Source organism: Microcoleus sp. AR_TQ3_B6 (assembly GCF_036702785.1).
Taxonomy (GTDB): Bacteria; Cyanobacteriota; Cyanobacteriia; order Cyanobacteriales; family Microcoleaceae; genus Microcoleus.
In genome coordinates this window covers 1-42,753 of record NZ_JAUBVJ010000072.1, presented here as the reverse complement: position 1 = coordinate 42,753, position 42,753 = coordinate 1, and the positions used below count along the sequence as shown (strand labels likewise).

General features: G+C 45.5%; 25 protein-coding genes and 3 pseudogenes. 12 read left to right on the top strand and 16 right to left on the bottom strand.

The window, feature by feature from the left end:
- Nucleotides 1-281: 281 nt before the first annotated feature.
- The 4 genes from QUB56_RS27080 to QUB56_RS27065 form a co-directional block, all read right to left on the bottom strand.
- Complete coding sequence (locus QUB56_RS27080; protein ID WP_332959363.1) at nucleotides 282-1,697, bottom strand: lipid-A-disaccharide synthase-related protein; 1,416 nt, start codon at nucleotides 1,695-1,697, stop codon at nucleotides 282-284.
- 361 nt (nucleotides 1,698-2,058) lie between these two features.
- Entirely contained in the window at nucleotides 2,059-7,254 is a 5,196-nt protein-coding gene (locus QUB56_RS27075; RefSeq protein WP_332959361.1) for a PAS domain S-box protein, read from the bottom strand.
- Nucleotides 7,255-7,667: 413 nt separating this feature from the next.
- Entirely contained in the window at nucleotides 7,668-8,960 is a 1,293-nt protein-coding gene (locus QUB56_RS27070; protein ID WP_332959360.1) for an ATP-binding protein, read from the bottom strand.
- A 179-nt stretch (nucleotides 8,961-9,139) separates the two neighbouring features.
- Nucleotides 9,140-11,458: a tetratricopeptide repeat protein gene (locus tag QUB56_RS27065; RefSeq protein ID WP_332959359.1), complete on the bottom strand. Its 2,319-nt coding sequence runs from the start codon at nucleotides 11,456-11,458 to the stop codon at nucleotides 9,140-9,142.
- 158 nt (nucleotides 11,459-11,616) lie between these two features.
- Here QUB56_RS27065 and QUB56_RS27060 point away from each other — a divergent pair, with 158 nt between their 5' ends.
- The 3 genes from QUB56_RS27060 (at nucleotide 11,617) to QUB56_RS27050 (ending at nucleotide 19,367) form a co-directional block, all read left to right on the top strand.
- On the top strand, nucleotides 11,617-14,193 hold the full coding sequence (locus QUB56_RS27060) for a glycosyltransferase (protein ID WP_332959357.1): 2,577 nt from the start codon (nucleotides 11,617-11,619) through the stop codon (nucleotides 14,191-14,193).
- Nucleotides 14,194-14,344: 151 nt separating this feature from the next.
- Nucleotides 14,345-17,851, top strand: a complete 3,507-nt coding sequence (locus QUB56_RS27055) for a glycosyltransferase (protein WP_332959356.1) — start codon at nucleotides 14,345-14,347, stop codon at nucleotides 17,849-17,851.
- A 187-nt stretch (nucleotides 17,852-18,038) separates the two neighbouring features.
- Nucleotides 18,039-19,367 carry a GH39 family glycosyl hydrolase gene (locus tag QUB56_RS27050; RefSeq protein ID WP_332959355.1) on the top strand — a complete coding sequence of 443 codons (1,329 nt, stop codon included), beginning with the start codon at nucleotides 18,039-18,041 and terminating at the stop codon, nucleotides 19,365-19,367.
- Between the two features lie 116 nt (nucleotides 19,368-19,483).
- Here QUB56_RS27050 and QUB56_RS27045 read toward each other — a convergent pair whose 3' ends face one another.
- Together QUB56_RS27045 and QUB56_RS27040 are read right to left on the bottom strand one after the other, a co-directional pair.
- Entirely contained in the window at nucleotides 19,484-19,783 is a 300-nt protein-coding gene (locus QUB56_RS27045; RefSeq protein ID WP_332959354.1) for a contact-dependent growth inhibition system immunity protein, read from the bottom strand.
- Nucleotides 19,780-20,322: an RNase A-like domain-containing protein gene (locus tag QUB56_RS27040; RefSeq protein WP_332959353.1), complete on the bottom strand. Its 543-nt coding sequence runs from the start codon at nucleotides 20,320-20,322 to the stop codon at nucleotides 19,780-19,782. The genes QUB56_RS27045 and QUB56_RS27040 overlap by 4 nt, the downstream gene beginning before the upstream one ends.
- Before the next feature lie 359 nt (nucleotides 20,323-20,681).
- On the opposite strand from QUB56_RS27040, the pseudogene QUB56_RS27035 reads away from it, so the two are divergent.
- From QUB56_RS27035 to QUB56_RS27015, 5 genes and pseudogenes are all read left to right on the top strand, one after another.
- Nucleotides 20,682-20,922, top strand: a pseudogene (locus tag QUB56_RS27035) (sugar phosphate nucleotidyltransferase); the annotation flags it as partial.
- A gap of 129 nt (nucleotides 20,923-21,051) precedes the next feature.
- Entirely contained in the window at nucleotides 21,052-22,122 is a 1,071-nt protein-coding gene (locus tag QUB56_RS27030; protein ID WP_332959352.1) for an acyl-CoA dehydrogenase family protein, read from the top strand.
- Between the two features lie 168 nt (nucleotides 22,123-22,290).
- The gene (locus tag QUB56_RS27025; protein ID WP_332959351.1) at nucleotides 22,291-23,022 is read left to right on the top strand and encodes a cyclase family protein; all 732 of its coding nucleotides are present in this window, start codon (nucleotides 22,291-22,293) and stop codon (nucleotides 23,020-23,022) included.
- A 284-nt stretch (nucleotides 23,023-23,306) separates the two neighbouring features.
- The gene (locus QUB56_RS27020) at nucleotides 23,307-24,053 is read left to right on the top strand and encodes a DUF1995 family protein (protein ID WP_332959350.1); all 747 of its coding nucleotides are present in this window, start codon (nucleotides 23,307-23,309) and stop codon (nucleotides 24,051-24,053) included.
- Nucleotides 24,054-24,382: 329 nt separating this feature from the next.
- The gene (locus QUB56_RS27015) at nucleotides 24,383-25,141 is read left to right on the top strand and encodes a metallophosphoesterase family protein (RefSeq protein ID WP_332959349.1); all 759 of its coding nucleotides are present in this window, start codon (nucleotides 24,383-24,385) and stop codon (nucleotides 25,139-25,141) included.
- 189 nt (nucleotides 25,142-25,330) lie between these two features.
- Here the strand turns inward: QUB56_RS27015 and QUB56_RS27010 are convergent, their stop codons facing one another.
- Nucleotides 25,331-26,182, bottom strand: coding sequence for a M48 family metallopeptidase (locus QUB56_RS27010; protein WP_332959347.1), 852 nt, complete (start codon nucleotides 26,180-26,182; stop codon nucleotides 25,331-25,333).
- A 112-nt stretch (nucleotides 26,183-26,294) separates the two neighbouring features.
- On the bottom strand, nucleotides 26,295-26,489 hold the full coding sequence (locus QUB56_RS27005) for a hypothetical protein (RefSeq protein WP_332959346.1): 195 nt from the start codon (nucleotides 26,487-26,489) through the stop codon (nucleotides 26,295-26,297).
- Between the two features lie 397 nt (nucleotides 26,490-26,886).
- On the opposite strand from QUB56_RS27005, the gene QUB56_RS27000 reads away from it, so the two are divergent.
- Nucleotides 26,887-27,411 (top strand): DUF4330 domain-containing protein, encoded by a 525-nt coding sequence (locus QUB56_RS27000; protein WP_332959345.1) that lies wholly within the window; start codon nucleotides 26,887-26,889, stop codon nucleotides 27,409-27,411.
- A gap of 179 nt (nucleotides 27,412-27,590) precedes the next feature.
- Here QUB56_RS27000 and QUB56_RS37425 read toward each other — a convergent pair.
- From QUB56_RS37425 to QUB56_RS26980, 5 genes and pseudogenes are all read right to left on the bottom strand, one after another.
- Nucleotides 27,591-28,113: pseudogene (locus QUB56_RS37425) on the bottom strand (IS630-like element ISMae26 family transposase); the annotation flags it as partial.
- A 72-nt stretch (nucleotides 28,114-28,185) separates the two neighbouring features.
- Nucleotides 28,186-29,121 carry a hypothetical protein gene (locus QUB56_RS26995; protein WP_332959344.1) on the bottom strand — a complete coding sequence of 312 codons (936 nt, stop codon included), beginning with the start codon at nucleotides 29,119-29,121 and terminating at the stop codon, nucleotides 28,186-28,188.
- Nucleotides 29,122-29,377: 256 nt separating this feature from the next.
- Nucleotides 29,378-30,127 carry a hypothetical protein gene (locus QUB56_RS26990; protein ID WP_332959343.1) on the bottom strand — a complete coding sequence of 250 codons (750 nt, stop codon included), beginning with the start codon at nucleotides 30,125-30,127 and terminating at the stop codon, nucleotides 29,378-29,380.
- A 29-nt stretch (nucleotides 30,128-30,156) separates the two neighbouring features.
- Nucleotides 30,157-30,726, bottom strand: coding sequence for a HEAT repeat domain-containing protein (locus tag QUB56_RS26985; RefSeq protein ID WP_332959342.1), 570 nt, complete (start codon nucleotides 30,724-30,726; stop codon nucleotides 30,157-30,159).
- A gap of 14 nt (nucleotides 30,727-30,740) precedes the next feature.
- Nucleotides 30,741-36,146, bottom strand: a complete 5,406-nt coding sequence (locus QUB56_RS26980) for an eCIS core domain-containing protein (RefSeq protein WP_332959341.1) — start codon at nucleotides 36,144-36,146, stop codon at nucleotides 30,741-30,743.
- 613 nt (nucleotides 36,147-36,759) lie between these two features.
- Here QUB56_RS26980 and QUB56_RS26975 point away from each other — a divergent pair.
- Nucleotides 36,760-36,969: a hypothetical protein gene (locus QUB56_RS26975; protein WP_332959340.1), complete on the top strand. Its 210-nt coding sequence runs from the start codon at nucleotides 36,760-36,762 to the stop codon at nucleotides 36,967-36,969.
- A gap of 126 nt (nucleotides 36,970-37,095) precedes the next feature.
- Here QUB56_RS26975 and QUB56_RS26970 read toward each other — a convergent pair whose 3' ends face one another.
- Nucleotides 37,096-38,001, bottom strand: coding sequence for an alpha/beta fold hydrolase (locus QUB56_RS26970; RefSeq protein ID WP_332959339.1), 906 nt, complete (start codon nucleotides 37,999-38,001; stop codon nucleotides 37,096-37,098).
- A gap of 821 nt (nucleotides 38,002-38,822) precedes the next feature.
- Between QUB56_RS26970 and QUB56_RS26965 the strand changes: the two genes are divergently transcribed.
- Nucleotides 38,823-39,437: a hypothetical protein gene (locus tag QUB56_RS26965; protein WP_332959338.1), complete on the top strand. Its 615-nt coding sequence runs from the start codon at nucleotides 38,823-38,825 to the stop codon at nucleotides 39,435-39,437.
- On the opposite strand, the gene QUB56_RS26960 is transcribed toward QUB56_RS26965, so the two are convergent.
- Entirely contained in the window at nucleotides 39,405-40,340 is a 936-nt protein-coding gene (locus tag QUB56_RS26960) for a hypothetical protein (RefSeq protein ID WP_332959337.1), read from the bottom strand. The two genes, QUB56_RS26965 and QUB56_RS26960, sit on opposite strands and share 33 nt — an antisense overlap.
- Nucleotides 40,341-41,253: 913 nt before the next feature.
- On the opposite strand from QUB56_RS26960, the pseudogene QUB56_RS26955 reads away from it, so the two are divergent.
- Nucleotides 41,254-41,587: pseudogene (locus QUB56_RS26955) on the top strand (IS630 transposase-related protein); the annotation flags it as partial.
- A gap of 677 nt (nucleotides 41,588-42,264) precedes the next feature.
- Here QUB56_RS26955 and QUB56_RS26950 read toward each other — a convergent pair.
- Nucleotides 42,265-42,429, bottom strand: coding sequence for a hypothetical protein (locus QUB56_RS26950; protein WP_332959336.1), 165 nt, complete (start codon nucleotides 42,427-42,429; stop codon nucleotides 42,265-42,267).
- Between the last annotated feature and the right edge of the window lie 324 nt (nucleotides 42,430-42,753).

Genomic DNA, 42,753 nt, shown 5'->3' with positions numbered 1-42,753 from the left:
CGCCCGTCCTTAAAAGACGGGCGGGACGCCCATCCCACAATAATAATTAAAATTGTAAGTTATTTAATTCGCGATCCTTAGTAAGCTGCGCGGCCCGGCGCACCCTACTCGAACAACCACAATAAAATTGGTTTGCAGTATCGGAATGCAAGTCCTGATAAAAATCAGAGGACTTGCATTCTTCACTGCATACAAGGGGAGTTAGTAGTTACTGAACAAGATTTTTTTTAAAGAAAGTAGAATTAAAGATATTCGGTAGGGACATCAATAATGTTGTGTTGCTAGTGTGTGGTCGGCAATTGAGAATTGCTGCTTTCACCGCCGAACCGCTGAATTAAACACTTGGCAATTCGGGCTGCTGCACCGGGTTCTCCCATGCGGCGCCAGCCATTTTCAGCGATTAGCTGCAACCTGTCGGGGTCGCGGAACAAAGACTTCATGGCGCCGGCAACTTCGGCGGGATGTTTGACTAAAATTAATGACGGGCCTAACAGGCGACTTTGAGCTTCTGCAAAAGCGGGAGTAAATTGCGGACCGTTTCCGGGAATGGCGATCGCGGGTTTTCCTAAACCTACAAACTGTTCTGTAGCCGTTCCTGCCATTGCTATTGCTAAATCGGCTTCGTACAAACAATCGTTAAAACTTTGCTGAGTCAAAATCATCGTGGCGTTTCTCTGGACAAATGTCAAGGGCAATAGCAAATTAGGAGATTCTTTCCGAATTTCTTGATGACTGGAAACAGGAGGTCGCAAAATACTTCCTTCTCGCCGGTGCGTTCTAGTTTCGCCGTCTTGTCGCCAGCCGAAAAATTCTAAACTAGGTCGCAAAGCTTCTAAATTTAACTCGGGAGAAATGGCTCCGAAAAATAACAATTTGCGCTCGGCAAACAGCGACAAAATTCCGGCTACAGCCTCTACTATTAGCAGCCAATTAGCATAGGCTTCCGGCGCTCTAGAACCCGGGAGTAACGTGATGACGAGCGATCGCGAGCTTTCCCGAAACTCTGCGTCAGGACCGTAAAAACCCGCTGGGTTTTCCGGTTCGAGTCCGTCCATCATCGGATTTCCGAGATTGTAAGCCGGAATTCCCAGCTTTTGTAAAGTCTCGGCGGTGAGCGCATCCCTGGCAAAAACAGCCCGACAGCGCTCACGAGTCATCAACCAGCGCTCCCAAGGGAAATAAACCGATCGCGACCAAATCCACCCAGATCCTGCGAAGGATTTGCGAGCCAAAGGCCCGTCCTCGTCGCGCAAATAATACTCAGACTTTGCCGTACCGACAAAGGCATAGGGCGCGCCGCTGAGCCAAGCAAACAGCAGCGGTACAATATCCCCGCAGGCTAAAATAACGCCGTTTTGATTCCCCGACTGTTGTTGCGTCCGCACCCAAGCGCGGATGGCTTTAAACTGAGCTATGGTCAACTGAATCAGGCCGCCTCTGACATCGCGCACAAATTCCCTTCTGTCCATGTAAATAAAGCCGCCCGAAGGCATCCGCTGCACCGGGCCGATGATGCGGGCGTTTTCTAGTTGAGCAAAAGCTTGCCCTTCGCCCACTAGCGGAAACACGGCTAATTCTGGGGGATGTGGGTGCTGTTGCAGTTCCCGCAAGATGCGAAGGGCGATCGCGTCTTCTCCGTGGCCGTTACTGAGGCAAAGTAATTTCAATCCCAACTCTCTCAAAAACTCTATTGTCAAAAAATAGCCTGCCAACCCTGGGACTTCTGTCTAGGGATCAAAGGCAACTTTACACTTTAGTTTACCAGAAAATTGTTGTTTGAAATAGTACAAAACACGGTAAGAGCGAACCCGAGCAGGCGCCGATCAAAATCCCTGCTGTACCCAAAGATATCTGGCATTTAACAGCAGTTGCTCGGACTCGCTAGAGGGCTAATTATTCCGTGGCAAAACAACTTGTTTAATGTGGGGACTTACGACCGCCTGCAGTGACAATTGCCCGATCGACAATTGCCCGATCTCCGGCTTTCATAACGCAGCGGTAAGCTGCAGCGCATCTAGACGATCGGTTGCAGGCAAGCTTTCAACCACGATCGTCCTACTATTTCCCCTCGATATATTGCTTTAAAATATTCCGAATTTGTTTGAGTTTAAATCCCTTAGCAAGTTGGCGCAGCTTCGATACCAACGGCACTAATTTTTGATCTAAACTTTCCAGCTTAGCACTCTCCTCAAAAATTTCTTCAATGTCGCCCATAGCTGCGAGTTTCAAAATTTTTGCTACCGACTCAGAAGCCGCAGGTAACAGAGAAGAATAAGCAGGAAAATCAGATGCTGGTGACAAACTGAGAGTTTTGCGTTTTTGGCTTTCCGAAGATTCCTCGTAAATCCATTCTAGTCCCAAGTGCACGCGTAACTGTTCCAAAAAGTGATTTGCTTCGATCGGCTTGGGAAGAAAAGCATCGCACCCTGCGAGGATGCTCTCTTGCTGCGTAGCCTCGAAAACGCTAGCTGACATAGCAATTAACACTACATCTTTTAATTCCGGCAACTGCCGCAGTCTCCTTGCAGTTTCTAAGCCATCCATTACAGGCATCCGCAAGTCGATTAAAATCACATCCGGTTGAAATTCAACAGCTTTGCAGAGGCATTCTTGACCGTTTTCTACCTCTACAAGTTCAAAGCCCAAACGCCCCAGCAGCCTGCACAACAAATCGCGATTTAGCTGATTTTCGTCCACGATTAGGACTTTGCGCTTGTTACCGACAAAACCGACTACCCAGCGTTTTTCCCGCAAAGGAGACACCTCCTTGTACCGTTTGACGGAGGGCAGCTCTAAATCTACCCAAAAAGTGCTGCCTTTTCCCAAAGTGCTGTTGACGCGAATTTCGCTTCCCATCAGTTTCGCTAATTTCTGGCTGATCGAGAGTCCTAGACCTGTACCTTCAATAAAGGTATTACCTCCTACTTGGTGGAAGGGCAAAAATATTTCTTCTAACTTGCTTGGGTCTATTCCAGTGCCGGTATCCTCGATTTGAAAGCGGATTTTTAAAGCGTGTTTGGCTGCCTTCGCATTGTGAGTGAAGCGCATATAATTTTCTTTTAGTTCCGAACTCAAAATCGAGAATTCATAATTCTCTCCTTGACCTCGACTCCAGGCCCCCGTGCCGACATAGCCGACTTTGAAAGTCACTCCGCCGGTTTCCGTAAATTTAACGGCATTGCTGAGTAAATTTATGAGAATTTGGCGCAATCTTTTTTGATCGACACGGACGCAGCTAGGCAAGGGAGATACTTGTTCGTAAGTGAAGGAAATTCCTTTTTGAGTGGCTCGCATCTGAAAGAGGTCGGCAATGTTTTTTGTGAAATGTAGAAAATTTAACTCTTCCGGGTAGAGTTCCATTTTTCTAGCTTCGATTTTGGAAAGGTCTAAAACATCGTCGATTAACATCAGCAGGTGTTGACCGCACTGTTGAATATTGCTGAGACTTTCTTGGTGATCGGAGCTTAAGTCTTTGTCGGTTTTGAGAATTTGAGCGTAACCTAAAACGCCGTTTAAAGGCGTGCGGAGTTCGTGGCTCATGTTGGCGAGAAATTCGGTTTTGGCGCGGTTGGCGCTTTCTGCGACTAATGCGGCTTGTTGGAGGGCAGCTTCTGCAAGTTTGCGCTCGGCAATTTCGGTTTGTGCTTGTTGAAATAGCGTCGATTGCTGGATCGCGATCGCCAATTGGACGCACAATTGCCGGAGGGATTCTATTTCTGAGGCATCCCAGGAACGGGGGCCGCTGCAATCGTGAGCGATCAGCAGTCCCCAGAGCTGATTTTCTGCTGTCGGTTGGGCTTGGGAAATGCTTTCTCGTGCTTTTAAAATCGGCACTACTAACTTAGCTTTCACTTCAATTTTTTCGAGAAATTCAAGGTAGCCTTCGCTCAGATTTTCACTGTAAATATCTTCCACAGAGCGAGTATAGCCTTGCTGGTAAATATCAAGAAATTTCTCTGTAAAACACCGATCGAGATTGTTCAAACTTCGTATTGAAATTCTATTTTTTGCCACCGCTTCCACAAGTACAAAGCCGCTCCAGTCGGGATTAAAGCGGTAAATAACTGTGCGGTCTGTTTGCAAAAATTGCCGCACTTGTTCGACAGCAGTGGTGAGGACTTCTTCTAAATTGAGAGAGGAGCGAATGCGATCGAGCATGGCAACTACCAGCCGTTCTCGCCTTAATTGCTGCAGCAGCGCGAGCTCGGCTTGTTTGCGTTCGGTGATGTCGGTAATTACTCCCACTAGCCCGATTAAATTGCCAGCTTCATCTTTAATGCAGTCAGCGCGAAATAAAGTGGTTACCAGTTCGTTGGTTTTAGTTTTGATTTTGAGTTCGCCTTGCCAAGATTTGCCTTTACGGATGGTTTTAAACATTTCTACCAGCACTTGAGTTTGGGAGTAAAGCGCCGCTGCTCCGCCTGCTGCGTTCAGTTCTTCTGCTGTGTAGCCGTACCGCTGAACAAAGGCTTGATTGTGGTAGATCGATCGCCCTGTCAAGTCAGCAATGCCGATGGCGTCGCTGGTGCTTTCTACGGCTTGAGTAACTCGCAGCAAATCTAATTCTGCTTGCTTGCGATCGCTAATATCAGTAATAGTGCCGATATAGCCTTTAATTTCCTGCTTGTCTCCGATTTCTGCAATTGCCTGACCGATCACCCAAATTACACGACCGTCTGGACGCTGAAAGCGGTATTCTGATTTAAAAGGAATTTTTTCAAAAATTGCTCGATTCCATTCATTTTTTACCCGCTCCGCATCATCGGGATGTATGGCATTCATCCAGCCGCTTTCTGCTGCTATTTCTGCGTTTAATCCCGTGATTTCGCTCCACCGCTGATTCACATAAAGGCAATTTCCCAAGGTATCGGTGTGAAATATACAAACTGGCGATGCTTCTGCTAAAGTTTGGTAGCGGCGCCGGCTCGATCGCAGTGCTGATTCTACCTGTTTTCTCTTAGTGATATCGCGGACTATAGAAATTATCTCGCCACCTGCAAGCATGGTCAGCGAAAGTTCTTGAGGAAAAAAAGTACCGTCTCGCCGCTGACCAGTTGCTTCTATATTACAGTATCCTTTTTTATGTAACTCAGGCATTATTTCTCGTTCAATTTGTTGAATTTTTGGTCTGTCATAAAAAAGTTTCCAACTTTTTCCCAATAAATCGGAGGGATTTAAAAAGCCGTACATTTTGAGATAAGCCTGATTTGAATAAATATATTCTTCACTAGCATTGAGGATCGCGATACCGTCGTAAGCAGCGGCCATTGCTACTGCTTGTCGCTGGAGTTTTGACTCGGCTTGTTTGCGAGAGGTAATATCGTGACCGACGGAGTAGATTAAACCTTCTTCACTAAATGGCGATGCCGTCCACAGCAGGCATTTGTAAGAACCGTCTTTGCAGATATAGCGGTTTTCAAAGGAGATACTGGACGTACCGGCTAGGAGTTTTTCCCCTTCGGCTGCGGTGGCTTGTCGATCGTCTGGATGAACAAATTCGAGCATCGGCTTGGCAAAAAGTTCGGCGATGCTGTAGCCTAGGGCATTAGACCAAGCCGGGTTTAACCGTCTAAAATAGCCGTCAAAACCGACAATGCAAAGCAAGTCTAAGGAAATCGTAAAAAAGCGATCGCGCTCTGTTTGTGCCTGCTTTAATTCAGTGATATCCATCACTAAACCGTCCCAGAGAATATCGCCTTCGCTCCCAGATTTGCTCTCATTATTGAGCCTTTCGGGTCTCGCCGCTCCTTGCAGCCACTTAACTTTTCCAGATGGCAAAGTCTGCCGCCACTGCTGCTGCCAAGGTTCCAGGGTAGCGGCTGAAATTGCGATCGATGCTTCTAAATCTAAGAGATCGTCTGCGTTAATTCCGCTGAACATCAGTTTGGCATTTTGCTCTATTGCTTCTGCTTCTAATTCGTAGAGTTGGCGGCTGCCTGAAGAGACGTAGGGACAAGATATTTCTCCAGTTGGCGACCTTCGTAATTGATAAATTGCTCCCGGCAGGTTAGCTACGAGTTTTTGAAATCGAGCTTCGCTTTGTTCCAGAGCTTTTTGCTGCCGTCTGTATTCGGTAAAATCTCTAATTGTGCCTACTATTACTTTACTGCCGTCGGCTCTTTTAAATACGCTTTTCTTGGTCGAGATAATATGTTCTTTCCCTGCCGTGTCTGTGAATTTTTCTTCAGTTTCCAAGCAGATTCCCGTTCTCAATACTTCTTCATCTTTTGTCCAAAAAAAAGCAGCTTCTGATTGGAGGAAACAGTCATAATCTGATTTGCCGAGCAGTTCTTGCCGCGATTTGCCGACCAACTGACAAAAAGCATCATTTAATATCATCCAGCGGTGTTGCTCGTCTTTGACAAAAATTGGGTCGGGCGTAGCATTTATGGTGTGGTTTAAAAATTCTTCTGACGCTTTCAGTTTGGCTTCGTAGCGGTAGCGATCGCTCACGTCCAACACTACTTCAATCATCCGGTCGATCGACCCGTCCTGGCGGCGGATGCAGCGCAGGGAAACTCGCGTGTGAACTATTTCGCCGTCTTTTCTGAGCCACCTTTTGTCTAAGATGTAACCGTCGATCTTACCTGCTAACATCTGAGAAATTTTTTCAAAATTGGCATCCAAATCCTCTGGATGAGTCAACTCCCGCCAATTCTTTTGCACGAGTTCGTAGCGCTCGTAGCCGAGCAAATTGCACAGGGCATCGTTTACTTCTATCCAATTGCAATTTTGAGGAATTTCGCGGTCAATAATGGGAGCGATGATGGCAATTCCGATCAGGGAATTTTCCACCACCGAGCGATATTTTTCTTCGCTGTTTCGCAAAGCATCTTGACTATTCTGGCGTTCTCTGGCGTAACGGAGCGATCGAATTAACAGTTCGCTGTCGATTTTTCTTTTGACTAAATAATCCTGTACGCCGACCGAAATCAACCGCAGGGCAAGCTCTTCGTCGTTTTGGGCAGTCAGAACTACGATCGGCACATTTACTCCGTACTCTTGTACCCGAGCAACCGTTTCTATTCCCAGACTGTCTGGCAGTGAAAGGTCTAATAAAATTATGTCAAAATTTTCTTCATTCAATCGCTGCTGCGCTTCGCTGAGGCGCTCTACTTTCGTCAGCACTATACGCTGCACGCCGCCAATTCCTGACAGCAAATCTTCAATAAGCTCAGCTTCTTGAGGGTTGTCTTCTACTAACAGAACTTTAAAGCAGATAGGAGGCAAAGCTAAGTTAAAAACTGCTTTCATAATATTTCTTAATCAAAAAAATCTTAAACTAACTTGGATTTCACCTTTTATTTCCGCGGCTGTTATTGAATTGCACCTACATCTACATCGGCCGTTCTATTGCGGTGTGAGCTAGCGCTACAAAAATTATGTTTAATACTTATAATTATATCACGCAGTAACTCAAATGTCAACGCTAAACATTTTTTATTCTAACTGACAATTTATATCAGTTAAAAAAAAGAATGCAACTGTAAGCCCGTGCTTCCAACCCAGATAATCACAGTCATTCTCAATTATTCAATTCTTTAATCTCAAATCTAAAATGGTACTAACTTCTACCTTGTACCTTCTAGCTTCTGCCTTAAAATATAAGATTTAATTCAGCTTCCGCTGCCTTCTAGCTTCTACCTTCTGCCGAAAGGATATCTCAATTAAGCCAGAGTAAAGTAAAAAGTTGAACCTTGACCCGGTTCCGACTCCACCCAAATATATCCGCCGTGACGTTCCACAATCTTTTGACAAATTGCTAAACCAATACCTGTCCCAGAATATTCTTTTTGAGTGTGCAAGCGCTGGAAAATTTGAAAGATGCGTGCTTGATGCTGCGTCGCAATCCCAATTCCATTATCCGAGACAGAAAATAACCAGTCTTTCTCCTGTTTACAAGCAGTAATATGAACCACCGGCGGTGCATCGTGGCGATATTTAATCGAATTGCCGACTAAATTTTGAAAGAGCTGTACGAGCTGAGAAATATCCCCCATTACCGCTGGCAATTCGCTGTAGGTGACAACTGCTTGAGTCTCGCGGATCGCCCCTTGCAGGTTCGCGAGTGCTTGTTCGACTGCGTGATTGCAATCTGTCAGTTGAAAAGGTTTCTGACTCCTGCCAACGCGCGAATATTCGAGCAAATCGTCAATTAAAGTTTGCATTCTCGTACAGCCCTGAACGATATTGCCGATAAACTTACTAGCTTTGCTGTCGAGTTGGTCTTTGTAGCGTTTTTCTAAAAGTTGCGCGTAACTGGCAATGGTTGCTAAAGGCGCTTGCAAGTCGTGAGAAGCCACATAAGCAAATTGTTCTAGTTCCGCATTTGAACGCGCCAATTCTTGGTTAGATTTTAAGAGAGCCGATTCGGCGCGCTGGCGGTTCGATATCTCTTGTTGGAGTACCAAATTTTGCTCTTGGAGGGTTTTTTCAACGGCGCGACGGGTGCTGATTTCTTGTTGCAGGATTTGGTTTTTTTCGTGAAGAGTTTTTTCGACGGCCAAGCGGCTCGTGATTTCTTCTTGCAGCAGCACATTTTGTTCTTTTAGCTGCTTTTGTAAATTCCGCAGGCTGAGGTGACTTTCGATGCGGGCGAGCACTTCTTCAAACTGAAATGGCTTGCTGATGTAGTCAACTCCTCCCACAGCAAATGCGTTTACTTTGTCGAATACTTCATCTTTAGCGCTGATAAAAATTACCGGAATTTCGCGAGTTTTCGCTTCTGATTTCAAGTGTTGACAGACTTCGTAGCCGTTCATTCCCGGCATCATTATGTCGAGCAATATCAAATCCGGCGGATTAGAATTGCAGGCTCTCAGAGCCATTTTTCCGTTAATCACGCAGCGGGGGGTGTACCCGCTCTGAGTCAACATCGCAGACAACAGACGCAGGTTTTCTGCTGTATCGTCTACTACTAAAATGTTTCCTAAGGGCATCCCTGATTGATGATTGTTCATTGATTATTTTCTTCTGTTTTATTCACAAAAGATGTGGGCAGCTATTTTATTTAGGACTTACGGCTAACACCCGGTTGATAGTAGGAATAGTGGGTAAATAAAACGAGGAATCCGGTCATAAACCGGGTGTTTAGCCGTTTGCTCACAAGCAAGTCCTGTTATTGTTCGTTTACCAATCCTCAAATCCCCAATAGGAGAGTCAAAGCATTATTGTTCCAAGTCAATCCTTTGTCTAAAACTTTAAATCCCGCAACTTTGCACATAGATTCTAAAGCAGTAGCTGTAGGTAGCCACCAGCACGGCGCAAAATCGTTCATGTCAAAAACTGCTTTCTCCGTTATCCCTATAAGTTGGTTGTTGTTGATGTATGGCCGCCAATAAGCTGTTAAAATAGCTCGTTCTGCCTCGTCCAAAGCGGGAACAAACATTACTCCAGAAGCGGCAATTTCATAGCGACCAAACTCATTCTCTATAACTTCTTGGGTAATAGCTGAAGTGAAAATTAAATGCTCGCGAGTTATCTGACGCAAGGCAACTAAAATCTGCAACGGATGGGGGTGATGGTACAAAACTCCTGCACAGTGAACTACATCGTAAGGCTCGCCAATGTCTGCAAGCTGAATCTGAGTGATATCTTGGTTGATACAGTGATAATTAGCAATATTTAAACTTGTCATGCGATCGCGAAAATCTTGCCACCAGTGGAGGAATGCCGGCATGGCATCAATCATTGTCAGAGAAACTGCACCGTATTTGCTAGCGACAGATACTTTTTCGCTGACAGTTCCCCACAAGCCGCCAACTTCTGCAAAAGTCTTGCCTTTGACTACTCGGCTAATGTAGCGATCGCGAATGTCATGAGCCTCTAACTCTAATAATATACTAGATTCCCCTGTTTGACGCTGTTTTTCTAAAATATCCTCTAATTTTTGGGATATTTCTGGATCTGTTGGTCTGATTTCTAATGCCATCGAGTACAATACTGCCGCTTCGTTGAGCCGATCGCTCTCTGCAAAATTTTGTGCTACTTGACAGTAAAATTCAGGAGAGTATAGTGGCTGCATTTCGTGATGATAATAGCTAGTTGCTAAGTCTACAGTTACCCCACTTTTTTTTGTTAAAGCCTCACCTAACTTTTTGTAAATATTCGGGAGAGAGGGGTCAATTTGAAGTGCGCCAAGATAGGCAGAAACAGCATCGTCCCACCTGTGAAGTCCAGTCAAAGCATCGCCTAAATTGTAATAAGACCAAGATATACTGGGATTGAGTTTAATAGCACGTCTGTAAGCGGTAGCTGCTGCTTTCCACTGTTGGGTTTTTAACAGCAGTTCTCCTAAATTGTGGTAAGTCCAAGAAAATTCTGGATTGAGTGCGATCGCCCGCCGATAAGCGAGGGTTGCTTCGGCAAACTTTTGAAGTTTAACTAAAGTCAAAGCTAAGTTATAATGAGACCAAAATAAATCTGCATCTAGTGCGATCGCCCGTTCGTAGGCAGCCTCAGCTTCTGACCATTTTTCTAGTTTATAGAGAGCATCTCCTAACTTGTGAAAAGCTGCGAAAAATTTTTGGTCTAATTCAGTAGCGCGCTGGTAAGCTGCGACGGATTCCGACCATTTTTCTAATTTGTCGCAAGCTTCACCGATGCTATAGTAAGACCAAGGAAAACCCGGGTTGATTTCAACACTTGTGCGATAGGCAATTATCGCTTCTTGCCATTTTTCTAATTTGAGCAATACACTGCCTAAATTGTAGTAACACACTGAAGAATTGGGATTTAAATTTATACTTTCGTGGTAGTTTTTGACGGCCTCATCTAATAGCCCCGTTGCTTGCAAAGCATTTCCTAATTTGTAATACAAATCCGAAATGTCGGGCTGAATTTGAATAGCTTTCCGGTAGTTAGTAATCGCTTCTTCCCACTGTTGCAGCGAGCAGGCAGCATCTGCTAATTTATAATAAGCTTCGCAACAACTGGGGTTTAACTGAATGCTACGACGGTAACATATTAATGCTAATTGAGTTTTATTTTGCGCCAATAAAGTATTACCTAAATCGAGATATTCTTCGGTGATCTCTACGGGTGCGAGCATGAGTGCTTGATACCAGCATTCAGCAGCTTCCTCAGAAGAGCCGACTTGGGAAAAGATCCGGCTCAAATTGCGGTAAAATCCTGCACAGTCAGGTTGTAGGGAGATGGCTTTTTGGTAACAGCCGATCGCCTCCTGCCATTGCTGCAAGGTAGCGCAGAGAGTACCGAGGTTGGCAAAAGCTTCGGCAAAATCCGGTTGGTAGGCGATCGCAACTTTATACCAATACCTTGCGTCTTCTAGTTTACCCTGAGCTTGCAGCGCCTTTCCTAAAGTTTTGCAAGCCTCGGCAGAGTTGGGCTGCAATTCTAAAAATTGTTGGCAAAGTGCGATCGCCCGCTCGAAGTTCCCCATAGCTAAATAAATTTCTGCCTGCTGCAGGAAATTCACTTCCACTGTTTCTGAATTCATTTTATTTTCCTTTTGAGTAATGACTACCTGTAAGATTATATGCTAGAATTTGCCAAACTTCAAATTTCTGTAAGTAGAGCTACCGAGCACAGAATAGTGCTGAATGTCCGCGACATTAATATAAACTAGATAATCATAGGTTAACAGCGAGCCAAATAATGTCAACAGCCACTCGGACACCGCTAGTAAGCGTAATTATACCTGTATATAATGGATCTCGCTACATCGTGCAAGCGGTTGAAAGCGCCCTAGGTCAAACTTTTACTAATTTAGAGATTATAGTTGTAGACGACGGTTCGACAGATAGCACCCATCAAGTATTGCAGCCTTATCTTGACAGAATTCGCTACATATATCAGGAAAATCAAGGAGCCGCAATAGCTCGGAATCGTGCTTGCCAGCTAGCCAAAGGCGAGTTTTTAGCTTTTCTAGATGCTGATGACTATTTCCTACCATCCAAGCTAGAGAAACAGGTAGCTTGCTTTAACGCTGATCCCACATTAGATATGGTGCAAACAGGTTGGCTAATGGTCGATGGAACCGGGCGAGAGATTTCTGCTGTCAAGCCTTGGCAGCAAGCGCCCAAATTAGATTTAGAAAGCTTTATTTTATATAAATGTGTGCGTCCAAGCGCGATGCTGCTGCGGCGTAAGTGGTGGGAATACTTGGGGGGTTTCGATTCTGCCCTGCCGCCGACGGAAGATTTAGACTTTGCCTTGCGTTTAGCTTTAAAGGGGTGCAAAGCTATTTGGTTAGAAGAAATACTTACCTGTTATCGCCAGCACGATACCAATCTCATGTCAAGCGGTTTTCCGCTAATGAAGAATACAGAAATTCTGATGGAAAAATTCTTTGCTAGACTTGATGTGCCTGAGTCAATCCGCAAGTTAAAAAACCAGGAACGCTATCAATGCTTGGTGTGGATGGCATGGCGGATGTATCGCGGCGGTTATCTAGCAGAGATGGCCCAGTGTTTGGAAAAGTCATTGCAATATACCCCTTTTTCGCCCACGGAAACAGTCTTGAATTGGCTGGAAACTTTTCAGATCGTTTCTGAAGAATACGGCGACAATTTTGACGCTTATTCCCTGAGTCAGTTAGGGGAATGGCAAGATATAATTTTGAGGGTTATGACTAATCCGCCCCCATCCCAACAGAGTTCTATTTCCACAGCTCCAAAAGCGCGTGAAGCGACGCTATCCCCTAAGGAATGGCACATTCTACTCTACAACACGGACGATCCGGGCGTGGGAGGATTAGCGCAGTACAATCATGCCATTCTCTGTAAGTTAGCCCTATTAGGCTATCGAGTCACTTGCGTGCAAACCAAACATTCTAGCCCCTTGGTTGAGCGAGAACGAGAGTTAGGTATAGAGCACTTGTGGCTGGATTTTAGCAGCCAGAGAGATTTAGCGCGGGTGTTAAGAAATACTGAGGATGCACAAGAGATTTTTTCTACTCATAAACCCGATCTGATTATTTTTAGCGATGGCTGGCCCTATTCCAATTTTGCAGTTAAACAGGTAGTTATTCAGATGGGAATACCATACATGATGGTAATCGGGTTAGTCATGCCAGATCACGCAAGTTTTGCCTACGGGGATGTAGTGCCTTATCGAGAGGGAGTGCTGTATCAGTGCCTGCAAGCTAGAGCGGTGATTGTTGGCGCTTATGAACATTTGAATTTATTGTGCGATGACTTTGACTTACCCAAAGATAAGGGGCAAGTGATTTACTTGGGGCGCTCTCCTGAATATTTTGCACCTCCTAATCCTTCGGCTCGCCAACGCCTGCGGCAAGAGTTAGAAATTCCTGAAGATGCGATTGTCTGTTTCACATCTGCTCGATTGGTACCCGTTAAAGGGCATCGATATCAGATCGAAGCAATCAAACAGTTGAAGCAGTCTCCGGTGTGGTCTAAACTTTATTTTGTCTGGGCCGGAAATGGCGAGGAAAGGTATTGGGCTCTAGAAAGAGAATTGAGGGAAGCTGTGAGAGAGTTAGGAGTGAGCGATCGCGTGAAGTTGATCGGACAGCGCTGGGATATCCTAGATTTGCTGGATGCTAGCGACATATTCATTTTGACATCTCTCGGCGATGCAGCACCTTCTTTTGCAGTCATGGAGGCGATGGCTAAAGGATTGCCCGTAGTTGCTTCGGCAGCCGGCGGGATTCCAGAAGGACTCGGCGATACTGGGAAGTTGTTGCCCGATCCGAATACCGATCCGGAGGGAACAGCGAGGGAATTGGCCCAAACTTTAGAAGCTTGGGGGATGAATCCAGAATTGCGCAGCCAAATCGGCAAAGCTTGCAAGCAGCGGGCTGAGAAAATGTTTAAAGAGGAGCGGATGCTCGCCGAGTCTGTGGAGGCGATCGAAAAAGCTTTACTTTCTGATTGCGAAAGAAATCAATTGGTTACTCAACAACAGGTGCAGGGGTGGATGGCGAAGGTAGAAAGCGGGGTGCGCTACAACTTTTTAGTGTGGAAAGCGTGGCACGCTTACTGCCAAGAAGATCTAATCGGGATGCAAAACAGGCTCCAAGAATCTTTGGAGTATACGCCTTTTTTTAGTACAGAAACGATGTTAAACTGGATAGAATCTTTTGGCAATTTTTCCTCCTCAAAAGGGCATCATTTAGATACATATTCTCTGACTAGCTCAGCAGAATGGCAACAATTGGTAGAGGGCTTACAGGGGATTAAATCTGTATTTTGTCTACCCTCAAACACCTGATTGACATTTTAAAGTGAGGTGGCTGTCAGCAGTACAGCCACAAATATCAGTAAAATTCTATTTTACAGGCCCAACAACGATCAAAAATCTGTGTATCGGCCTCTAAATCTGTGTTGTGTTACCAAACCATTCGTTATCACCGAGCAAACTCATGTCAATGGCCAATTCGACACCACAAGTCAGCGTAATTATACCTGCATATAATGGCGATCGCTACATTGCGCAAGCGGTAGAAAGCGTCATCAGCCAAACCTATAAAAACTGGGAAATTATCGTCGTAGACGACGGCTCAACCGACGACACTCGCCAAGCGTTGCAGCCTTATTTTGACAGAATTCGCTACTTTTATCAGGAAAACCAAGGAGTAGCTGCCGCCCGCAACCGAGGAATTCAGGAATCTCGAGGTGAATTAATTGCTTTTTTAGATCAAGATGACTTTTTCTTGTCCGATAAGTTAGCTGGACAAGTTGCGTTATTTGACGCTCAGCCATCACTAGGAATTGTCAATAGCGGCTGGCGTTTAGTGAACCAGCAAGGAGAGACAATTTCTGATATCAAATCTTGGGAATATTTCCCAACATTAAACTTAAAAACATGGATAGTACAGATGCCCGTACTTCCTAGCGCCATGATGTTTTCGCGAAAGTGGTTAGAAAATGTAGGGGGATTTAACTCAGAGTTTGATTCGGTAGATGATGCCGATTTAGTATTGCGTTTAGCATTGTTAGGCTGCGAATCTGCTTGGCTACCCCAGGTGACTGTATGTTATCGCCAGCATGACAAAAATGTGTCAATTAAAAAATCGATCGAACAAGCAAATCTGTATATTAAATTAAAACAAAACTTATTCAATAAACCCGATTTGCCACAGCACATCCGCGACTTAGAAAATCCTGCTTTCTACGAAGCACTGACATGGATGGCATGGCACTTGTACTATACCGGCTATCCGGCGTCAGCGGTTGAGTATTACCAAAAATCTTTCGCTTATACTCCTTACTCTGCCAAAAAAACCGTAGGAGATTGGATAAATCGTCTGGGTTGGTGCTGTAAAGCTTACGGATTTCCCCGCAATATGGAATCTTTAAGAAACTTACCCGAATGGAAAAAATTAATTTCTAGCATTCTCCCTGAGAAAACAGTGCGAGTCAGCGTAATTATCCCGACATACAACTGCGATTGCTATATACTTAAAGCAGTAGAAAGCGTGATATACCAAACTTACCAAGACTGGGAAATTATTGTCGTAGATGACGGCTCGACCGACAACACTCGCCAAATCTTAGAGCCTTACTGCGATTTAATTCAGTACGTTTATCAAGAAAATCAAGGGCCAGCAATAGCTCGGAATCGGGGCTGCCAACTAGCCAAAGGCGAATTTTTAGCTTTTCTCGACAGCGACGACTTCTTCCTCCCAGAAAAACTCGAAAAACAAATTGCTTGCTTTGACGCTGACCCCACATTAGATTTGGTGCAGACAGGTTGGCTGATAGTTGACAAAAAAGACGAAGGCATCTATGGAGTAAAGCCTTGGGAAGAAGCACCCCAATTAGATTTACAAAGCTTAGTTTTGTACAAATCAGTGCGTTCCAGCGCCCTGATGCTGCGGCGAGAGTGGTGGGAACGCTTGGGGGGTTTTGATGCTCGCTTTTCGCTAGCTGAAGATTTAGATTTTGTCTTGCGTTTAGCTTTAAAAGGCTGCAATCCAGTTTGGTTAAAAGAGATATTAACCTGCTATCGCCAGCACGACAGTAATCTCATGTCCAGCGGCTCCAAAGTAATGAAAAATATGGAAATTGTGATGGAGCAATTTTTCGCGCGGCTAGACTTACCTCAATACATCCGCGACTTGAAACGCGCGGAACGTTACAGGTGTTTAGTATGGCTAGCGTGGCGGATGTACCGTAATGGATATTTGGCAGAGATGGTTGAGTGTTTGGAGAAATCTCTTCATTACACTCCTTTTACAGGTACGGAAACAGTATTTAAATGGTTAGAAACTTTTAGGAGTCTTTCGCAAGAATACGGTATCGACTTTGATACTTATGCCTTAACCAATTTAAAAGACTGGCAAGATATCGTAGTGGTTGCTGCTAACAATTCTCCTCAATTTCCACCTGCACATATTTCGCTTTCCCAACCGCAAAAAGCCCGCATACTACTGTACGCAGAAGACCACGGAGTGGGAGGTTTAGCTCAGTTTAACCACTCGCTGATGTGTAAATTAGTAGCCGAAGGATACCAAGTTATTAGCGTTCAAACTAAAGCTTCTAACCCTTTAATTAGCGAACAAAAACAGTTAGGCATCGAACATATTTGGCTAGACTTCGACACGATGAAAGAGTTATTGCGAATTACTTACAATTTAGATGATGCTCAAAAGATTTACGCCCAGGCTCAACCAGATTTAATTATATTTAGCGACGGCTCGCCGATGGCTAATTTTGCGGCAAAACAAGTTGCTATTAAGCAGAATATACCGTACATAGTTACTCTCGGTTATATGGGTCGCAATTATGCAACTTTCGATCGGGGCGATCAAATTCCCTATTTTAAGGCTGTCTCCTATCAATACGATTTAGCCAAAGCAGTAGTAGCAGTGTCCCAGGAAAATTTTAACTTGTTCAAAAGAATTTTTAAAGTGCCTCTAAAACGAGGTAAAGTTATTTATTATGGGAGACCGCACAGTTATTTTGAACCGCCGAATCTTTCAACCCGCCAACGCCTGCGTCAAGAACAAGGAATCCCCGAAAATGCTGTCGTTTGTTTTACAGCGGCGAGATTGACTCCAATTAAAGGATATCAGTATCAATTGCAGGCGATCGCCCAACTTAAAAATCGTCCAGTTTGGCCGCAGCTATACTTTCTGTGGGCCGGCCCCGGTTCTACCACTCACGACAATATGGAGCCTGAATTGAGAGCAACTGCGAGCCAATTAGGAGTCACCGAACAGGTTAAATTCCTAGGTCAGCGATGGGATATTGCCGATTGGTTAGACGCCAGCGACATCTTTATTTTATCTTCCGAAGCAGAGGGAATGCCGCTAGCAGTGATGGAAGCAATGGCGAAAGGATTGCCCGTAATTGCCACAGCAGTCAGCGGCATTCCCGAAGAATTGGGACAGACGGGAAAGTTGATAGCCGATCCTAGAATCGACCCGCAAAAGACAGCACAAGAGTTAGCTACAACCGTAGAACTATGGGCCCAAAATCCAGAATTGCGGAGGCTCACAGGACAAGCTTGCAAACTGCGGGCCGAAGAATTATTCCAGGAAGAACGGATGCTTTTGGAATACGCAGAGGTCATCGAACAAGCCTTATCCCCTAGCAGCAATCAAGAAAAATCATCTATCGCCCCCAAAGTCCAAAAGCAGATCCAGCAAGTTGACAGTATGCTCAATTACTACTATTTAGTATGGAAGGCATGGGAAGCTTGCGAGCGCGGGGATGTGTCCGGGATGGTGGAGAATTTGCAGTCATCTTGGAAATGTACGCCACTGTTGACAACCGAAACCATCTTGAGCTGGATCGCAAGTTTTGCGGTGTTCTCTTCACAAAAAGGCGTTAAACTCGATACTTACTCGCTAATTCATTCCGAAGGGTGGCAACAATTGATAGAATCAATACAGGGTTTTGAAGTTGCCTTGTCTGTTCGTTAGGACTTTGGATGACAGAATGTCATTTCGCATCGGCAGGGCAATCTTAACATCAAAAGCATCACACCGATATATCCCATTTATGTAAGGGCGGTGCGGTTCGCCCAACTTTCATGTCGAAGCCTCCGTAACCGCCCTTCTGGGTTTCTGAATACCCTAACAGTTTTAGTTAAAAACTCACCCATACAATATGCAATTCAGCTTCAAGTTCAAACCTATTAATAAACTGCTGCCAATTTGTTTAGCTATTGTGACTCTCCTGTTAATCACATATTGGGGACAGCAACCAACTGTCGCCCAAGTTCGATCGAACGTTACAGTAGATTTTGGACAGCCAGCCACCGGTACAATTTCCATGAGCGGCATCCTGCACGGAATCGACACCGCAAAACCGCCTGATAGTTCTATCAAACCCTTGCAGCCGAAATTGTGGCGGGTTGGGAGACTCGATCTTTACGATCGAGTAATCGCCAGCGGAGCCGAGTTTCAGTTAGTAGTCAGCGACTTGTGGGGCTACGGTACCAATCCCAATGGCTGGCCCTATCAAAACTACCCCGCGTGGGAAGCATTCATCCGACAGTTAGCCCAGCAAAATAAAGGCAAAAAAATTATTTGGGATGTATGGAATGAGCCAGATTGGACAGATCCATTTTGGAAGGGAAGCAGAGAACAATTCTTTGAAACTTACAAAAGAGCTTACAAAATCTTGCGGGAAGAATTGGGGCCGTCAGCCATGATTGGCGGGCCGAGCCTCGGCCGCTACAGCAAAGAATATCTCGCCGCTTTTTTGGATTACTGCAAGGCTAACAAACTTGAAGTAAACTTCCTCTCATGGCACGAACTTAACGACACGATGATTTTATTTGTTGACGATCACGTAATTGAGGCTAAACGCAATTTTCAGCAAAGTCCTTCTTACAAGGAACTGAAATTGCAAAAAATTTACGTCAACGAAATTGTGGGGAACTTAGCGCAGTACCAGCCGGGGGAAATCTTAGGTTATTTATATAACTTAGAGTATGCAAAAGCTGACGGTGCTTGCAGAGCTTGTTGGGATACTAAAGGGCCAAATAAAGTTAGCAATTGCTTCAACAATACGCTGAGTGGGATGGTCACGCCTAATACTTTTGAGCCGAGAGCCGCTTGGTGGACTTACAAAGCTTATGCTGACGGAGTTAATTCGCGGGTGCGGAGTCGGTCAGATAACGATCGCCTTGTCGCTTTAGCCAGCAAGTCAAATCCTGAAGGTAAAGCACAGATACTTTTAGGTTATTTCGACCGCAATTATTCCTCAGCAACAAGGGTAACATTAAGCCTCGGAAATTTGGAGCAGCTAGGTATTCAAAGGGGTCAGCAAATTACTCTAAAATTAGAAAAGATTCCCAATAATGAAGAAGGAGCAGTGCAAAAGCTTGTCACCGTTAAAGAAGAAAAAGTTTCGGTTACTAGCGGCAGCTTGGCTTATGTTATCCCTAATTTCAACGTCCACGAGGGCTACTTATTGACGGTTAGCAAGTGAGCTAGCTATCCTATTGAATTGTGGATAACTTGTAGGACACGGCAGTGTCGTGTCCTTACAAATATATAGCCTTGTCCTTACAAATATATAGCGGCATTCTTACAAATATATAGAGTTTAGCTGGGATTTGTCAAAGACTTTTGCACGGATTCCAACCATTCTCTGACTGTTTGATTTGCGGATTTGGGGTCGTAGTAACACCCTAATTCATCGAGGATGAATGCTTCTAAATCGGCTGGGGCGATCGGCATTTCTAGCAGTTTTCTGAGTTCTTGCGATGCAGCTTCAACACTTGCGGGCGGTTCGCTGCTGCGGTAGTTGTTCACTACATCACTGGGAATGTCAGCTTCTAGCGGCCAGTCTTGGTGAAAGTAGGAACTGAAAAATTGGGTTAAATGAGGAAATTGATTTGTCATTCGGGATAGGCTGTGAGAATAAAGTATCCGGGAGGTAACTTGGCGCTGCGCTGGAGGACTATTTTCAGGCGAGATGCTGAAGTTGCTTTGGATGCGCGGCGGCGCAGAGTAATGCCAATTATTCGGTTGGCGTTGTAGTCGATCGTATAACGATTGCCGCGACTTTTCACCCAGGAGTCGATCGCATTTTGATTTCTGTTCATTGCTTCCGCAATAGCCACTTCGGCGACGGAACGGTTAGTAAAGGAAGATGCGGCAGAAATTCTCGTTTCGCTTGCGAGTCGCTGTGCTAGTTGTGCTTCTGTTTTGCCAACGTGTCTCTCTAAAGTGTGTCCTCCTGCTGCTTCGTGAAAGTCTAATCCGCCGCCCGGTATATTGGGTGCAAAAGCTACGGTGGTTTGTCCGGGTATAGTTGAGCCTTCCTGTGCAAAAACGGCGCCGTCTACAGTGGGTATTGTCGAGTGGAATAAGACGGTTATTGAGGCGATCGCACACAGGATACCTAAAAACTTTTTTAGGCGATTGAGTTGAATTTTCATTGCTGTTTAATCTATTTCTTATATTTAGTATAGGTGTGTGCTGTTTTTTTCGTTTATTTTATAATATACCATTCGTAAGTTATAAATTGCGCCCAGCATTCAAATATACGGTGAGCAGTACGCGCCCTACTGTTAGTTAGAAATTGCGAGCAGTATTTAAATACATGGTAATCGGCGCGCACTCTAGGATTATTCATAAATACACGCGGAGCACGCAGCACTCTACCATGATTTATAATAGTTCGTGATTTCAGTGGTTTACAAAGCTTCACTGACTATGATAAAATGTTAATTATTTTTTGAAATAATCCCTGATGATTGATGATAAATTAATTGATTATATTTAAAAAAATTAAAAAATGCAAGTAGTTATCCTAGCAGGTGGTCTCGGTACTCGTCGAGCGAGAAGAAACAGAATTTCAACCCCAACCTCTAGTTGATGTCCGCTGGCGTCCGATGATTTGGCACATAATGAAAATCTATGCCCACTACGGCTTCCAAAACTTTATTGTGTGCTTGGGCTATCGCGGCAACATGATTAAAGAATATTTCCTCAATTATGAAGCTATGAACAATGACTTTACTCTCTGCTTATACCGCAACCGGGTTTCTTCGTAGATTTATCGTGACTCGTCGCAAAAGTTGGAAAAACCTGGTTTATAGCTACCTATGCGTGGGCTATGAAACTTGACTAAGTAATGGTAAAAATTACTATAAAATATATAAAAAATGGATTACCAAGATATTCTCAACAGCACAGAAAATTACCTACAAAAGTGCGTTGCACCCCAGGCGGAAATTATCGACAGCGACTCGGAAGCGCTGAAAACAGCAGTTGCTGGATTGGAAGATCGATCGCTCTTAGCGTTGCGAGTTCCCCAAAAATGGGGCGGCGCGGAAATTGCACCGGAGATTTATTACCAATATCAGGAATTGACTGCTCGATATTCCGGTGCTTTGTGTTTTCTGCAAACTCAGCACCACAGCGCAATTTCTATGCTTGCCAACAGCGACAATGAAATGCTAAAAAGCAGATACTTGCCCGCGATCGCCCAAAAAGAGTTACGTTTGGGTGTTGGGTTTTCGCATTTGAGGCGATCGGGCAATCGGGCCGTCACCGCCACTCCCGAAAAAGATGGCTATTTACTGTCAGGAAAAGTTCCTTGGATAACAGGTTTTGGCTTGTTTCAAAAGTTTATTGTAGCTGCGGTACTTCCTGACGAGCGCGCTGTTTTCGGTTTGCTGCCTTTTGCCAATATTGAACGCGAATATGGTAAAATAATATTCAGCGAGATCATGCAATTAATCGCCATGAACTCGACTAATACTGTGACAGCAACTCTCGATAATTGGTGGCTGCACGAATCGGAAATAATTTCGGTTAAACCTGTCGGGTGGATGTCGGAAAACGACAGCAAAAATATACTGAATTTTGTGCCGGGTACTTTTGGCTGTATTCGAGCGGGATTGGATGTAATTGCAGCAGCGGCGGCTGCTAAAAATTCACCTTTTATAGTGGCGGCTTGCCAAAAACTAGAGCAAAAGCTCGATCGGCTAAAAGATAATTTCCAACAATCTCAACATAGCTCGAAAGCAGAACAATTAGCGCTGCGAGCTCAAGCCATTGATTTAGCGGTGCGTTGCGGGCACGCTGCGGTTGCAGTTTCTAGCGGTGCTGCTAACGGTATTGTTCACCCGGCCGGGAGAGTTTATCGAGAAGCTTTGGTGTATACTGTTGCCGGGCAAACAAAGGATGTGATGGCAGCCACGCTCGATCGACTAAGCGAATTTGAGATTTGAGCTTTGAGATTGAGATCGCAGACCGTCAAAAAATCAACCATGTTTAATAAATAATCAATCTACTTTACCTAATGATATCAAATCGCTTCGGCTGCGAATCATCCATCCCTCTCTTCTCTAACTCTGTGCCCTCTGCGGTTAAATACTTCAAAAACAATCGCCAACGATATGACCAACCAATTAAACTTAAATAATCTCAAAACGATCGCCTACAGCCAAATTATAGACTTAACCCATTCAATCCACCCCAATATTCCCATCTGGCCCGGAGATCCAGCCACAGAAATTGCCACAGTCTCTGAAATAGAAAAAAACGGCTATTTCCTGCGAAAATTCTCAATGGGAGAACACAGCGGCACTCACATCAACGCACCCAACAGCTTTTATGCAGGAGGCGCCAGCATTGATAGTTATTCGTCGCAGTCGCTAGTTTCCCCTGCAATTGCGATCGACATCCGAGAGCAAAGTCTTGCGAATCCCGACTATACTTTAACAATTGATGATATATTGACTTGGGAACGGCAGCACAAACTTATAGAACCGGGAAGTCTAGTTTTATTGTATACTGGCTGGCAAGAAAAATGGGATAACGAGGAAGCATTTTTTAACCGAGACGATCGCGGGATTTGCCACTTTCCCGGATTTGGCAAAGCAGCAACTCAATTTTTGCTAGAAGAACGCTCTATCGCCGGAGTTGGAACCGACACTCACGGAGTAGATCCCGGGCGAGATGAAAGTTTTGCGGTTAACAAAGTGGTATTGGAAAAGCAGCGAATAGTGCTGGAAAATTTGGCAAATCTCGACTTTTTACCGGCGGCTGACATCACTTTAGTTATCGGAATATTGCGCCTTTTGGGAGGTTCCGGCTCGCCTGTGTCGGTGTTAGCTTTTGTTGCTTAAGGCGGTAAAACTTACATCGTTTCCGGTTACACCGGAATGATGTTGACTGTTGACTGTTCACTGTTCACGGCGTCAACAGTCAACTCGAATTTACTATTCCGATGCTAACGGATTGGATATTACATCTTGCACCCTGCTCAATAACAGGCAAGATGCCTGTTCCACAAAGAGTGAATTTTCTTGTGGAACAGGCATCTTGCCTGTTCCTAAACAGCTAATTGAGAATGGTGCAGTATCTCAGGTAAAATTAGATTGAGAGAAGTCGAGTAAAAACAATAAGATTAATGACAGAACTGCCTAAGGATCTCAACGAGGCGATCGCCCAATCCCGCATTGCAACCGCCGCCGCCCTCTCGGACGGCAAAACTCTACTGCAAGTCGAATTAGTATTTCCAGAAATCGCACTGCAAGCACAGTCTATAACCCAACAATTCCTCCCAGAATTTGAGGAAATCTACCCCGGAGTCAAAGTCTTTTTTCCCGACACCGGTGCTGCAGCCCTCGCCCGCCGCGACTGGGGAGAAACACCGTTTAAAGTTACTGATTTGGGCAGCAGTCGCACTCCTGTTGAAGATAAAATAGCACCGGAAGACGAACTGTTCCTGCTGGTGAACCCGGCGGCTGTAGAAGTGGCCCAAGTCGAAAAACTCTACATAGCTGCGGCCGGTCGCCCAGTAATTCTACTCAACCCGCGCCTCGAAGATGTTGCTACCATAGGTATAGGCTATGCGGGCCGCCAACTGCGCGATCGATTCCTGAGCAAAATCGAATCCTGCTACTACATCAGACCCCTAGACACTGCAGCTTTATTCCGCTGCTACCCCCAATCCTGGCAAGTCTGGCTGGAAACAAACGACAAATACGAACTAATTTCTGAAACCGCCCAAAAGCCTGTCGGAGACGATTTAGAGCGGATTTTAGCCGCTTCTCTCCCCAGCGCCGATCCTGACTCCACCACACCTGCAAAACCTCTCAAAAAGAAAGGTTTTTTGGCAGAGCTCCAGACATTCCTCAAAGCTTTGACTCAGTGACAGCCGAAGAGGCTCGATCGTATAGTAGGGTGCGTCAGCTAGGATTATTTTGGACTTAATCCATCGGCTAATGGCTGAGGCCTCCTACAGCGTGAAATCACTGAAAGCTTGGGCTCAGTAACAGCAGTTGCAGAACCACACTTAACAGCTTGCCTGTATTTCTATCACTAGGTACGCAAACAGATAGTAGTGAGCTTTACAGAATCTTTATATAAAGCAGTATAATGGGTTACACCACTCCACCGCAAAAGAGGGGAGGCAAATAGCACCAACATCAGATGCTATAAGCTAAAGATTTGGCTTTTGATTCAGGCAAGCGGATAAACACAATGGAGCACCGGCGCATTGTTATCGGGGACGTACACGGGCATCACGACGGCTTAATGACCCTGCTAGAGGCACTTGCCCCCGGCTCGGACGATCGCGTCTATTTTTTAGGAGACTTAATCGATCGTGGCCCCAAAAGTGCTCAAGTATTAGATTTTGTCCAGCAAAGCCCCTACCAAACTCTGCTGGGCAACCACGAACAAATGATGCTAGAGGCTTTGTCGGGGGTGCCGATGGATATGCAAGCGTGGCAATCTTGGCTGTACAGCGGGGGCGATGCCACAGTAGCGAGTTACAGAGATACAGGGATGATGCCGTACAAACACTTAGAGTGGCTGCGAACGCTCCCCACCCACCGGGACTTAGGGGACATCTGGCTCGTTCACGCCGGCGTCCACCCCAATATGCCAATTGACAAGCAGTCGAGCGAACAACTCTGTTGGATTCGCAAGGAATTTCACACCATATCGAAACCCTATTTTCCCAATAAATTAATTATTGCGGGTCACACGATTACTTTTACCTTTGAGGGCGTCAGACCCGGGGAATTAGTCAGGGGCCAAGGGTGGTTGGATATTGACACGGGTGCTTATCATCACAAAAGTGGCTGGCTGACAGGACTTGACCTCAGCTACCGCAGAGTTTATCAAGTAAATGTATTTAACCATCAAGTCCGAATTTTGCCGCTTGACGAAGTTGTCAGACCATTGAAGCAGCAGCAGATTGCACCCCCAAAATCTGCGAGCAAGCCTGTTTTTTAACAGGAGCGTTAAATCAATTTGTAGTTGTAGGGTGCGTCACTTTAAGTCTGATCGATAAAATCCAAATTGACTTGCTTCCGGGGCACCCTACTAACTGGATTTATTTTTTAACGAACGGCGAAGAGGCCAAGAGCGCGAAGTAAGAAAAGAGAAGATAACACAAGAGAGCGCCTGACAGATTTAAAATTGCTACGATCCCAAAAGCCTGCGGATTTCTAGCTTGTAAGCCGCATTATTCAAACCTTCACCGCTTTCGAGAGCCGGGTCGATTGCCTGCTCGATAGCAGCTATGCGATCGGCAGTAGCCGGGTGAGTGCTCAAAATGCTCGGAGGAGAAGGCTTGTTGAGCAATTTTTTCATAAAATCAATCATCCCAGATTGAGCGTAGCCCGATCGCCCCATTGTTTGCAATCCCAACCGATCCGCCTCATACTCAGCTTGGCGGCTGTGGGGGCGCCGCAAAGCCAATTCCACTCCAATCTGAACCGCCTGAGATCGATCGAGTCCAGTCGCCGAAGCTACACCACTGGCGATTGCCATTTGACGCATTTGTTGAATCGCGTGGCGAGCACTAATGTGAGCGATTTCGTGGGCGATCACACTTGCCAATTCGGCCTCATTGTCCGCCGCCGCCATCAAACCTTTATTCACATAAACAAAACCGCCCATTGTCGCAAAAGCATTAATATTGTCGTCGTCAATCACTTGAAAAGTATAAGGAATATTCGGGCGAGTGCTTTCTTGAGCCAGTCGCTGACCGATGCGGTTGATATATAGTGTAGTGTCGCGATCGCTGTCAATATTAAACTCGCTGTTCGCCAACTGCTGATTAATTTGTCGGCCAATAGTCACCTCTTGGCGATCGGACATATTCGACAATTGAATAATTTGAATGCCCCGAAAAATTAGTTCAGGCAAAGAAAATGCTTGAGTCGCTTCCGGGGAAACGATCCAGATACCCGCAGCCACAACCAGCGACAGAAACAGATAAATCCCCCGGCCTCCGGTACGCCGGCAAGTCAACCAAAAACTTTTTAACATGATTGATACGTGGGAGAAGTTAGATCAAAGTTTAGGAAAAACTCGAAAAGTCACTAAATAGGCAGACGCAATTTGAGGCTGCTTAGTTGCTATTCTAGCTTTTTCCCCATTTTTAACCGCCCCGCCAGCCTCCGGCCATGGCGCCCGCGGCCAACCAACCGCCGTCAACTGCCGAATGCCGATCGCGCCCAAGTCCTGCGGATTTAGGGCGATCGTTGTGGTAATATCTTTTAGCTTCAGGACTTACCCATCTATCACGTATGTCATTGCCAGCGGTAGCGGATCTTTGGCAGCATCTTTTTTTCATAGGTGTCTGCGTAAGTCCTGAGCTTGTAAACATACTCCTGTCGCTATCAGTTAATTAAGCGATTTGTCAGGAACCTCAGCCTCAAGGCATGAGGCTTGTAAGAGATTCTTGCGAGCCGTCCTGACCAGCCTAAGACTTTCGAGGTCTACGTTTTTTGAGTCACGACACCCTGGGATGCGAAGCTAGTCCCCTGCCCTGTCATTTGCAGTTAAACAGTTTTAAGGTCACTGAGACAGTGCTGCAAGTTTAACAAGCTCTCAAAACATTGGCGAAGCTAACTTTACCCGCAAGGAGTTTTGGAGAAAACCACATCTCCACGGAGGGGCAACCATACCCCTCCACCCCAATCCAATGTAAAGCCGTCCTAGAAGGACGGGGTTTCAGACCCATTTTTCTGATGAAAATTTTGGATTCTCAAGGCCGGCTGTTCGGCAAACTCAGCATCTTAGACCTAGGTGCTGCTCTGATCGTACTGCTAGTTGCAGTCGGAATCTTCTTCTTTCCCGGCACTTCTGGCGGTTCCGTGGCCCAAGTCGGCACCAGTAACAAACCTGTAGAAATAGATGCAATTGCGATCGGTCTCAAAGGGACAAATGTTCAAGATTTGTTCAAAGCCGGTGATAAAATCAATGTGGTAATCCGCAATCAACCCTCCGGTCAGATTACCATCAAATCTGTCAAAACTATCACCAGAACCCTAGCAGTTCCTCAGCCCAACGGCACTCTGAAAGCTCTCCCCGATCCCAGAGAAGAAGAATCCTTCAGCAAAAATATGATGTTTACTTTAGAGGGAAAAGGTCAAGTTACTGAAAATGGCCCGGTTTTAGGGAATACGAAAGTCAAAATTGGTACTACGCTAGAGCTGGAAGGCAAAAAGTACATTTTCAACGCCAGCGTCATCGACGTGCGAGTGAAAGAATAGTCAGTAGTCAGTAGTCAGTAGTCAGTAGTCAGTAGTCATTGCTAATGGGTAATGGGGAATTGGTAATGGGGAATTAATCTTCCTTCTTCCCTCTTCCTCCTTCCTGACCTGCGTTAAATGCGTTACATCCTTAAAGCAGATATCAAAGAAATATTTGTGACCCTTTTTAGTGGTTTTTATCCTCTCGCTCTTTGACCTTTTAATGCTCTGACCTATAGTCGTACCATTGCTAGATTAACCCCTGATTCATCTATAAAAATCAGGTCTTGCGCCCTGACCTCCCTGATTTTATCCCAAAATTATACTTGGGCTTTTTGAACTCGTTCGCTTCTTTTCTCTGCGGCATAGACTTTTTTTTGAAAGTATAATTTAGTTTATTGCTAATTCTTCCCCGAGTCGATATACTTACTTTTATTCCGTTTTTTGACTCAAGCAATTCAATTAACTCTTTTAAAGTTGCATCATTATTCTCTTCTATTATTTCCACTCTTCGTCACTAATTGTTCGCCCTGTTAATTTTGTGGGTGGACTTCCTCCTTGAGCAATAGGACTGATATCTCCTGTCTCTTCAAATATTTTTAGTAATTTTTGAACAAAGCTCTTGGCTCCCTTAAAACGTTCTGCTAGTTTTATTATTGAAATATTTTCTTTTTGTCTAACTTCTATGATTTTTTTGATCGAGTCTATTGAATAGGGTTGGATTGATAATTTTCCTCTAAATAGTTTTACTTTACTAAGTGTACCTCATAGCTATGAAAAACGCTATAAAACACTTCATTTTTTGACATTGGTACTAAGGAGAGCGATATAGAAGTGATCGAGAAAGCTGTTGACCCAGTAAGGATAATCTAGCACTACACGCCCATTTTCACCTTCGTAATTATCGTAATGCTGCCAGTCAATTTGCTCTAAGTCTGTAGGAGTTAAGTAGTCGATATTGTTAATAAGACCTGACAGCCGATTAGAGAGCGTTTGGCTTGCTTCTAATCCTCGCCAGGGGTGTAATGTATACAGATCTGGTTTATCGACTGATTCGCGAAGTGGAGGTGTGCGATAGCCAGGTAGCCCTTCATCCCACAGCTTTTTGATAAAAATTAAGTCGTTGAGAAGAACAGTTTGATCGCGGAAAAAAACTAAATGAGCATTCAGTGGTTGATATAAACCTTGAGCAGTAAACGCCTTCATTGTTACAGGGTTTACCTGCTCAGCAATTGCAAGAATTAAGTCTGTAACACGTTCAAGATTTTTCTCAATGTATTGGTTGACCTGTCGAACCTGTGGAGTTTCTTCAGATTCAATTAAAGCAACGAAAGGACCGCTATTAGCTAGGCTAATAGCGGCATCGCCCTCTACCTCCCTACAGCGTCCTGTACTATTAACAAAGTTATTCCCCCATGCTTCTATCCAGAGAGGAACAAACTCATCCTGCGGAGTTGTGCCATCAAATCGCCAACAGGGGAAAGCTGATCGAACAGATAGGTGCAAATCATCACTATCGTACTCTGCTAATGCAGTATTTATCTGTTCCCAGGATAGTGGTTCTTGTAACTGTAGTGTTTTTTGGGATAAGTCACTTTTCCTGACAGTAAGTCCTTTCCAGCTTCCCTGATTAAACCCCTTAAGCTCGAAAATTTTAATGAGCTCAAGTAATTGTGCTCTGGCACTTATTCTATTATCAGTCCAAATTCTTATCACAAGTTCTGTACTCATATCACCCTTACTTTCTAGAGAAAGTTGTTCCTTTTATATTACAACTATCTGCCTTGTGTTGTAGTTCTCACATGAACAGGCTTACCGTTGATTAAATAGGGTTGTCCATTTAAGTGCAAAGTGCCATTTTGTATAGTGAAGCCAGGGGTTCGGATAAACCAGCACCAAAGAGCGCACCAATCAATATGCTGGTACCCAAATTTTCGATCCAGCGTGACCAGTCAAGATTACCTGAAAATAGATTACTAAATTTGTATCACTCAGGCTTGTTCGTTAAATTCTGTAACTTCGTTAGGCTTTGTGTCAGAGTTTGAGCCAGGTTTGAAAAGGATTGGTCGATCTGGAGGGCAGCTTCTTGAAGTTGTGTCGTGGCGGTTTCAAAATTAGAGGAGTTTTTGGAGAATGTACTGCGGAGTTCATCAGGAAATTCTGAGATAACCTTAGAAAACTCTGCGATCAGTTCATTGGTATCCAGGTCAGGTATATTCAAACCACGAGACTGGAGAGTTTCTAGCACCGCATCCACACTGGTTTGAATCACGTGGGTGCGATCGGGATTTTGAGCAACACTGCTCTGCATTGCTGTTGCGACTTCAGCCACAAAGCTTTGTAAACCCTCCTTAGCAACTTCAGGATTGTCACAAAACTCGTCTAATGAAACTCCCAACAGGTTAGCCAATAAGCTGGCAGCAGGTTGAGTAGGGTCGGCAGATTTTGCAGCATCCGTAGAGTTTCCTTTCCTGTTTTGGAGAGCAATTGCCACAACATTGGAAAACAGGCTGGAAATTTGCTCCATCGCCTGAGTCACTTCTTGCCGCATATAGGGTTCAGCATCTTTAGCTGAGATCTCGTAGGGAGCGATCGCATCTGGATCGACTTGTTTCTCAATTCCCCTAAGGTTACGAATAGCACAGTTACCATCTGGTAAATTTAAATTGTTCGGAACCAGAAAATAGTCGCCGACTGCTAAATTAACCCAAAGCGAGTGTTTATTTTTGCTCTTCATTTTCCCTATTTAATCACGTGCAGATATTCTCATTTTGGAGAATTGACTGTCCGAATAGCCCTAATTGCTTCAATCATACGTTCTTTTGGGTATTGACTTCGTTCATACTGTAGAGCATCTTGTAGCGCGGGTAGAGCTTCATTCACATGCATTATCCCAAGAGACCAAGATGCACTACCCCGTTGACTGGGATCAGGATTTTGTAAATATTCAATTAGCAATGGAATTGCTTCTCGACACTTTACGGCTCCTAGTGCAGCCAAAAGCATACGACGCACACCAATATTGGGATCGGGCAATTCTAAACGAGCCAGTAGGGCTTTACCTGCACTCGGATCACCGATCTTAGCCAATGCATCTGCTGCTGCCGATCTCACTTTAGAGGATTCATGTTCTAGCAAGGTAATGAGATGAGGAACTGCTATACGCTCGTGTCGCCAACCCAGGACATCACACAGCACAATGCATATATGCTCTGCTGATGCATCAGTAAGAGCTTCTAGCAGCGTTTCAGCCTCAACTCCATGCCGCAACCACTCAGTTGCAGACATTCCCTCAGCAATTCTAGAGCAAATTTCTTCTGGTGAATTTTTATACATATCATTTTCCTATCCTAAAAATTATCACTGCCCTGATGAACTATTCCATCCGGATAAACATTTGTATGTGAACCATTGGGATGTTGAACATCCCAATGGGGACCGGCATGTTGGTCGCGCGCCCACTCCCATTTATTGCCATGAATATCCTCAAAACCTCCTCCTTCAGGCCATCGAACTACCTCTGGATTACCAGCCTGACGAGGTGGTACATATGGATGATCTCCTCCAGTTGGTAAGTGATTTTGAGGATGGGGGAGATGGGGTCTCGGAACATTTACCTCTGGGGGAGTTTCAGGATTAAGTTCCCGAATCCTCTGTTCAATACTGCTTAATTCAGCCTCGGTTTCAAGAATCTCGGATTCAAGACTTCCTACAGAGTCAGGTTGCTCTTCCGCCAAATCTTTCAAAGCTTTTGCCTGCGATTCTAATTCTTCTCCTGGTTGGAGTCTGTTAAGTATTTCATGCTTTTCAGGTAAATTCTTTGGTAACTCCTTGCCTGCAAGTTCCCTGAGCTGATGTACTTTACGAGGGAGTGATCGGGCGCGTGAAGGTAAACTGGCAGTATCAACGCCTTCTTCCAACAGAGTCACACTCTCTTCCATGGATTCAATGGCATCGCGTGAAGGTTCTAAAGCTTCTGGAGATTTTGAATCTTCTGCAAGGCGTGATAATCTACTGGCTCCTGGTTCAAGTTCTTGTGCCTGACGCAATAAGTCTGCTTTGCCTGGCGCATCGTCAGGTAGGTTACGTGCTTGCTCAATTAATTCGTTTACCCTTCCTCTGAGAGCAACCGCACGATCTTGTAGATTCCAGCGCATTGCTTTGTTATGTACAAGAATGCCAAGGGGGGAGACGCAGTAGTTGTGCAAACCATTGACTTCAATGTTGTAAACAGTGAATGTACCTGTGCGTATCTGAATATGCTCTACTGTTACATCGCCTTGGTGCAGTGAGAACAAGGTTGAGCCAACCTGCAATTCTTTTGCTTTGAGCCAGCCTTGCTGAGGCACCCAAAATGGATGTTCTGGACTACAGGTAATGGTTGTTTCACCAATCTGAATATCCAGAACAGTAGGTACGCTACGAATAAAGGCACATTCAACCAGTTGAACTCGCTCTTGTTTAGATGAGGTGTCTAAAGCGCAAACCTTGTCCCCCACAATCAGCGATTCAATATTCCTTTCACCTTGAGGAGTAAAGACTTTTGTTCCTGCGACAAAGCAACCTTGAGGAGGTTCCTCTCCTCCACTGCTAGGTTCTCTTCGTGGGCGGGTAGGCGGTTCAGTTCCGGGTGGCTCCTCGACAGGTGGGCGATTGCCACCCCCAGGTGTACGACCTTTAACAAAACCCTCAATTTTGCCGCCAATCCAGGTGAGGATTCCGGCAAAAGCCATGTTAGCAAGTAATCCCTTATCCCACTCCCGCTTGTGGGCAACGTTATCTATGATTGTGACAATACCCGCTGTAACTGAAGCGCCAGCCGTCAGTAGTGCAAGGGTTGCACCAGCACTTAGACCTGCACCAGCAGCAACCCCTCCCAGAAATAGTAGGGCAGCAGCACCAACAGCACCACCGAACGCCCCAAAAATCATGTTCGAGACGATCCCTTCATGCCAGGGTCTTCCTTCAGCATGATTACCAACAGCTGTGCCAACTCCTGCTGCTATTGCTCCAACGAGAGCTGCCACAGCTACAATAGCCACACCACCTGTTAATACTCCTCCGATAACTAGTGCAACGACAATTGCTCCCAAAATGAGGCCAGTAATTAAACCTGCCCAGAAACCTGGACTACTGACCATTTCCACAAGGTCGTTCCACTGATTCACAAACCAGTTGTTTTTTGCTCTTTCCTCCGCTCTACGTTGTGCCTCATCAATTCGACCCGGTACGCTCTGTCGCGGTTCCTGGGCCTGCTCAGTTGCAGACGTAACCTGTTCATTCAGACCACCCCGATATTGTTCTAAGCCTTGTCCAAAACCGCTATCAACTTGACTCAGTTGTCCTTCCAGATTTGTGGCTACTTGGCTGACCATACCACTACCCGCAGCATTCGCTTGGGTAACGGTGGTGCCAAGCTGACCAGAGATAGTCCCAACTTGCTCAGTCACCTGCCCTCGTGCCTGTCCCAAGAAGGTTTGAATTTGTCCAGAGGCATTGGTAGAGATGGCGTTAATTGCGTTAATCACCTCTGTTCCAGCTTGAGTAAGGGCACCATCTGCCTGTTGGAAGGCTCCATCGGTGGTTGCGATGAGATTGTCATAAGCCCCATTCACTTGACCGACAATTTCTCCAGTGACTTCGGCGGCAAGCGAAGGGTCAATATCCATACCAGCAAGCTGCTGATTGAACTGAGTTAGATGCTCATTACCAGAGGCGATCGCCTGTTGTCCTTGTTGCTGAAAGGTTGTAATTGCCTGTTGTCCCGCAGTGGCGATCTCCTGGCTCTTCTGTCCGATCTGAGTCTGTAACTGATTCTGAATGGTTTGCTCTAAAGATGCCAATTGAGCAGTCAACTGGGTGCCGAGATTTCCGAGTGCTTGACTGCCTTGGGTAACAGCCTGTTGAATCCCACTAGCTGTCTGTTGGTTAGACGTATTCAATTGGTTCACAACCTGAGCCTGACCAGCACCCACTTGACGCGCAGCTTCCTGACCTTGCTCCCTGAAACCACGAGCAGTCTCAGGTCCGGTTCCTCGCAAATCCCTCATCGCATCAGACACACCACTCGTAATTTTGGTTGCAGTATCTAAGGCAATCTCATTAGCCGCTCTAGCCTTTGCCTGGGCAATTTCTGGAGTACTCCCACCTACCTCTGCCTTCTGTTGACCAATCGCTCGTGATTCCTGTGCCATTCCTTGAATCCGAGTTTGCACCTGTTGAGCAGACTCATCAGCAGTTTGCAACGAGCGTTCCGCATAGGTATTCCCAAGGGTCTGGGCACGTTCCTGTCCAGAGGAGAAGGTTGTTGCTACTTGCTCCTGGGTCGCAGCATGACCCTGTTGTAAGGTTGCCAAGTGTGAAGTAGCGTCGGTTTGAAGCTGAGCCTGAGCACTGGTAACAATCTCTCCAACTTGAGCGCGGGCATTGGCAAAAAGAGCCTGAATTGCACCTGTTTGCTGTTCTCCGGCTGCGATCAGCGCTGCTTGCTGCTGTTGGATGCTAGCAGCGATCGCTTCAGTACCTTGAGTAATGCGATCGGTAAATCGCTGTCGCGCACCATTGGCTGCTGTAGCAACCTGTTCGAGTAAAGCTTGGGTACTTTGCGATCGCGCTGACGTTGTTGGTAATTCAGGAGATTGCGAGCGGGAATTTGCAGCTATTCGTTCTCCAGAATTTCCTTCCTTACCAGGAGATGTGGGCGATCCTGACTGGCGATCGGACTGCATCGATGCAGACCCAGAAACTCCACTTGATTTGGCTTGAGGTGAGGAATTTCCCTGTTTCGGATGAGGGGTCTGTGAGTGGGTCGATTGACCTTTCTGATGGCTGTTAGTTGGAGAATTAGGGGTTTTGTCAGACTTTCTATCAGTTGTTTGGGTTGGTGCTGATGCCTTTGCCAATGGGGATTTTGTCTTGTTTCTATCCTTCTCGGTTCCAACTTCAGAGGTTTCGGATGTAGAAGAGGGAGATTGCTCCCCTGTTACTGTGGAAGTTGATTTTCCTGAATGTTTGTTTGTATCGGTAACTTGAGTTGCTTGGCTTGTTTCTGCTTCATTTTCAGGCTGGCTTTCATGGTCTGGAGCCGTTCCTGTTTGACCAGAGGGGATCTCTTGCTCGGAAGCTGATGCTACATCGCGATCTGATCCTAATCTTCCCAGAATTCTGCTGAACGTTTGCTGCTGCTGTGGTGAAAGTTGCGTTTGAACCTGTGCAACAACTACTTGACGATTGGATGGAGCTAGACCTGCTAGCATCCCCATGACCCCTCCCGCTCGATCTTCAGGATCTGCGCTCAAACTCTCAACAATTTGCCTAGCAACAGCCTCGACATTTGATGAGTCTGTTTCAAACTGAAAGGGGCTTTGTTGTTGATCTGTAGAAACAGCAGAACTACCGTCAAGCTTACGCTGAACCGCACCCCCCTGCTGTACGGTATGGGTCAACTCATGCGCTGTCAACTCATCCTTACCCGGAGACTTCCCCGCCCCATAGTAAATATCGCTACCATGAGCAAACGCCTGCGCCCCCAACTCCTTATTCATCTGCACCGCATTCGAGTCGGTATGCACTCGCACGCCACTAAATTCAGCACCAAAGCGCGGCTCCATGAAACTACGTACATCATCGGGTAAAGCACTACCCCCACCCTTAGAACCCGCGAGCCGGTTTTCTACGCTGCCAGAAGCCTGAGAACTCCCATCAGATACTCGTTTCGCCCCCGACTTTATCTGGACTTCTTCTTCCTCCCCTGACGAGCGCTGCACCAGTGGAGTAATGGAATTTACCTCTGGTTGCATTTGGACTGCTTCTGTATCTTCCCCGGTTTGACGTTGAATTGGCTGCTGTAGGGCTGAGTCTGGCATCGTCATGACTTTCGCCGCCATGCTGTCAGCTTCTTGTTCGTATTTATCCCCGGGTGCGCCAACTGTTAGTTTGGTTTGAACCAATTCGTTGTTTTGCTCTTCTTTTTCTTGTGGTTCGCCTTCACTACTATGAGCCTGAATTGCCCCCTGTGGCTGCATCTGGAGAGATTCTGTTGATTCTTCTTGTTTCTTCACATCAGAGGTTTCTTGACGCTGAATTCCTTCTGGATGAGTGCTAGAATTTGCTGAACTTTGAGGCGCTTCTATAGGAATATTTCGCCCATTAAACGGAGCTCTGGCGATTTTTGGCTGTAGTGCTTCCCCGTCGCTGGTTATCGTTGAATTGCTTGATTCCCCTGCTGTTTTTTCTGCTGAATCTGCTGCCATCTGAGCTTGAATGGCTGGCGTTTCTTGTTGTTCCTCCTGTTGGCGTTGAATCGGTTGGGGGGAAGCTTCACCGCTGCGAATGGGCGCTTCTACAGAAATATTGCCCCAATTTAACCTACTGCGATCGATTTTTGGTTGGAGCGGCCCCTCAGTCGCTTTCGTTAAATTACTTAATTCTCCTTTACTTGTTTCTGCTTTTTTTGCTGAAACTTGATGTTCGATTGCTGGCGTTTCCTCTTGTTCCTGTTGGCGTTGAATGCCGCCAGGCAAAGACATCCCATTACCCCGAGAAGGCGCTTCTACAGTAATGTTTTGCCAATTCAAGCTGCGACGGATTGTTTTTGGTTGAATCCCTCCTAATTCCTGCGATATGTTTGAATTGCTGCCAACAGATTCAGATTGCTCCGAAGTCAACGGGCTTTGGTGAAGTAGGGGCGAACAAGCTTGATTCGCCACAGGTGGCGTCACCGAGGTTTTCTTTTGGGCTGGTACTCGTTCGCTCATCACCTAACTGCTCCCGGCACTACCAGTAATTGCAGATTGTTAATTTCTGATTTGAGATTCGATGCGGGACTTGCGCTTACCAACCCGGTTTCTCTGAAAACTCGTCGCTTTGGAACCCGAGATTTACGCTTACACCCTATTTCAGGGTTGCTAGTAAGTCCTGTTGAAATTTTTAGGGCTAGGATTAACCGCCAATTAATACGGTAGCACAGCCCGCTAAAATTTTATGGGATGGTCTAATGGCTTCCACGATTGTCTTTTCTAAGCCACTGGTGGGAAGCCCGTTAATCAAAACTGTAACACTACATCGATAATCCCATGGCTATGTGGGGGGAAAGACACAGGATAACCGTATATCCCCATCTACCTCACGGGACAGCGACAACTTCATCAGGATAGCCACGTATCCTGATGAAGTTGTGGAGTCATAGGGGTCTAGATGGGGAAATGGACTAAAGAATCTAGAATAAATAACTTGTTGCGCTAGCAGGTTTTTCGTGCTGGCAACTGGTTGATAAAGGAAAGAAAGCAACAGCGAAGGTTGGTAAAATTGATGAAGTCGTCAAGAAAGTAGCTGCTGCAGGGTTTATCGGGTGTCATTCTGGTGGTGGCGATGGCTGCGACAGGTTTGACAGGAGCGGCTGCTATTACAGCAGCTTTAGCGTTTCTGGGAGGTCCTGCGGGAATCCTAGGGGGCATCGCCGTGTTGAGTCTGACGGGATTGATTGCAGATGCCTTAACAAAAGTAGGGCTAGAAGACTTGCTGACAGCGATTTATTGCCAAAGGCGCAAGTCGCGGCCGCACGGCAAACTTTTAGAATAGATTGAGAAACTGTCGCTGTTTGACGGCGACATTAAGGAAAGGCTCCAAATGACGGTTGCGGAAGGGTGCGGTTGTGCGACGGCGCGAGCTGTTGACATGAATGATATCACTAGGGAGGCGGGTAATTTACCCTTCCGAAAGCAACTTTAAATATTGCCGAATTAAGCCAATAGTCACAGCGGGAATTTCTAACTGCGGAGTCAAACCTACATTTTCCAGAGGTTGAAAAACTTTGATTGCTTCGGGGTTGAGGTTGGCCAACCTCTGGCCGATTTCGGGACCGGTAAACTGCGATTTTTCTCCCCAAATAATCGCTGTTGGCGTTGTTAGCTGAGTGATGTACAGCGACAAATCAAAGCACAAATCTCCCCGCACAAAAGACAGGGCGGCATATTCTGCATTTGGTTCCAAAGCAGATGCGAGGTAAGCATCTACAATTTCTTGGTAAACGCGACGGGAATCGGCAAATTGGCGCTGTTCTAAGAAGCTACGGATACCGCCTTCTGTGGCGATTCCGGTACTGTAGAGCAAGCGGTCTAAAATCGGCGTGCCAACTAACTGAGCGAAGAAACTGCGGCCGTAATCTTGTCCGAAGTCCGACAAACCGCTGGGTATTGTTAAAATTAGGGATTTGAAAAGATCCGGCCGCGCGATCGCAGCTCGAATCGCGATCGCCCCCGTCAGCGAAGAAGCAATCACATCTGTCGGACTGCCGCAAGTTTTTTCTATAAATTCGATCAAAGTTGTGATATAATCTTCAACTAAATAATTTCTCGGCGGATGTTCCGATCGTCCCCAACCGATTAAATCAGGTGCTAAAATTCGATATTCGGCCGCAAAAGCCGGATAAACTTTCGACCATTCGTAGGCACTGGATCCGCCCCCAAAACCGTGAAAAAATACCAAATTAGGTTTATTTTCTGAAGTTGAGTTCGGCAACCCGGTCCCAGGCATTTTTTCAGCAGTGTAGTAAACCATTCTGCCGAGAGAAGTAACTGTCGATCGCTGACCGAAGCCGAGGGGTACAAGCATAAATAAACCTCAATCACTGTTATATTTTAGATTTTTGTCCGCCCGGTCTCTGTTGAAAAAACTTCCCAAGCTGGTGGCGTTTTTGTAAAGATTGAGTATTGATGTCAACAAACCTGACGGTCAACTCGTACCGTTAGACACGAGGCTTCTTTTTCCCTCGAAGCAAGGGCTTTTTTCAGTGACTTAGAAACACCGCCACTTTTTTCATTACTGTTTCAACGTGCCAGAAAGTACATTGAAAATCAGGATGCTCCCGAAATATAATTGCCCCGATCGGTACCTGGGACAGCCACGCCGAGAGATCCAGAGGCGTGGATTCGGGGTACGGAGGCCCCCCAGGCGCCTCCTTTAACTCCCCTCTAAATACACGCCTTGGACTCTCCGGCTGATAGTTAAATCTATTTTAGTACAGGTGAAGCGTGAAACGACACACAGCAAGTAAGTTTTGGGATTTGGGCAATTCGGCTGTGTAGTTATTCTCACCCTTGCAAACTACTGCCGATGAGAGATAATATCAAGATGATGGGTAAGACCCCTCAACACACTAGAGTCTGTTCGCCAACCCGGAAAGCAGGCGCTCGGAAAGCAGGAGTATTAGAATTCGCTTGCAGTCAGGCGGCAGGTTTGCCGACGCTCGCCCATCACGAATAATTAATCACGATATTTTGCGGAGCAGTGGCTTTTGAGCTCGAAAGTCTTTGTTGGAGGGCGGGCGAGCGAGCGGGTGTCGATGCCGACGTTGCAGGTTTGGTAATCACGGGCCTCGCCGTAATCACTTCCAAAACACAAGAAACAAGTAATCTCAGGGAGGTCTACTAAAAATGCAACTGCTCAGGAAACGGGATCGCGAGGGTTTTATGGTTGATGCGAAAAGTCTTCAATCTGATGGGTTTGCAGAATTTGATTCAGCCTGTCCGAGCATGGATTTAAACGGCAAAAAGTCTTTTGTCGCCACTCCAGAACGCTCAGGCGCCGGGTCAGAGATGCGATCGCGTGCTACGGCACCGGCGATCGTCCGCCTAGCTTTAGAAGAGTTAAAATGCTTTGAAGTAGTAGAACACCAGTTTGCACATTGGGGGCTGACTTTTAGCAATGCCGTCGCCATCCAACCTTCAAACCCAGCATTTTTCACGGGTTCTGGGGCAACAGTGTTAATGGGAGCCCCCAAAAGCGGACAGATAGAAATAACTTTTAAGTCTCCAGTTTGCTGGGTATCAGGACTTGTCACAAGTTCGCGGCGAACTGTTTTATCTGCTTGGGACATCGACGGCAACTCAATTGTTCAGGATGAAATGCCGGGCCCCAATCTGGCCGGGTCTAATTCTCCGATCCCTCCTAGCGCTCCCCTGCGCGTAAAAGCTCCGAATATTCATCGCATTACTTTTTACGCTTTTGACGGTCAGCTAGTAGTCGATGACTTGATGTTTGGATTTTAGAGCTCCGTCATAAGTAGCGTCCCAAGTCTGCAAACCTTCGATCAGGGCATTGCGGACTAAAGCTTCGGGTTCCCGACTCAGCATCAGGCGAAAGCACTCGGCAGCTCGGGAACGGGCTATCGAACTTTTGACGGAACTCACAGCGCCAAACCCACCCTTATTCACCAAATCGGTCATTTGCCGCACTGCAATCAAACGCTTCACGGGGTCAGGATCGGTCAAATCTGCCAGGATGCGATCGAGGGCCACTTCATCTTTTGAGGCCGCCAGACTCAACGCTTGCTGCAGCAACAGCCCTGCAATCGCGATCGTGCCAAAGTTCTGCAAAATCAGGCTCAAAGCCATCCAGTGGCTTTCGGAGTCCGCCCAAATCGCCAAACTCATGTAAGCACCCAAGGTAGCAATGCCGCCGGTGCCCACCGCTAAAACGAATCGGCGGTTCGGGCCCTCCCAAAATTGCTCGACGAGCGATCGCAGCAATTGCCAGTCCCAGGACTGCCCTCGGTAAGCCAGCATCATCGCTGCTATCCCCAGCCCTGTGGAAAACAGTAACTGACTGTTCCACCACCCCCAAACTGCTGCCAGGGTGAAAGCGGCCAGCCAACCTTTCGATCGAGTCAAACGCTCTAGCAGCCACTTGAGAAAGGCAGTAGAAACCACAGCCGATCGGGCCCCAGAGCTCTTGGCATCAAGCCGGAGGCGCCTTTTTTCGGCAGTCCGGCCTATCGCTGCTGGGGTTCCCGGCGGGCGAGCGTCCGAACTAAATTCCCTCAATGCTCGGCCATCATCCATTTCTAAGCACAGCTCGCTCGACGGGAGCTTATCGAGTTCCCAAGTGCGATCGGACATTTTCACTGGCGATCGATTCAGCTTCTTAGTTGTAGTTTTTTTTACTTGATTCATACTGAGTTTTTTGAGAAATAACTTAAACTTATACCAGTTTCAATAAACTCTGCAACTGTAGACCAGTTTCAAACCATTACATAATCAGTCTTTCCCAATCTAAAATCTCACATCTAAAATGGTATGAGCCAGGCTTTTTTAACACAGATTTAGATACTCTGCCAACAATAGTCTTAGACTCTATAATACCAGAAATTTAAACTCGTGGTGAGTACGGCAACTTGCTATAATTCCGATAAATCATTACCCAATATAGAGCCATGGAAGATTGGTGAGAAAAGCACAACAGTTCGACAACGAATATTTCTGAATCACTCTTGAGACAGAAGGTCGATCGGAGTTGGCCATCAGGGCCAAAAATCGAAAAATTTTTAATTTCAGAAAATAGGGGAATTTTGAGTGATTCAATTCGTCCGCCGATTCATGCGCGACGAAAATTTAGCTTTTTGCCTGCAGCCCCGGGTACTCGGTGTCCCCGGGTGTCAAACGATGCTGGGTTCACAGCTTGACCCCGCTCAAAAACGGATACAAGTTTCCGACACTCGTGGTGGAGAAGCAAAAATTTTAGACTCTTGTTCAAGGTTCCAGATTCATCTGTGGAGTAAATCTAAAATCTAAAATCCTTCGACGGCGCTCGCGACTCGACTGCCCACTCGCTGAACGTCGCTCGCCCTCGCCGAACGTCTCACGCCAAAGTCTAAAATTTAAAATCGACTGACGGTTAGCTGGACGGAAACCAGCCGGGAAGGCCGACCGAGAATCCAGACAGTATTGTTTGTTGACACTCCCGGGCGTAAACGCACTCTTGATTCTTTAATGTATAGCAACCGCCAAGGCGGTTAGAGCGTAAACTGAGAATAGTCTTTTTTGTCGCTCTGCGATCCTGTTCGAGGGCTTCGCTAACGCACCACTTATGCCTCAACCCTACAGCTACGACGCGTGAAAGTCATTCAAGCTATCAAGCTTGATGGGTTCAAAATTATTGAAGCCAGTCAACTGTTCAACATTAGTCGCAACACGATCGCCCTATGGCTAAAGCGACAAGACCAAACATGAGGCTTTCTAGCTTTACCCAATCAGCCTCCGGGTAATGGTTATAAAATCACTGACTGGGAACTATTTCGTCAGGCAAGCCAAAATTCATGGGGATCAAACGAGCGGTGGAGATGGCAAAACTTTGGGATGGGGAAATTAGCTCACCCACCAACTCACGAGCCTTGAAGAAAATAGGTTTTACTCGCAAAAAAAGACTTAGGACTGAAAAATTAATAACTTGATGAATTACTAAGTTTGAGGTACGGCTCTATAGTTCCATTTTGGCAAGTATTCATCAACAGTAATTTGCATAGTTTTTTTCAAGTTATCAGCTCCCTTTCGACCAATTTTATAGACTTTGTCAAGCACATTTCCAACTACATATAACCCGGTTTTAATAATTTTTTTGTACCAGATACTTGACAATTATATATTGATAAAAATTACTCCTTGACAAGCTCTAGTAACATGAGGAAAGAGTCCATGTTCGCTGGGATATATTTAGATGTATAAGGAGGGTAATGGGCAATTATGATCTCAATTAGATTTCATTAACTAACTTTTGTAAATCTTCTTTAAAGATATAGCAATCCTATATGAATTATGAAAAGGCATCAAATCTTTTTAACTTAGGAAAATTGAAAAGATTATATTTAGCAAACAATAGAAATAAAAGATTAATAATATTAATTTTTTTTTGAGATAATAAAGTCTCCTGAGCAAACTTTTTAATTGAAACCAAATTGCCTCAACTGGATTTTCTTCGGGTGCATAAGGGGCAAAAAGTTCACAAGTAATTTTCCATTCCGAAGGGGCTAGTCCTTCATTTTTTTTTCTAAAAATTTCTGCATATTCTCTCCGGTATGATGCCTGACTCCATCCCAAAATATTAACAATCTTTTCCCGACATTTTTTTTTGTAAATTTTCGACAAATTTGACAGTATTTTCTCCATTTCCTGTTGAATATTTTTCGAGTATTAAATCTGGCTCTAACAAATTTAATGCACCATAATAAGTTTGTCTATCTTGATAATTATTAATTGGTATTTCCACGCGTTCTTTTGACTTTACCCATGTTTCACCAGGAGATGTCTCCTCCCATTAAATGGCATGAGTCTATTGCATAGACTACAAGCTGTCCCGACTCTATTTCCTCTCTCTTATCTTCGAGAATTTGGTGGATTTTTTATTTCTTTTTTTGACTTTTTATTCATCTTTTTTCGGATTTACTTTTTCAGCTTTTTGTCTGGTTATCTTCGCTTTTCTGTAAATTTTATAGTAACTTTTTTTCGATTTAAATAGGGTCTTCTGGGTTGGCGGTGTAAACTGTATAATATATGAACTTTATGCTAGAGGCTAAGCTCATGGATTTTCATC

What these genes read in the sequence shown, in the direction of transcription:
- QUB56_RS27025 (WP_332959351.1), top strand. Translation starts at nt 22,291, where the DNA reads ATGACCAACCAATTAAACTTAAATAATCTCAAAACGATCGCCTACAGC.
- QUB56_RS27030 (WP_332959352.1), top strand. Translation starts at nt 21,052, where the DNA reads ATGGATTACCAAGATATTCTCAACAGCACAGAAAATTACCTACAAAAG.
- QUB56_RS26985 (WP_332959342.1), bottom strand. Translation starts at nt 30,726, where the DNA reads ATGTATAAAAATTCACCAGAAGAAATTTGCTCTAGAATTGCTGAGGGA.
- QUB56_RS27040 (WP_332959353.1), bottom strand. Translation starts at nt 20,322, where the DNA reads ATGAAAATTCAACTCAATCGCCTAAAAAAGTTTTTAGGTATCCTGTGT.
- QUB56_RS26975 (WP_332959340.1), top strand. Translation starts at nt 36,760, where the DNA reads ATGGCTGCGACAGGTTTGACAGGAGCGGCTGCTATTACAGCAGCTTTA.
- QUB56_RS27015 (WP_332959349.1), top strand. Translation starts at nt 24,383, where the DNA reads ATGGAGCACCGGCGCATTGTTATCGGGGACGTACACGGGCATCACGAC.
- QUB56_RS27065 (WP_332959359.1), bottom strand. Translation starts at nt 11,458, where the DNA reads ATGAATTCAGAAACAGTGGAAGTGAATTTCCTGCAGCAGGCAGAAATT.
- QUB56_RS27010 (WP_332959347.1), bottom strand. Translation starts at nt 26,182, where the DNA reads ATGTTAAAAAGTTTTTGGTTGACTTGCCGGCGTACCGGAGGCCGGGGG.
- QUB56_RS26965 (WP_332959338.1), top strand. Translation starts at nt 38,823, where the DNA reads ATGCAACTGCTCAGGAAACGGGATCGCGAGGGTTTTATGGTTGATGCG.
- QUB56_RS27045 (WP_332959354.1), bottom strand. Translation starts at nt 19,783, where the DNA reads ATGACAAATCAATTTCCTCATTTAACCCAATTTTTCAGTTCCTACTTT.
- QUB56_RS27070 (WP_332959360.1), bottom strand. Translation starts at nt 8,960, where the DNA reads ATGAACAATCATCAATCAGGGATGCCCTTAGGAAACATTTTAGTAGTA.
- QUB56_RS27075 (WP_332959361.1), bottom strand. Translation starts at nt 7,254, where the DNA reads ATGAAAGCAGTTTTTAACTTAGCTTTGCCTCCTATCTGCTTTAAAGTT.
- QUB56_RS26960 (WP_332959337.1), bottom strand. Translation starts at nt 40,340, where the DNA reads ATGAATCAAGTAAAAAAAACTACAACTAAGAAGCTGAATCGATCGCCA.
- QUB56_RS27050 (WP_332959355.1), top strand. Translation starts at nt 18,039, where the DNA reads ATGCAATTCAGCTTCAAGTTCAAACCTATTAATAAACTGCTGCCAATT.
- QUB56_RS27020 (WP_332959350.1), top strand. Translation starts at nt 23,307, where the DNA reads ATGACAGAACTGCCTAAGGATCTCAACGAGGCGATCGCCCAATCCCGC.
- QUB56_RS27060 (WP_332959357.1), top strand. Translation starts at nt 11,617, where the DNA reads ATGTCAACAGCCACTCGGACACCGCTAGTAAGCGTAATTATACCTGTA.
- QUB56_RS26995 (WP_332959344.1), bottom strand. Translation starts at nt 29,121, where the DNA reads ATGAGTACAGAACTTGTGATAAGAATTTGGACTGATAATAGAATAAGT.
- QUB56_RS26970 (WP_332959339.1), bottom strand. Translation starts at nt 38,001, where the DNA reads ATGCTTGTACCCCTCGGCTTCGGTCAGCGATCGACAGTTACTTCTCTC.
- QUB56_RS27000 (WP_332959345.1), top strand. Translation starts at nt 26,887, where the DNA reads ATGAAAATTTTGGATTCTCAAGGCCGGCTGTTCGGCAAACTCAGCATC.
- QUB56_RS26990 (WP_332959343.1), bottom strand. Translation starts at nt 30,127, where the DNA reads ATGAAGAGCAAAAATAAACACTCGCTTTGGGTTAATTTAGCAGTCGGC.
- QUB56_RS27055 (WP_332959356.1), top strand. Translation starts at nt 14,345, where the DNA reads ATGTCAATGGCCAATTCGACACCACAAGTCAGCGTAATTATACCTGCA.
- QUB56_RS27005 (WP_332959346.1), bottom strand. Translation starts at nt 26,489, where the DNA reads ATGAAAAAAAGATGCTGCCAAAGATCCGCTACCGCTGGCAATGACATA.
- QUB56_RS26980 (WP_332959341.1), bottom strand. Translation starts at nt 36,146, where the DNA reads ATGAGCGAACGAGTACCAGCCCAAAAGAAAACCTCGGTGACGCCACCT.